The organism is Nocardioides proteolyticus, assembly GCF_051280635.3.
In the GTDB taxonomy this organism is placed as follows: Bacteria; Actinomycetota; Actinomycetes; order Propionibacteriales; family Nocardioidaceae; genus Nocardioides.
Genome location: NZ_JBNBPO030000012.1, coordinates 1 through 57524 on the forward strand (window position 1 = coordinate 1; position 57524 = coordinate 57524).

50 protein-coding genes (1 of these 50 running past the window's edge) are annotated in these 57524 nt (G+C 72.8%); 19 read left to right on the plus strand and 31 right to left on the minus strand.

Annotated elements, in window-relative coordinates; all coding sequences use genetic code 11:
• Together ACPOLA_RS08925 and ACPOLA_RS08930 are read right to left on the minus strand one after the other, a co-directional pair.
• On the minus strand, nt 1-398 hold a 398-nt coding region (locus ACPOLA_RS08925; protein WP_435770172.1), incomplete at its 3' end, for a response regulator transcription factor.
• Between the two features lie 38 nt (nt 399-436).
• A complete protein-coding gene (locus ACPOLA_RS08930) occupies nt 437-1717 on the minus strand; it encodes a sensor histidine kinase (protein ID WP_435770066.1) in 1281 nt (426 codons plus the stop codon).
• A 143-nt stretch (nt 1718-1860) separates the two neighbouring features.
• Here ACPOLA_RS08930 and ACPOLA_RS08935 point away from each other — a divergent pair, with 143 nt between their 5' ends.
• The 3 genes from ACPOLA_RS08935 to ACPOLA_RS08945 are packed head-to-tail and all read left to right on the plus strand — an operon-like array spanning nt 1861 to nt 3910.
• The gene (locus tag ACPOLA_RS08935; protein ID WP_435770067.1) at nt 1861-3051 is read left to right on the plus strand and encodes a PspC domain-containing protein; all 1191 of its coding nucleotides are present in this window, start codon (nt 1861-1863) and stop codon (nt 3049-3051) included.
• Nucleotides 3048-3365, plus strand: a complete 318-nt coding sequence (locus tag ACPOLA_RS08940) for a hypothetical protein (RefSeq protein WP_435770068.1) — start codon at nt 3048-3050, stop codon at nt 3363-3365. The genes ACPOLA_RS08935 and ACPOLA_RS08940 overlap by 4 nt, the downstream gene beginning before the upstream one ends.
• 2 nt (nt 3366-3367) lie before the next feature.
• On the plus strand, nt 3368-3910 hold the full coding sequence (locus ACPOLA_RS08945; RefSeq protein ID WP_435770173.1) for a YbaK/EbsC family protein: 543 nt from the start codon (nt 3368-3370) through the stop codon (nt 3908-3910).
• Nucleotides 3911-3956: 46 nt separating this feature from the next.
• On the opposite strand, the gene npdG is transcribed toward ACPOLA_RS08945, so the two are convergent.
• Entirely contained in the window at nt 3957-4646 is a 690-nt protein-coding gene (npdG, locus tag ACPOLA_RS08950; RefSeq protein ID WP_435770069.1) for an NADPH-dependent F420 reductase, read from the minus strand.
• Nucleotides 4647-4801: 155 nt separating this feature from the next.
• Here npdG and ACPOLA_RS08955 point away from each other — a divergent pair, with 155 nt between their 5' ends.
• The 10 genes from ACPOLA_RS08955 (at nt 4802) to ACPOLA_RS09000 (ending at nt 19388) form a co-directional block, all read left to right on the plus strand.
• Nucleotides 4802-5839: an LLM class F420-dependent oxidoreductase gene (locus tag ACPOLA_RS08955; RefSeq protein WP_435770070.1), complete on the plus strand. Its 1038-nt coding sequence runs from the start codon at nt 4802-4804 to the stop codon at nt 5837-5839.
• Entirely contained in the window at nt 5839-6987 is a 1149-nt protein-coding gene (locus ACPOLA_RS08960) for an acyl-CoA dehydrogenase family protein (protein ID WP_435770071.1), read from the plus strand. The genes ACPOLA_RS08955 and ACPOLA_RS08960 overlap by 1 nt, the downstream gene beginning before the upstream one ends.
• Nucleotides 6988-7167: 180 nt before the next feature.
• Nucleotides 7168-9312, plus strand: coding sequence for an MMPL family transporter (locus ACPOLA_RS08965; RefSeq protein ID WP_435770072.1), 2145 nt, complete (start codon nt 7168-7170; stop codon nt 9310-9312).
• An 81-nt stretch (nt 9313-9393) separates the two neighbouring features.
• The gene (locus ACPOLA_RS08970) at nt 9394-11979 is read left to right on the plus strand and encodes a bifunctional FO biosynthesis protein CofGH (protein ID WP_435770073.1); all 2586 of its coding nucleotides are present in this window, start codon (nt 9394-9396) and stop codon (nt 11977-11979) included.
• Between the two features lie 131 nt (nt 11980-12110).
• Nucleotides 12111-13112 (plus strand): PASTA domain-containing protein, encoded by a 1002-nt coding sequence (locus ACPOLA_RS08975; RefSeq protein ID WP_435770074.1) that lies wholly within the window; start codon nt 12111-12113, stop codon nt 13110-13112.
• On the plus strand, nt 13112-14662 hold the full coding sequence (locus ACPOLA_RS08980; protein ID WP_435770075.1) for a TolB family protein: 1551 nt from the start codon (nt 13112-13114) through the stop codon (nt 14660-14662). Before ACPOLA_RS08975 ends, ACPOLA_RS08980 begins: the two co-directional genes overlap by 1 nt.
• A gap of 167 nt (nt 14663-14829) precedes the next feature.
• On the plus strand, nt 14830-15918 hold the full coding sequence (locus ACPOLA_RS08985; protein WP_435770076.1) for a sugar ABC transporter substrate-binding protein: 1089 nt from the start codon (nt 14830-14832) through the stop codon (nt 15916-15918).
• A 113-nt stretch (nt 15919-16031) separates the two neighbouring features.
• The gene (locus ACPOLA_RS08990; RefSeq protein ID WP_435770077.1) at nt 16032-16853 is read left to right on the plus strand and encodes an ATP-binding cassette domain-containing protein; all 822 of its coding nucleotides are present in this window, start codon (nt 16032-16034) and stop codon (nt 16851-16853) included.
• Nucleotides 16854-16863: 10 nt separating this feature from the next.
• Complete coding sequence (locus tag ACPOLA_RS08995) at nt 16864-18159, plus strand: sugar ABC transporter permease (protein ID WP_435770078.1); 1296 nt, start codon at nt 16864-16866, stop codon at nt 18157-18159.
• A gap of 2 nt (nt 18160-18161) precedes the next feature.
• The gene (locus tag ACPOLA_RS09000; RefSeq protein ID WP_435770079.1) at nt 18162-19388 is read left to right on the plus strand and encodes an ROK family transcriptional regulator; all 1227 of its coding nucleotides are present in this window, start codon (nt 18162-18164) and stop codon (nt 19386-19388) included.
• Between the two features lie 76 nt (nt 19389-19464).
• On the opposite strand, the gene ACPOLA_RS09005 is transcribed toward ACPOLA_RS09000, so the two are convergent.
• From ACPOLA_RS09005 to xylB, 3 genes are all read right to left on the minus strand, one after another.
• A complete protein-coding gene (locus ACPOLA_RS09005; protein WP_435770080.1) occupies nt 19465-20667 on the minus strand; it encodes an ROK family protein in 1203 nt (400 codons plus the stop codon).
• On the minus strand, nt 20660-21829 hold the full coding sequence (gene xylA, locus ACPOLA_RS09010) for a xylose isomerase (RefSeq protein WP_435770081.1): 1170 nt from the start codon (nt 21827-21829) through the stop codon (nt 20660-20662). The genes ACPOLA_RS09005 and xylA overlap by 8 nt, the downstream gene beginning before the upstream one ends.
• An 82-nt stretch (nt 21830-21911) precedes the next feature.
• On the minus strand, nt 21912-23288 hold the full coding sequence (gene xylB, locus ACPOLA_RS09015) for a xylulokinase (RefSeq protein WP_435770082.1): 1377 nt from the start codon (nt 23286-23288) through the stop codon (nt 21912-21914).
• Nucleotides 23289-23452: 164 nt separating this feature from the next.
• Between xylB and ACPOLA_RS09020 the strand changes: the two genes are divergently transcribed.
• A complete protein-coding gene (locus tag ACPOLA_RS09020) occupies nt 23453-23596 on the plus strand; it encodes a GPGG-motif small membrane protein (protein WP_168798336.1) in 144 nt (47 codons plus the stop codon).
• A gap of 157 nt (nt 23597-23753) precedes the next feature.
• Nucleotides 23754-24692 carry an alpha/beta fold hydrolase gene (locus tag ACPOLA_RS09025; protein ID WP_435770083.1) on the plus strand — a complete coding sequence of 313 codons (939 nt, stop codon included), beginning with the start codon at nt 23754-23756 and terminating at the stop codon, nt 24690-24692.
• 27 nt (nt 24693-24719) lie between these two features.
• Here ACPOLA_RS09025 and ACPOLA_RS09030 read toward each other — a convergent pair whose 3' ends face one another.
• The 9 genes from ACPOLA_RS09030 to ACPOLA_RS09070 form a co-directional block, all read right to left on the minus strand.
• Complete coding sequence (locus ACPOLA_RS09030) at nt 24720-25850, minus strand: FAD-dependent oxidoreductase (protein ID WP_435770084.1); 1131 nt, start codon at nt 25848-25850, stop codon at nt 24720-24722.
• Nucleotides 25847-26731, minus strand: coding sequence for a DUF1295 domain-containing protein (locus tag ACPOLA_RS09035; RefSeq protein WP_435770085.1), 885 nt, complete (start codon nt 26729-26731; stop codon nt 25847-25849). Before ACPOLA_RS09035 ends, ACPOLA_RS09030 begins: the two co-directional genes overlap by 4 nt.
• Nucleotides 26732-26766: 35 nt before the next feature.
• Nucleotides 26767-28356, minus strand: coding sequence for a glutamine-hydrolyzing GMP synthase (gene guaA, locus ACPOLA_RS09040; protein WP_435770086.1), 1590 nt, complete (start codon nt 28354-28356; stop codon nt 26767-26769).
• A gap of 92 nt (nt 28357-28448) precedes the next feature.
• On the minus strand, nt 28449-29501 hold the full coding sequence (locus ACPOLA_RS09045; protein ID WP_435770087.1) for a hypothetical protein: 1053 nt from the start codon (nt 29499-29501) through the stop codon (nt 28449-28451).
• A 394-nt stretch (nt 29502-29895) separates the two neighbouring features.
• Entirely contained in the window at nt 29896-31614 is a 1719-nt protein-coding gene (locus ACPOLA_RS09050; protein ID WP_435770088.1) for a GMC oxidoreductase, read from the minus strand.
• A complete protein-coding gene (locus ACPOLA_RS09055; RefSeq protein ID WP_435770089.1) occupies nt 31614-33251 on the minus strand; it encodes a succinic semialdehyde dehydrogenase in 1638 nt (545 codons plus the stop codon). Before ACPOLA_RS09055 ends, ACPOLA_RS09050 begins: the two co-directional genes overlap by 1 nt.
• Before the next feature lie 88 nt (nt 33252-33339).
• Entirely contained in the window at nt 33340-34794 is a 1455-nt protein-coding gene (locus tag ACPOLA_RS09060; protein WP_435770090.1) for an aldehyde dehydrogenase, read from the minus strand.
• A 12-nt stretch (nt 34795-34806) separates the two neighbouring features.
• The gene (locus ACPOLA_RS09065; RefSeq protein WP_435770091.1) at nt 34807-35988 is read right to left on the minus strand and encodes an Rv3169 family protein; all 1182 of its coding nucleotides are present in this window, start codon (nt 35986-35988) and stop codon (nt 34807-34809) included.
• Entirely contained in the window at nt 35988-37133 is a 1146-nt protein-coding gene (locus ACPOLA_RS09070; RefSeq protein ID WP_435770092.1) for a phosphotransferase family protein, read from the minus strand. The genes ACPOLA_RS09065 and ACPOLA_RS09070 overlap by 1 nt, the downstream gene beginning before the upstream one ends.
• A 119-nt stretch (nt 37134-37252) precedes the next feature.
• Between ACPOLA_RS09070 and ACPOLA_RS09075 the strand changes: the two genes are divergently transcribed.
• Nucleotides 37253-37840 (plus strand): TetR/AcrR family transcriptional regulator, encoded by a 588-nt coding sequence (locus ACPOLA_RS09075; RefSeq protein ID WP_435770093.1) that lies wholly within the window; start codon nt 37253-37255, stop codon nt 37838-37840.
• Nucleotides 37841-37897: 57 nt separating this feature from the next.
• Here the strand turns inward: ACPOLA_RS09075 and ACPOLA_RS09080 are convergent, their stop codons facing one another.
• The 7 genes from ACPOLA_RS09080 to ACPOLA_RS09110 are packed head-to-tail and all read right to left on the minus strand — an operon-like array spanning nt 37898 to nt 45013.
• Nucleotides 37898-39220: an ABC transporter substrate-binding protein gene (locus ACPOLA_RS09080; RefSeq protein WP_435770094.1), complete on the minus strand. Its 1323-nt coding sequence runs from the start codon at nt 39218-39220 to the stop codon at nt 37898-37900.
• Nucleotides 39217-40341, minus strand: a complete 1125-nt coding sequence (locus ACPOLA_RS09085; protein WP_435770095.1) for a branched-chain amino acid ABC transporter permease — start codon at nt 40339-40341, stop codon at nt 39217-39219. The genes ACPOLA_RS09080 and ACPOLA_RS09085 overlap by 4 nt, the downstream gene beginning before the upstream one ends.
• Nucleotides 40341-41219, minus strand: a complete 879-nt coding sequence (locus ACPOLA_RS09090; protein ID WP_435770096.1) for a branched-chain amino acid ABC transporter permease — start codon at nt 41217-41219, stop codon at nt 40341-40343. The genes ACPOLA_RS09085 and ACPOLA_RS09090 overlap by 1 nt, the downstream gene beginning before the upstream one ends.
• 11 nt (nt 41220-41230) lie before the next feature.
• Nucleotides 41231-41935 (minus strand): ABC transporter ATP-binding protein, encoded by a 705-nt coding sequence (locus tag ACPOLA_RS09095; RefSeq protein ID WP_435770097.1) that lies wholly within the window; start codon nt 41933-41935, stop codon nt 41231-41233.
• Nucleotides 41935-42705, minus strand: a complete 771-nt coding sequence (locus ACPOLA_RS09100; protein WP_435770098.1) for an ABC transporter ATP-binding protein — start codon at nt 42703-42705, stop codon at nt 41935-41937. The genes ACPOLA_RS09095 and ACPOLA_RS09100 overlap by 1 nt, the downstream gene beginning before the upstream one ends.
• On the minus strand, nt 42702-43817 hold the full coding sequence (locus ACPOLA_RS09105; protein ID WP_435770099.1) for an acyl-CoA dehydrogenase family protein: 1116 nt from the start codon (nt 43815-43817) through the stop codon (nt 42702-42704). The genes ACPOLA_RS09100 and ACPOLA_RS09105 overlap by 4 nt, the downstream gene beginning before the upstream one ends.
• Complete coding sequence (locus ACPOLA_RS09110; RefSeq protein ID WP_435770100.1) at nt 43814-45013, minus strand: acyl-CoA dehydrogenase family protein; 1200 nt, start codon at nt 45011-45013, stop codon at nt 43814-43816. The genes ACPOLA_RS09105 and ACPOLA_RS09110 overlap by 4 nt, the downstream gene beginning before the upstream one ends.
• A gap of 237 nt (nt 45014-45250) precedes the next feature.
• Here ACPOLA_RS09110 and ACPOLA_RS09115 point away from each other — a divergent pair, with 237 nt between their 5' ends.
• On the plus strand, nt 45251-45883 hold the full coding sequence (locus ACPOLA_RS09115; protein WP_435770101.1) for a TetR/AcrR family transcriptional regulator: 633 nt from the start codon (nt 45251-45253) through the stop codon (nt 45881-45883).
• Between the two features lie 40 nt (nt 45884-45923).
• On the opposite strand, the gene ACPOLA_RS09120 is transcribed toward ACPOLA_RS09115, so the two are convergent.
• The 4 genes from ACPOLA_RS09120 to guaB form a co-directional block, all read right to left on the minus strand.
• Nucleotides 45924-47030: a GuaB3 family IMP dehydrogenase-related protein gene (locus ACPOLA_RS09120; protein ID WP_435770102.1), complete on the minus strand. Its 1107-nt coding sequence runs from the start codon at nt 47028-47030 to the stop codon at nt 45924-45926.
• 64 nt (nt 47031-47094) lie between these two features.
• Nucleotides 47095-47628, minus strand: coding sequence for an SRPBCC family protein (locus ACPOLA_RS09125; protein ID WP_435770103.1), 534 nt, complete (start codon nt 47626-47628; stop codon nt 47095-47097).
• Nucleotides 47625-47993, minus strand: a complete 369-nt coding sequence (locus ACPOLA_RS09130) for an ArsR/SmtB family transcription factor (protein WP_435770104.1) — start codon at nt 47991-47993, stop codon at nt 47625-47627. The genes ACPOLA_RS09125 and ACPOLA_RS09130 overlap by 4 nt, the downstream gene beginning before the upstream one ends.
• A 53-nt stretch (nt 47994-48046) precedes the next feature.
• Nucleotides 48047-49555: an IMP dehydrogenase gene (guaB, locus tag ACPOLA_RS09135; RefSeq protein WP_435770105.1), complete on the minus strand. Its 1509-nt coding sequence runs from the start codon at nt 49553-49555 to the stop codon at nt 48047-48049.
• Between the two features lie 115 nt (nt 49556-49670).
• Here guaB and zwf point away from each other — a divergent pair, with 115 nt between their 5' ends.
• Entirely contained in the window at nt 49671-51128 is a 1458-nt protein-coding gene (gene zwf / locus ACPOLA_RS09140) for a glucose-6-phosphate dehydrogenase (protein ID WP_435770106.1), read from the plus strand.
• 31 nt (nt 51129-51159) lie between these two features.
• On the opposite strand, the gene ACPOLA_RS09145 is transcribed toward zwf, so the two are convergent.
• The 5 genes from ACPOLA_RS09145 to groES all read right to left on the minus strand — a co-directional run bounded on the left by ACPOLA_RS09145 (nt 51160) and on the right by groES (nt 56708).
• Entirely contained in the window at nt 51160-52161 is a 1002-nt protein-coding gene (locus ACPOLA_RS09145) for a cytochrome d ubiquinol oxidase subunit II (protein WP_435770107.1), read from the minus strand.
• On the minus strand, nt 52158-53567 hold the full coding sequence (locus ACPOLA_RS09150; protein WP_435770108.1) for a cytochrome ubiquinol oxidase subunit I: 1410 nt from the start codon (nt 53565-53567) through the stop codon (nt 52158-52160). Before ACPOLA_RS09150 ends, ACPOLA_RS09145 begins: the two co-directional genes overlap by 4 nt.
• Before the next feature lie 52 nt (nt 53568-53619).
• Nucleotides 53620-54495: a GNAT family N-acetyltransferase gene (locus tag ACPOLA_RS09155; protein ID WP_435770109.1), complete on the minus strand. Its 876-nt coding sequence runs from the start codon at nt 54493-54495 to the stop codon at nt 53620-53622.
• Nucleotides 54496-54657: 162 nt separating this feature from the next.
• A complete protein-coding gene (gene groL / locus ACPOLA_RS09160) occupies nt 54658-56292 on the minus strand; it encodes a chaperonin GroEL (protein WP_435770110.1) in 1635 nt (544 codons plus the stop codon).
• A gap of 119 nt (nt 56293-56411) precedes the next feature.
• The gene (gene groES / locus ACPOLA_RS09165) at nt 56412-56708 is read right to left on the minus strand and encodes a co-chaperone GroES (RefSeq protein WP_435770174.1); all 297 of its coding nucleotides are present in this window, start codon (nt 56706-56708) and stop codon (nt 56412-56414) included.
• A 253-nt stretch (nt 56709-56961) separates the two neighbouring features.
• Here groES and ACPOLA_RS09170 point away from each other — a divergent pair, with 253 nt between their 5' ends.
• Nucleotides 56962-57524, plus strand: partial view of an MMPL family transporter gene (locus ACPOLA_RS09170; protein WP_435770111.1) — the 5' portion only. 1609 nt of this gene lie beyond the right edge of the window; the window shows 563 of its 2172 coding nt (coding positions 1-563); the start codon lies at nt 56962-56964; its stop codon lies beyond the right edge, outside the window.

Genomic DNA, 57524 nt, shown 5'->3' on the forward strand with positions numbered 1-57524 from the left:
GCGGAGAGGCCGGCTCCGGCGAACGCATCGAGGACGAAGCCCGCGAGCCGCGGGGAGAACACGGCGTCGCCCTCCGCCACCCGCCCGATGGCGTCCACCAGCTCCGGCCCGGTGATCGTCTTGGTGACGTAGCCTCGGGCGCCGCCACGGATGGTGCCGATCACGTCCTCGGCCGCGTCGGACACCGACAGGGCGAGGAAGCGGACGTCCGCGCTGGCCACCCTGCGGATCACCTCCACGCCGCCGCCGCCGGGAAGGTGCACGTCCAGCAGCACCACATCGGGCTGGTGGGCCCCTACGGCGGCGACCGCCTCGTCGACGTCCGCGGCCTCCGCCACCACCTCGACCCGACCCGCGCCCGTGGCCGCGAGCTCGGCCGTCACGCCACGTCGGAACATCGCGTGGTCGTCGACGACCACCACCCGCACCGGTCCGGTCACTGCTCCTCCTCCTCGTCGCGGGCCAGGTGCAGCCGCACCTCCGTGCCCTCGCCCGGCGTGCTGCGGACCTCGGCCCGCCCGCCGTGGCGCTCCATGCGGTCGATGACGCTGCGCCGGACGCCGAGCCGGTCCTCCGGGGTCGCGGCGGGGTCGAACCCGGCGCCCCGGTCGCGGACGAAGACGTCGATCCCGTCGTCGGCGACCTCGGCGTAGACGTCGATCCGCGGCACGCCGGCGTGCTTGGCGGCGTTGGTGGTCGCCTCCCGGGCCGCGGCGACGATCGGCCGGGTCGCCTCGACGTGGTCGCAGTCCCCCACGGCAACCACGTCGACGGTGACGCCGTAGGCGTCCTCGACGTCGGCCGCCATCGAACGCAGCGCGCTGGCGACCGTGGCGTCGTCCATCGACTCGCCCGCATAGAGCCAGGCGCGCAGGTCCCGCTCCTGGGCCCGGGCCAGGCGCGCGGCGTCGGCGGGGTTCTTCTGGATCAGGGCCAGCGTCTGGAGGACCGAGTCGTGCAGGTGGGCCGCCACGTCGGCCCGCTCCTGCGTGCGCACCCGCTCCGCCCGCTCGTCGCTCAGCTCGGTGACCAGCCCGTACACGAACGGGGCGACGACGATCGCGAGCCCGGCGGTGGCGAGCAGGACCGCGATGGTGGCGTCGCGGGCGAGGGCCAGCGAGCCGTCCCGGAGCAGGAACAGCACGAGCGCGACCACCACCAGGGCCAGCCCGGCGGCGATCCGGGTCCAGGCCGCCCAGCCGCCGCGGCCGAGCACCACGCGCGTCGGGTCCACCCGCCCGGTGGCGTCGAGCCAGCGCTCGCGCTGAGCCTCGTCGGCCTGCCGCCAGAGCAGAGCGACGCCGATGACCGCGATGCCGACGGGCCAGACCCACCACCCGTTGCCCAGCACCGCCTCCAGGGCGAAGATCGCACCGAGGGCGAGGACGGCGAGGATCACCACCGGTCCGAGGTCGGAGAACCGCCGGGCGCGGCCGGGCCGACGCCCGTCCCGGGTCGCGCTCTCGAGACCCGGCGCCAGGACCGACGCGGGCGGGCCCGCGGGCAGCAGCGCCCACAGTGCGGCGTAGGCGGCGATGCCGGCGCCACCGGCCACGGTCGCGATCACGAAGGCCACGCGCACGACGACCACCGAGACGCCGAGGTGGGCGGCGAGCCCGGCCGCGACGCCGCCCACGACCGGCTCACGCAGGTCGCGCCAGGCGCGTCGTACGTCGCGGGGAGCGTGTGTCCCGGGCGTGCCCACAGTGGTCGTCATCGTGGCTCCATCGTCACACAGCGGCACCGGCTCCAGGAGGGGGAAGAACCCTGACGCCACCCTGAGCCCGCGCACCGTCCACCGCCCCAGGATCAGGGGCGACCCCGATGGTGGGAGGGCGCCCGATGCAGCAGGCTCGACCCATGAGCACGACACCACCCGAAGCCCCGACCGAGGCCGCGGACCCGCGGGAGCCCGGCGACCACGGGCCACGGGTCACCAAGGACGAGGTCCGCGACCTGGCGAGGATCCGTCGCAGCCGCACCGACCGCAAGGTCGCCGGCGTCGCGGGCGGCCTGGCCCGCCACCTCGACATCGACCCGCTCCTGCTCCGCGTGGCGTTCGTGGTCCTCACGTTCTTCGGCGGTGGCGGCCTGATCCTGTACGGCGTCGCCTGGCTGATCGTGCCGGAGGACGAGACCGACGACGCCGTGGTCCGGCTCGACGACAGCGTGCGCGCGATCGCCCTGATCGTCACCGGGGTCTTCGCGGCGGCGTCGATCGTGGGCGACTCGTTCGGCGGACCGGCGTTCCCGTGGCCGCTGATCGTGGTCGGTGGCGTGCTGCTGGTGGTGTTCGCGTCCCGGGAGTCGCTGAGGCCCGGCGGCCCGCGGCATCCGTGGTTGCGGGGCGAGACGGACGAGATGCCGCACCCCGCGACCGGATCGGCCGCCGGGAGCACCTATCCGGGATACCGGCCGGCCCCGCCGCCGCCCGCCCGACCCGGCGACCCGCGCCGACGCGGCCCCCTGCTGTTCCTGTTCACCCTGGCGCTCGCCGCCCTGGGCGTCGGTGTGCTCGGCACCGTCCACCTGACGGGCGCCGACGTCCCGGCCTCGGCGTACCCGGCCACCGTGATGGCGGTCTGCGGCCTGATGCTGCTCGTGGGCGCCTGCTACGGGCGGGCAGGTGGCCTGATCCTCGTCGGTCTCCTGGCAGCCCTCGCCACGGCGGCCAGCTCCGTGGCGGCCGGCGTCGACGTGGGCGAGATCCGGAAGCAGCCGGAGCGCGCGGCGCAGCTCGCCGAGCGCTACGAGCTGGGCGCGGGCGACATCAGGATCGACCTCACCCGGGTCGAGGACCTCGACAACCTCGCGGGCGACGACCTGCACCTGGAGGTGGGCCTGGGCCGGATCGTGGTGGTCGTGCCCGAGGAGGGCCTCAACGTCGAGGTCGACGCGACCGTCGAGGGCGGCGAGGTGTCCCTGTTCGGCGACCGGTCCAGCAGCTCGGACACCTCGTCCTACGGCGACGACCCCACCGACCCGACCCTCACCATCGACGCCGAGGTCCTGCTCGGCGAGATCCAGATCAGCACCAGGAGCGCCCGATGAGCAGCTACGACGACCTCGGACCCGAGCTGCCGCACGAGCAGCGGGAGCACGGCGACCAGCACGGCCAGCACGACCGGCACCCTGACGACCGCGACCACCGCCCCGGCTGGCATCCCGTGAACACCGGGCACCTCGTGATGGGCCTGGCGTTCCTTGGCCTCACCCTGGTGTGGGCGCTGGTCGTGCCGGGACCGCTCTCGCTGGAGGACCACCGCTGGCTGCTGCCCGCCCCGTGGCTCGCGGCCGGCGCCGCCGGGCTGCTGGTCACCGTGGTGCGCGCCCGTCCCCGCCGGTCCAGCAGGATGAGTGGGTGACCATCCCGCTTCCGACCCTTCCGGGCCTGACCTCGCTCCCGGCACTCGAGCACCCGCAGCTCCTCGCACCTCCGGTCACGGACGCGCTCACCGCATGGCCGGAGTCCGAGGGCGTGGCCGTGGTGGAGATCGACCCCGGGCTCGCCGACACAGCCGCGATGAGCGAGGCCTACGGCGTCCCGATGACGGCCTCGGCCAACTGCGTGCTCGTCGCCGGCCGCCGAGCGGGCGAGGAGCGGGTGGCGGCGTGCGTGGTCCGGGCCGACACCCGCGCGGACGTCAACCATGCCGTGAAGCGCCTTCTGGACGTGCGGAAGCTGTCGTTCATGCCGATGGAGCGGGCCGTCGCCGAGTCCGGGATGGAGCACGGCGGCATCACCCCGGTCGGGCTCCCCGCGGGCTGGCGCCTGCTGCTCGACGCCCGGGTGCCCGCCATCGACGTCGCGGTGATCGGCTCGGGCGTCCGGCGCTCCAAGCTGCTGCTGCCGGGGCGGCTGCTCGCTGCGCTGCCCGGTGCCGAGGTCGTGGACGCCCTGGCGGGCTGAGGTCCGGTCAGTGGGCCCGGTCAGTGAGCCCGGTCAGTGGGCCCGGTCAGTGGGCCCGGTCGAGCCCGGTAACCCGGATGCCGGAGTGCACCTTGTACTTCCGGTTGATCGAGATCAGCACCGCGGTGAACGGCTCGAGCACCCGCGCCAGGCGGAGCTTGCCTCCGTCGACACCCGGCCGGCCGGTCACCGTGACGGCGAGGTCGATGGCGACCTGCTTGGCCTCGGTGGAGTCGCCCACGACGATCACGTCCTCGTCCAGGAACTCCTCGTCGCCCCACAGGCCCACCGCGGAGACGTTGTGGAACGCACCGACCACGGTGGCCTCCGGGGCCAGCGCCTGGGCCGACTCGGCCGCCGAGCCCTCGCCGCCGTCGATCACCCGGCCGTGCGCCCCGCGCTTGTCGAACGCCAGCGGGTTGACGCACGAGATGACGGTCCTGCCGGCGAGCGGCAGGGAGGCGACGAGGTCGTCGTGGCCGTCGTACGGCACGGCCAGGAGGACCACGTCGCACTGCGCGACCGCGTCCTCGTTGGCTGCGCCGGAGACCGCGCCCACCCCGGGGTGCCCGCCCAGCCGTTCGGTCACCTCGCCGGCGACGGCGGCTGCCTTCTCCGCGGCCCGGGAGCCGAGCACGACGTCGTGGCCACCGCGGGCGAAGCGGTAGCCGAGCCCCTTGCCCTGCGGGCCGGTGCCGCCGATGACGGCGACGGTGTACTTGCTGTCTGCAGTCACAGTGTTCCTCCTCGGGGGGACAGCGTCCCACCCCGTCCGGTGCCGCCTCCCTCCGGGAGAGGCGTTGCCATTGTGACAGTATTACTGTCACAGTTGTGCTGTGGGTCCCAGCGGCCCGCACCCTCCACACCGGCCTCCGGCCAGAAGGGACCTCCATGAAGCTCTCCATGCCGCTCGTGTACGCCGGCAATCCCCGCGAGTCCGCGGACCAGGTCGCCGCCCTCGAGAAGGCCGGCCTGGACACGATCTGGGTCGCCGAGCCGTACGGCTTCGACGCCCCGACGCTGATGGGCTACCTCGCGGCCAAGACCGAGACCGTCGAGATCGGCGCGGGCATCCTCAACGTCTATTCCCGAACCCCCGGTGCCCTGCTGCAGACCGCCGCCGGCCTCGACAACGTCTCCGGCGGGCGTGCGGTGATCGGGCTCGGCGCCTCGGGACCGCAGGTGATCGAGGGCTTCCACGGTCTCCCCTACGACCGACCGCTGACGCGCACCCGCGAGGTGATCGAGGTGCTGCGGATGGGCCTGCGTCGCGAGCCGCTCGACTTCCAGGGCAAGACCGTGCAGGTGCCGCTCCCCGAGGGACAGGGGCTCGGGCTCGGCAAGCCGCTGAAGCTGCTGAACCGGCCCGAGCGGGCCGACGTCCCGATCTGGGTCGCCGCCCTGGGCGACAAGAACGTGGCGATGACCGCGGAGGTCGCCGACGGCTGGCTGCCGTTCCTGGTCTACCCCGAGAAGGCGCGCCAGGTCTGGGGCGAGGCGCTCGACAGGGGCCGCGCGAAGCGGTCCGCGGACCTCCGCCCGCTCGAGATCTGCGCCGGCGGCATGGTCGCGATCGGCGAGGGCCCGGAGACCAAGGCGCTGCTGGACTTCATGCGACCGACCTACGCGCTCTACGTCGGCGGCATGGGTGCCCGCGACAAGAACTTCTACAACCAGCTGGCCTGCGAGTACGGCTTCGAGAAGGAGGCCAAGGAGATCCAGGACCTCTACCTCTCGGGCAAGAAGAAGGAGGCCGAGGCCCTCGTGCCGACCGAGTGGCTGGAGGCCGGCAACCTCGTCGGTCCCGAGTCCTACGTCAAGGAGCGGATCGCCGCCTTCCGCGAGGCCGGCGTGACCAATCTCTCCGTCTCCCCCGCGTCCGACAACCCGGCCGCGACCATCGCACAGATCAAGGAGTGGGTGAGCTGATGCCCGACCGTCCCAGCATCTACGAGACCGAGCACGAGGACTTCCGCAGGACCGTGCGCGCCTTCCTCGAGCGGGAGGTGGTGGAGCACCACGAGCAGTGGGAGAAGGACGGCCACGTCGACCGCGACGTCTGGCGCAAGGCGGGCGCGGCCGGCCTGCTGGGCTTCGACGTCCCCGAGGACCACGACGGGCCCGGCATCAAGGACTTCCGCTACAACATGGTCCTCACCGAGGAGATCACCCGCGTCGGCGCCTCCGGGCTCGGGTTCGCCCTCCACAACGACATCACCGTGCCCTACCTGGTCGCCATCGCGAACGACGAGCAGAAGGCGCGCTGGCTGCCGGGCTGCGTCTCCGGCGACATCATCACCGCGATCGCGATGACCGAGCCGGGCGCGGGGTCCGACCTCCAGGGCATCCGCACCACGGCGGTCGACAAGGGCGACCACTACGTCCTCAACGGCTCCAAGACGTTCATCACCAACGGGATCCTCTCCGACCTGGTGATCGTGGTGGCCCGCACCAACCCCGACGCCGGTGCCCACGGCATCAGCCTGCTGGTCGTAGAGGAGGGCATGGAGGGCTTCACCCGTGGCCGCAACCTCGACAAGCTCGGGCTGAAGGCGCAGGACACCGCCGAGCTCAACTTCGACAACGTCGCGGTGCCGAAGGCCAACCTGCTCGGCGAGGAGGGACAGGGCTTCATCTACCTGATGCAGAACCTCCCCCAGGAGCGGATCTCGATCGCGACGATGGCGGTCGCCGCGATCGAGCACATCCTCGACATCACGCTCGACTACGTCACCACGCGCGAGGCCTTCGGCAAGCCGATCGGCAAGTTCCAGAACACCCGCTTCGTGCTGGCGGAGATGGCCACGGAGGCCTACATCGCCCGTACCTTCGTCAACCACTGCGTCGAGCTGCTCAACGAGGGCAAGGTCGACACCTCGCTGGCGTCGATGGCGAAGTGGTGGACCACCGAGCTGCAGAAGAAGCTCGTCGACCAGGGCCTGCAGATGCACGGCGGGTACGGCTACATGATGGAGTACCCCATCGCGAAGGCCTACGCCGACAGCCGCATCCAGACGATCTACGGCGGCACGACGGAGATCCAGAAGGAGATCATCGGGCGGTCGCTCGGCCTCTGAGCAGACGGCAGCAGGACACCGCGCAAGGCCCCGGGACGTCACGACCCGGGGCCTTCGTGCGTCGGGACGGTCGCGAGCGGGAGAACAGCGGGCGAGCGAGCGATGAGTCCTCGGCAAAATCGGGGTCCCTAGGGAGAAATCCCGATGTGCTCACCCCCTCCTGACTGAGAGAGTCCCCCCATGCACCGTCAGATCGCGGGCAGGTTGACCGGCCCCGTCACCAAGTGGATCGTGCTCGTCGTCGTGCTGGTCGCCGCGGGCGGCCTCGGCACCTTCGCCGGCAAGCTGCTGAGCGTCCAGGACAACGAGATGTCGTCGTGGCTCCCCGAGAGCGCCGAGTCGACCCGGGCGCTCGAGGAGATCGACGCCTTCCAGGACCCCAACGACATGGGCACGACCGTCGTCTACCACAACGAGGACGGGCTGACCGCCGAGCAGCTCGCCGCCATCGAGCGGCACGCCGAGGAGATCGAACGGATCGAGGGCGTCAGTGAGGTGCTGACCCCAGCGCGGGCCGAGGCTGCGCGGATCCCCGTTCCCTACGTCTCCCAGGACGGTCAGCTCGCCAAGCTGGACTTCACGATCAACCGGGGCGACGAGGTCTGGTACGAGATGCCGGACGTCGCCGAGGACGTCCGCGAGCTCACCGAGACCGACGGCGTCGAGGTCTACCTCGCGGGAGCCGGCGGCAGCACCGCCGACCAGTCCGCCGCGTTCGAGGGCTTCGAGGGCCGGCTGCTCGTGATCGCCCTGCTGGCCGTGACCCTGATCCTCCTGATCAGCTATCGCAGCCCGGTGCTGTGGATCCTGCCGATCTTCAGCGCCGTCGTCGGGCTGATGATGTCGATGGGCCTGCTGTACTTCCTCGCGAAGTACGCCGGGCTCACCATCAACGGGCAGACGCAGTTCATCATGATGGTCCTGGTCATCGGCGCCGGCACCGACTACGCCCTCCTGCTCGTCGCCCGCTACCGCGAGGAGCTGCGGCGCCACGAGGACCGGCACGAGGCGATGGCGTTCGCCCTGCACCGCGCAGCACCCGCGATCCTGGCCAGCGCCGCCACCGTGGTGGTCGGGCTGCTCTGCCTGCTGTTCGCCGAGCTCAACTCGACCGCGGGGCTGGGGCCCGCCAACGCGGTCGCGATCGCGGTGACCTTCGTCGTCATGGTCACCCTGCTCCCCGCGCTGCTGGTCATCTTCGGCCGCTGGGTGTTCTGGCCGTTCGTGCCGCGGTTCGGCAGCGAGGAGCCCACCGCCTCCGGGTTCTGGGCGCGCATCGGCCGGTCGATCGACAAGCGCCCGCGCATGGTCTGGATCGTGACCGCCGGCGTGCTGGCCGTGCTGTGCCTCGGGTTCTTCCGGCTCGACACCTCCGGCGTCCCGTCCGACGAGATCTACACCAAGGAGGTCGACTCCGTGGTCGGCCAGGAGCTGCTCAGCGAGCACGGCCTGGTCGACGCCAGCACGCCGGTCCAGGTGATCACCGACGCCGCAAGCGCCCCCGCGGTGCGGGAGGCGATGACCGGGATCGACGGCCTCGACGCGCCGCTCGAGCCGATCGTCGAGGGCGACACCGCGCTGGTCATGGCCAGCCTCCAGGGCGACTCGCTCTCCCAGGAGTCCAAGGACGCCGTGACCGAGGTGCGCGAGCAGGTGCACGCGGTGTCCGACGAGGCCCTGGTCACCGGATGGACGGCCCTGACCATGGACATCTCGGCCGCCTCGGAGCGGGACAACAAGGTGATCATCCCCATCGTGCTGGCGGCGGTGCTGCTGATCCTGATCGCGCTGCTGCGCGCGCTGGTCGGACCGCTGCTGCTGATCGGGACCGTGGTCCTCTCCTTCGGCGCCGCACTGGGCATCTCCGGGCTGGTGTTCGACTTCGTCTACGGCCACGAGTACGTCGATCCCGGCTTCCCTCTGTTCGCCTTCGTGTTCCTGGTGGCGCTCGGCATCGACTACAACATCTTCCTGATGACCCGGGTCCGCGAGGAGACGGTGGTGCACGGCACCCGGAGGGGCACGATCAACGCGCTCTCCTCGACCGGAGGCGTGATCACCGCCGCCGGGCTGGTGCTGGCCGCGACCTTCGCCACGCTGGCCACGATGCCGATGACGTTCGCCCTCCAGATCGGCACCACCATCGCGCTCGGCGTCCTGCTCGACACGATGATCGTCCGGTCGGTGCTGGTGACCGCCCTCAACCTCGACCTCGGCAACAGGATCTGGTGGCCCAGCCGGCTCGACCGCCGGCCCGACCGCCGCGATCCCGAGCCGGACCCACCGGCCGCCGCCCAGCCGGAGCCGGTGCCCGCGCTCGACTGAGGACCAGGCTTCGGGTGGGCGTCTCCCCCCACCGGCTGGAACGCGTTCTGGCCGGGACGCCCACCCGATAGCCTGAGGCCGATGAACGACGCCCCGACCCCCCAGCAGGTCCGCCGCGCCCTCGCCCGGGCGGAGCGCGGTGCGGCGCTCGACCTGGCGGAGGCCACCGCCCTCCTGGCGGCCACCGGAGCCGAGCTCGACCGGCTCACGGCCGCGGCGGCGAAGGTGCGCGACGCCGGCCTGTCCGCCGCCGGCCGTCCCGGCGTGGTCACCTACTCGCCGAAGGTGTTCATCCCGGTCACCCGGCTGTGCCGTGACCGCTGCCACTACTGCACCTTCGTCGAGACACCGGGCCAGCTCCAGCGGGCCGGCAAGGCGATGTTCCTCTCCCCCGACGAGATCCTCGACATCGCCCGCCGCGGCGCCGAGCTCGGCTGCCTGGAGGCGCTGTTCACCCTGGGCGACCGGCCCGAGGACCGCTGGCCCGAGGCCCGCACGTGGCTGGACGAGCAGGGCTACGACTCGACCCTCGCCTACGTCCGCGCCATGGCGGTGCGGGTGCTGGAGGAGACCGGCCTGCTCCCCCACCTCAACCCGGGCGTGATGTCGTGGGAGGAGCTCAACCGGCTCAAGCCGGTCTCCCCCTCGATGGGGATGATGCTCGAGACCACCTCGCGGCGGCTGTTCGACACCAAGGGGCTGGCCCATCACGGCTCCCCCGACAAGGATCCCGACGTCCGGCTGCGCGTGCTCGACGACGCCGGCCGGCACGGCATCCCGTTCACCACGGGACTCCTGGTGGGCATCGGCGAGACCCTGCAGGAGCGCGCGGAGACCATTTTCGCGCTCCGCCGCACCGCGCGCGCCTACGGAGCGGTCCAGGAGGTGATCGTCCAGAACTTCCGGGCCAAGCCGGACACCGCCATGCGCCACGCCGACGACCTGGGGCTCGCGGAGTACCGCGCGGCCATCGCCGTGACCCGCCTCGTGCTCGGCCCCAGGGCGCGGGTGCAGGCACCGCCCAACCTCGTGGACAGCTCCGAGGGCTCCGCCGAGTGCCGCCTCCTCCTGGAGGCGGGCGTCGACGACTGGGGCGGCGTCTCCCCGCTCACCCCCGACCACGTCAACCCGGAGCGCCCCTGGCCCAGCCTGGAGCGGCTCCGCTCCATCACCGAGTCCTGCGGCTTCGACCTGCGGGCCCGGCTGACCGTGCACCCGGAGTACGTCGTGGGCGCGCTCCAGCGGGGCGAGGCGTGGCTCGACCCGCGGGTCGCCGGCCACGTCGCCGCCCTCGCCGCTCCCGACGGACTGGCCATCCCCGGCGTACGGCCGACCGGGCTGCCGTGGCAGGAGCCCGACGGCGGGTCCGAGTCGGCCGGCCGCACCGACCTGTTCGCGGCGGTCGACAGCGAGGGTCGCTCCGCCGACCGCCGCAGCGACTTCGGCTCGGTCTACGGCGACTGGGAGTCGGTCAAGGAGGCGGCCGCCCGCACCGCCGGCCCCGTCGGCCCCGCGGGTACCGCCGGCACCGTCGGTGGTTCCGGTGCCGATCCGGACGCCGTGGCCGCGCTGCGCGCCGCCGAGTCCGACCCGGCCGGCCTCTCCGACGAGCAGGCGCTGACCCTGATCACGGCCGAGGGCGACCTGCTCCGCGAGGTGGTCGCCCTGGCCGACGCCCTCCGCCGGGAGACCGTCGGCGACGACGTTACCTACGTGGTCAACCGCAACATCAACTTCACCAACGTCTGCTACGTCGGCTGCCGCTTCTGCGCGTTCGCCCAGCGGCGCACCGACGCCGACGCCTACTCCCTCTCCTACGACGAGGTGGCCGACCGCGCCGAGGAGGCCTGGCAGCTCGGCGCGACCGAGGTCTGCATGCAGGGCGGCATCGACCCGCAGCTGCCCGCGACGGCGTACTTCGACCTCGTCGCCGCGGTGAAGCAGCGGGTGCCGGAGATGCACGTGCACGCCTTCTCCCCCATGGAGGTGGTCAACGGCACGGCGCGGACCGGCCTGTCGGTGGAGGACTTCCTGATCAAGGCTCGAGAGGCCGGGCTGGGCTCGCTGCCCGGGACCGCCGCGGAGATCCTCGACGACGAGGTCCGCTGGGTGCTCACGAAGGGCAAGCTGCCGGCCCGCACCTGGATCGAGGTCGTGAGCACCGCGCACCGGCTGGGCATCCCGACGACGTCGACGATGATGTACGGCCACGTCGACAACCCGCGTCACTGGGTGGCGCACCTGCGCGTGCTCGCGCGGGTGCAGGAAGCGGCCCTCGAGGCGGGCAGCAGCGGGTTCACCGAGTTCGTGCCGCTGCCGTTCGTGCACACCAGCGCGCCGATCTACCTGGCCGGCGTCGCGCGCCCCGGACCCACGCTCCGCGACAACCTGGCCGTGCACGCGATGGCCCGGATCCTGCTCCACGGCCGGATCCGCAACATCCAGACCAGCTGGGTCAAGCTCGGCGTCGACGGCACCCGTGCGATGCTCCGCGCCGGGGCCAACGACCTCGGCGGCACCCTGATGGAGGAGACCATCTCCCGGATGGCGGGGTCCGAGCACGGCTCGGCGAAGACGGTCGCCGAGCTCACCGAGATCGGAGCCGGCATCGGCCGGCCGGTGCGCGAGCGCACCACGACGTACGACGCCCCGCCGCGCCGCGCCTGATCCCGGACCGGCGGACGGCACCCGCGCCACGACCGCGCGCGCAGAGTGCCGTGAAGTTGGTGATTCCGCGGACCGCCGAAGGAGGCCGCCACTAGGCTCAGCGCGCTTCATCGCCACCGGAAAGGCCCTTCATGCGCACACGTCGTGCCGTCCGCACGCTCGCCACCCTGGCCACGATCGCGGCTCTGCTCGTCGGCTGCGGCGGAGGTGAGGAAGAGGACTCGGCCAAGGCCGGCGACGGGCAGGAGCGCTCCGCGGTGGCGCAGTCGGAAAACGCCGACCCTGTCGAGGCTTCGATGCCCGACCTGACCGGCCTGACCGAGGACGAGGCTCGAGCGGAGCTGATCGGCCTCGGGGTCGACGAGGGCGACATCGTGGTCACGACCCAGGAGAGCCTGCTGACGGCGGGCACCGTGGTCGACACCGTGCCCGGCACCGGCAACACCATCACGGGCTCCATCACCCTCAACATCGCCGGCCCGGTCGGGCCCGTTCCCGACTTCGCCGGCAAGCAGGTCGCCGAGGTCGAGTCCTGGGCCACCGAGCGGGGCATCGCGTTCGAGGAGGTGCCCGTCGCCGACGGAGAGCACGCCGACGGTGAGGTGCTGGGGACCACGCCCGACGCCGGTCAGACGCCGACCTCCGAGATCCAGGTCCGGGTCGCACGCACTCCGAGCACGAAGGCCCTCTACCTCACCGAGGACCTCGGCGACGGATACTGCGGCGCGGAGTCCGGCGAGACCTTCATCGACGGCGACCCGTACGACGGCAGCTACACGCAGCCGGACGGCGAGAACTGCGTGTTCGAGTTCGACCTCGGCAGGGACTGGGACCGGTTGACCGGGATCGTCGGCTTCACCGACACCTCGGACAGTGGCACGCGCATGCGGATCCAGGTCGTCGTCGACGGCACCTCGAAGGTCAACCAGGTGATCGACTTCGGCAAGAAGCCGCTCGAGCTGGACGTGGACGTGTCGGACGGTCTGCGGCTCGCGATCGAGCTCAGTGACGTGGCCGGCTACGGAACCGTGGGCTTCGGGGACCTCCGACTGCTGGGCACGGGTTCCGCGGCCGGAGAGGGACAGGGCACCGCCGAGGGCCTCGGCGAGGACTCCGAGGACGGCCTGGAGTAGTGCCCGCCGCGCTGCACCACTCGCTGCGCGACCTCGTCACGCGCCTGGGGCCGGCGATCCTCGCTGACTCCGACGAGCTTCGGGGAGCACTCGACGACTACCTCGACGAGACCGCCGGCCCGCCCGCCGAGATCCGGCTGCTGGTCCACGCCGTCGACGAGGGCGCCCCTGAGCGACTGAGCGGCCTGCTGGACAACGGCGCGGACCCGGAGGCCGCGGTCCACGCCGTCGGTGGGGCCGTCTCCGATCGGGCCGGTCTCGACGAACGAGGCGCACGGTGGGCCGTGGCCGCCCTGGGCTACGCCGCCGGAAAGGTCGAGGACGTCGTGGTCAGCGCTGCCTACGACGCATGGCGCTCCGGCCTCGCCACCCGGCTCACGCCGCCGTTCCCCGCGGCCCCCGCATCATCCGAGCCTCCGGGGACCTCGCCGCCGCCTCCGCCGCGCCCACCTGGACCCGCTGGTCCGGGCGTCGGACCGGTGACGGACCGGCCGCTGGTCACCGCGGCGCAGTCGCTCGACACCGCCACGGGGGGCGCGGCGACGACGGCCGGACGCCCCCGCCACCGCGCGGCGCTCATCGGGGCCGTGGTGGTCCTCGCTGCTGTCGCCGCCGGCGGCTGGTGGGCCACCGTCGGCGGCGGCTCCGACGGGACCGCGGAGACCCCGCGTCCTGGCGGCACGTCCGCCGCCGCCGCCGGCGACCCCACGGACGGCCACGAGGACAGCACGAGCGGCGGGTCGGACCAGCGGTCCGACGGCCCGTCCGGAGACACATCGGGGACGGCGGAGCACACGTCGTACGTGGCGTTCTCCAGCCGAGCCACGGGAACCTCCGAGGTCCACGTCCTCGACCTGGCGACCGGAGGGGAGCGCGCGGTGGCCGCGAGTGGCGCCGCCTCCCAGCCGAGCGTCTCGTCGGACGGCCGCACAGTCGCGTTCGTGCTCGAGACCGAGGAGGGCAAGCGGCTCGCCATCAGCACCGGCGACGGTCCGGCGCGGGTGCTCGACGTGGGGCAGGACCCGAGCGATCCGGCCATCTCTCCGGACGGCACGACCGTCGCCTACGTGACACGGACCGAACGGGGGAAGGACGTCTCGGTCCTCGACCTGGCCGCACCGCGACCGCACCTCCAGGTCGCGGGCTCCGCGGACGAGTTCGCGCCGGCCTGGTCCGAGGACGGCGACCGGCTCGCCTATGTCCTCACCGGCTCGGTGAACGACTCGATCGTCGTCATCGATGCCGCCTCCGGCTCGGAGCTGTCTCGGACGACGGCGGAGGGGCACGCGAAGTCTCCGGCCCTGTCGCCCTCCGGCTCGCACGTCGCCTACGTCGGCCACGTCCAGGGGAACGCCGAGATCCTCCAGGCGGAGCTCGGCGTCAGCGGTGCTCCGACGAACCTCAGCCGGAGCGGGGACACCGAGGTGGCGGTCGTCTGGCTGCCCGACGGTCGACTCGTCACTGCGGCGCCGGGACGCGGACTCGTCGCGATCACCACCGGTTCCGCTTCGCCCGAGGTGCTCACCTCCGGCCCTGGCGACGCCCTCTAGGGCCTCGCCGCTCCGCTCATGCTTGTGCCGGCAGCCGCCGGGGCGGCGAAAGTTTGCCCTCCGTACCTCTGGACGTGACGGCCGTCACTCCATATGTTGTTCCGAACAACATATGGCCCGCGATGAAGGCACGTCGTGCCCGGGCCCGGATCGCAAGGAGGCGGTTGATGAAGCGCAAGCACAGCGCACTGGTGGCGGCGGGGCTCGGCCTCGCGCTCTCGCTCTCGGCCTGTGGTTCCGACGAGGGCGCCAGCGACGACAACGGCGGCTCGGGCGGCGACATCGAGGGCAAGATCGGCGTGATCCTCCCCGACACCGAGTCCTCGGTGCGCTGGGAGAGCGCCGACCGGCCGGCACTGGAGAAGGCCTTCGACGAGGCCGGTGTCGAGTACAGCATCCAGAACGCCGAGGGCGACGCCGAGAAGATGGCGCAGATCGCGGACTCGATGATCGCCGACGGCGTCACCGTCCTGGCGATCGTCAACCTCGACTCCGCGTCCGGGGCCGCGATCCAGGAGAAGGCCGAGAGCCAGGGCGTCGCGACCATCGACTACGACCGGCTGACGCTGGGCGGGTCGGCCGAGTACTACGTCTCCTTCGACAACACCGTCGTGGGCGAGCTGCAGGGCCAGGGCCTGGCCGACTGCCTGGGCGACGAGCCGGCGAACATCATCTACCTCAACGGCTCGCCGACCGACAACAACGCCACCCTCTTCGCCGAGGGCGCCCACAGCGTGCTCGACGAGATCGACGCCTACAAGGTGGTCGGCGAGCAGGCCGTGCCCGAGTGGGACAACGAGGAGGCGGCCGTCATCTTCCAGCAGCTCTACACCCAGGCCGACGGCAAGGTGGACGGGGTGCTGGCCGCCAACGACGGGCTCGCGGGCGCGGTCATCTCGATCCTCGAGGGCAACGGCCGGGCCGGCAAGGTGCCGGTGACCGGGCAGGACGCCACCGTGGAGGGCCTGCAGAACATCCTGGCCGGCACGCAGTGCATGACCGTCTACAAGTCGGCCACGCAGGAGGCCAACGCGCTCGCCGAGGCCGCCATCGCGCTCGCCAGCGGCGAGGAGGCCGAGACCACCGGCACGACGAAGGACTCCGAGAGCGGCCGCGAGGTGCCCTCGATCCTGCTGGAGCCGCAGGCGATCACCAAGGACAACGTCGGTGACGTGATCGAGGACGGCGGGCAGAAGCTCGAGGACGTCTGCACCGCGGAGTTCGAGAAGGCCTGCGCGGACGCCGGGCTCTCCTGACCCGACCGAGCGGAGCCACCGTCTGCGCCCGCCCGGCGGGCGGGCGCAGACGGGCCCCGGTTCGTTGTGGCGAACAACAATCCCGAAGTGCGACCTGGAGTGAGGACGAACCCATGACCCACGTGCCCGAGGCACCCGCCGCGTGGCCGAGCCAGCAGCCGTCGAGCTCGCCCCTGCTGCAGCTGAAGGGGGTCAACAAGAGCTTCGGGGTGGTCCACGTGCTGCACGACGTGGACTTCGCCGTCCATCCCGGACAGGTGACGGCGCTCGTCGGCGACAACGGCGCCGGCAAGTCGACGCTGGTGAAGGTGATCGCCGGCATCTACGGGCGTGACAGCGGTGCCTACCTCTTCGACGGGAAGCCGGTGCACGTCAGCTCCCCTCGCGACGTCGCGGCCCTCGGCATCGAGGTCGTCTACCAGGACCTCGCGCTGTGCGACAACCTCGACATCGTCCAGAACATGTTCCTCGGGCGCGAGCTGCGCAAGGGCGTCGTCCTCGACGACATGACCATGGAGGACCGGGCCCGAGAGACGCTCGCGTCGCTGTCGGTGCGCACGGTCAAGTCGGTCCGCCAGAGCGTCGCCAGCCTGTCCGGCGGCCAGCGCCAGACGGTCGCCATCGCCAAGGCGGTGCTGTGGAACTCCCGGATCGTGCTCCTCGACGAGCCCACCGCCGCGCTGGGTGTCGCGCAGACCCGCCAGGTGCTCGACCTGGTCCGGCGGCTGGCCGACCGGGGGCTCGGTGTCGTGCTGATCTCCCACAACATGAACGACGTCTTCGAGGTCGCGGACCGGATCACGGCGCTCTACCTCGGGCGGGTCGCCGCCGACGTCCCGGCCGAGCAGGTCACCCACAAGCAGGTCGTCGAGCTGATCACCGCCGGGCGCTCCGGCGAGCTCGGCATCCACGATGTCGCAGCGGCGACGATCTGAGGAGGCAGCGATGAGCACCAGGTCCGCAGAGCCGGCCGCCGCGACGACCGAGACCCCCGGTCTCGCGCAGGGCGACTTCGCCGGCGACAGCCGCAGCAGCGCCACGATCGGCGACGCCTTCCGCGACTACGTCAACCGGCTGCGCGGCGGTGACATGGGGTCGCTCCCCGCGCTCCTGGGGCTGGTCGTGCTGTTCACCGTCTTCAGCATCGCCCACGACAAGTTCCTCACCACCTACAACCTGGCCAACCTCGTCGTGCAGGCGGCCTCGATCTGCGTGCTCGCGATGGGCCTCGTCTTCGTGCTGCTGATCGGCGAGATCGACCTCTCGGCCGGTGTGGCCGGCGGGGCGTCGGCCACGATCACCGCGCTCGTGATGCTGGACCACGGCTGGACCTGGTGGCTGGCGGTGCTCGCCGGCCTGGGGATCGGCGCGGTGATCGGCCTGGTCATCGGCATGCTGGTCGCGCTGCTGGGGATCCCGTCGTTCGTCGTCACGCTGGCCTTCTTCCTGGCACTGCAGGCGGTGCCGCTGAAGCTGATCGGCTCCGGTGGCTCGCTGCGGTTCAACCACGAGGTGCTGCGCGGGATGTCGATCAAGAACGTCCCCGTCACCGCCGGCTGGATCGCGGCCGGGGCGATCGTCGTCGGCTTCGCCGCCCTCACCCTGTGGCAGTACCGCTCCCGGGTCGCCAAGGGCCTGGTCCACCAGCCGCTCGCGCTCGTCGTGGTGAAGATCGTGGCGCTCGCCGTCGTCGTGCTCGGCCTGACGGCCCTGCTCAACGCCAACCGCGCGGTCAACCCGGAGATCTTCGAGATCAGCGGCATCCCGTGGGTCGCCCCGGTCGTGATCGGGCTGCTCCTGTTCTGGACCTTCGTGCTGACCCGCAGCCGCTTCGGCCGGCACCTCTACGCCGTGGGCGGCAACGCCGAGGCCGCGCGGCGGGCCGGGATCAACGTCAAGGGCATGAAGATCGCGGCGTTCGTGATCTGCTCGAGCATGGCCGCCGTGAGCGGCATCCTGGCGGCGTCGTACACCGGGAAGGTGTCGCCTGGTTCGGGTGGCGGCAACGAGCTGCTCTACGCCGTCGGCGCCGCGGTGATCGGCGGCACCAGCCTCTTCGGCGGCCGTGGTCGCGCCATCGACGCCGTGATCGGCGGCCTGGTGATCGCCACCATCCCCAACGGGCTCGGCCTGCTGGACCAGGCCAGCTACATCAACTTCCTGGTGACCGGGGGCGTGCTGCTGCTGGCGGCCAGCGTGGACGCGATCTCGCGACGACGGCGCTCGGCCGCCGGGGTCTAGCGGTGGTCACCGCGCCACGCGGCGGCACCGGCACCAACCAGGAGGCCGTCCGTCGCCACAATCTCGGGACCCTGCTGCGGCACGTCCACGACACCGGCGAGATCTCCCGGGCCCAGCTGACCGGGCGGATGGGCCTGAACCGGTCGACCATCGCCGGCCTGGTCGGCGAGCTCGAGACCCTCGGCCTCATCGAGCACGCCTCCCCGCCGACCGGCCCGCGCACCGCCGGCCGCCCGTCGGCCGGCGTGCGGATCCGCGACGACGGCCCCTACGTGATCGCGGTCGACCTGGGTGTCGACCGCGCCGAGGTCGCCCGGGTCGGGCTCGGCGGACGGCTGTGGGAGCGGGCCAGCGCGCCCATCCCGCAGGAGACCGAGGCGTGGCAGGTCGGCGCGACCGTGGCCGCGCTGGTGCGGCACGTGGTCTCGGTGTCGCCACCGGACGCGCCGCTGCTCGGGATCGGGGTCGCCGTCCCGGCCCTGGTACGACGCAGCGACGGCCTCGTGCGACACGCACCCAACCTCGGCTGGCGCGACGTCTCCTTCGGCTCGATCGTGCTCGCCGCGCTCTCCCTCGACGTGCCGATCGCGCTCGGCAACGACGCCGATCTCGGCGCGCTCGCCGAGCACCGTCGCGGCGCGGGCGTGGGCGTCGGCGACCTGGTCTACATCTCCGGCAACGTGGGCGTCGGCGCCGGCGTGATCACCGGCGGCGTACGGCTCGAGGGGGCGGCGGGCTACGCCGGCGAGGTCGGCCACCTGTGCTTCGATCCCCGCGGCATCCGGTGCCACTGCGGCAGCGACGGGTGCTGGGAGACCGTGGTCGGCGCGCACGCGATCGCCGAGGCGATCCGCTGCCCCGCCGACCAGGCCGCCCGCCTCGGCGCGGTGCTCGACGACGTGACCGTCGCGCCGCGCGAGCTGCGGCCGATCGCCGCGGACCTCGGTCGCGGCCTCGCCGCCGTGGTGAACGCCTTCAACCCCAGCGTGGTGATCCTGGGCGGCTACTTCCGGCCGCTCTTCCGGCTGATGCGCAGCGAGGTCGCCGCAGGGCTCGCCGAGCGGGCGCTGAGCCCGGTCTACGAGTCGGTCCGGCTGATGCTGCCGGGCCTCGGCAGCGACTCGGTGCTTCTCGGGGCCGCCGAGATGGCGATGGAGCCGGTGTTCGCCGACCCGGTGGCCAGTCTCGCCACGGCCGTCACCGACGCGCCCGGGCGGCTCGCCGGCTGACCCGCCGCACCCGCCGGCCAGCCGTCAGCCAGCCGCCGGGCGATCGCCGACCAGCCGCGGGCCGACCGTCGGCCGGTCACGCGGTGAGCTCGACCGTGCCGTCGAAGACGTCGTCGAGGGCGCGCTCGGCCGCGCCGAGGGCTGCCGACTCCGTGCCGAGAGTGCCGAGGCGGAGCGACGGCCGCGCCTGTGCGGACGCGGCGAGCGCCGAGTCGAGCTCGGCCCGGGCGGGCTCGAGGATCAGGTCGCCCAGCGGCGGGAAGTAGCCGCCGAGCACGATGGTGCCGGGGTCGAGCACGCCGGTCACCACCGCGAGGCCGCGCCCCAGCCAGCGCCCCACCTCGGCGATGCCCCGGCGCACGGCGGCGTCGGTGCGAGCCGCCTCGGCGACCACCCGGGCCGTCTCCTCGGGGGTGGCTCCCTCCGGCATCCGGACCGCGGACAGCAGCGCGTGGAGGCCCACCGAGGCCTCCCAGCACCCGGTCCGCCCGCAGCCGCACGGGGCGTCGGCCCGACCGATCGGGAGGTGACCCACCTCGCCGGCGAAGCCGTGCGCACCGCGCAGGAGGCGCCCGTCGTCGACCAGGCCGGCGCCGATGCCGACCGTGCCGGTCAGGTAGAGCAGGTGACCCGCACCGCGGCCCGCACCGCGGCGGAGCTCGGCCAGCGCTGCGCAGTCCGCGTCGTTGCTCACCCGCGCGCGCCGGCCCCCGCCGAAGGCCGCGTCCACCGCGTCGGCCAGGCCCGTCCCGGTGACGCCGAGGTTGGGGGTCCAGACCACGGTGCGGTCGTCGCCGGCGATGAGCCCGGGCACCGCGACCGTCGCGCCCATCACCCGCAGCCCCGTGCCGGCGGCCCAGCCGGCGACGTCGCGCGTCACGGCGGCCAGCTCGGCCGGCACCCGGTCGACGCCGGCGACCGCACGGGTCACCCGGTGCCGGACGTCGCCGGCGAGGTCGAGCACCACCGCGGCGACGTACTCGACGTTGGCCTCGAGACCCACCCCTGCCTGCCGCCCGCCGGCGAGGCTCACCCGCTGGCCGGGGCGGCCGCGCTCGCCGCTGCGCACCTGCTCCACGCCGGCGACCGCGCCGACGTCCTCGAGGCCCGCGACGATCGCCCCGACGGTCGCCTTGGCCAGGCCGGTCCGTCCGGCGAGCTCGGCCCGGCTGGCCGGGCCGTCGTGGCGCAGCGAGCGCAGGACAATCGCCGCGTTGCGGCGCCGCAGCGACTCGGCACCCGCGGGACCGGCAGGACCGGCAGGACCGGGATCAGCCACGGACGCCGTAGAGGTGCTCGAGGGCGAGCTGATCGAGGCGCTCCATCGCCACCTCGCGCAGGGCCAGCTGCTCGACGTCGGGCAGCGGCCAGTCGAGCAGCCCGCGCCACCCCTCGCCGTCGTCCAGCGTGGGCACGGCGAGCTCGGGCAGCTGCGCCTCCTCGAGCACGGCCTGCACCTCGGGGTCGGCGCGGAACGCCCTCACCTTCTCCCGCAGGATCAGGTAGTTGTCGATGCAGGCCTTCGCCGAGACCCACACGCCCTCGTCGGTCTCCGCGCGCACGGGCTTGTAGTCGAAGTGCACGGGGCCGTCGTAGCCGCCGGCGATCAGGGTGTCGACGACCCAGAAGGCGCCGCGCACGTTGCCCGCGCCGAAGCGGAGGTCCTGGTCGTACCTGGGCCCGTTCTGGCCGTTGAGGTCGATGTGGAACAGCTTGCCGTGCCACAGCGCCTGGGCGTAGCCGGCCGCGGCGTTGAGCCCCGCCATCTCCTCGTGCCCGATCTCCGGGTTGAGGCCCACCAGCTCGGGGCGGTCGAGGGTCTCGATGAACGCGAGGGCGTGGCCGACGGTCGGCAGCAGGATGTCGCCACGGGGCTCGTTGGGCTTGGGCTCGATCGCGAACCGCAGGTCGTAGCCCTGCTCCACAACGTAATCGCCGAGCACGTTGAACGCCTCCTGGTAGCGGTCCAGGGCCGACGCGACGTCCTTCGCGGCGCCGTACTCCGCACCCTCGCGACCGCCCCAGGCGACGTAGACCTTCGCGCCGAGCTCGGCGGCGAGGTCGATGTTGCGCATCACCTTGCGGAGTGCGTAGCGGCGCACGTCGCGGTTGTTGGAGGTGAACGCCCCGTCCTTGAACACCGGGTGGGTGAACAGGTTGGTGGTCGCGGTGGTGACGACGAGACCGGTGTCGGCCAGCCCGGTGCGGAACCGGGCGAGGATCGCGTCGCGGGTCGCGTCGTCGGAGCCGTGCGGGATCAGGTCGTCGTCGTGGAAGTTCACCCCGTAGGCGCCGATCCCCGCCAGCCGCTCGAGGGCGTAGACCGGGTCCATCGGCGGCCGGGTGGCGTCGCCGAACGGGTCGCGCGCCTCCCAGCCGACGGTCCACAGGCCGAAGGAGAACTTGTCCGCGGGGCTCGGGGACGGGATCTGGATGGTCATCGACGTGCCTCTCGTGGTGGTGCGGCGGTCTGGTCTGGGCTGGGACTTGGCTCGGTTGAACTGGTGGTCGACCGTCGACGGGTCAGGGGGTCGCGTCGCGCAGGGCCGCGTACTGCTCCCGCACCCGGGGGGTCGGGTCCGCGGTGAGGACGCCGGCGGTCGGCAGCGGCCACTCCGGTGGCGCGGCCGACCCGGCCAGCGCCCAGGCCGCCTGGCGGGCGGCGCCGCGGGCGACGTACTCGCCCGGCTCGGGGAGCACCACCTCGCGGCCGAGGATCGCCGGCGCGAGCGCCCGTACGGCGTCGCTGCGGGTGGCTCCGCCGACGAGCAGCACCCGGCGCGGCTCGGCGCCCGTCGCGGCGACCAGCGCGTCCACCGCGTCGGCGAGCGAGCAGAGCAGCGCCTCGAAGGAGGCGCGCGCCAAGTCGGCCCGGGTCGTCGCCGGCGTGAGCCCGGTCCAGGTGCCGACGGCGTCGGGCCGGTCGGGCGTGCGCTCGCCGCCGTAGTAGGGCAGCACGGTCACCCCTCCGGCCCCCGCCTCCGCCCGGAGCGCGAGCGCGGCGAGGCCGGCGTGGTCGACGTCGAGCCAGCGCGCCTGCAGGTCGAGGATGCCCGCGGCGTTGATCGTGGTCACCATCGGCAGGAACCCGCCGGAGGCGTCGGCGAACCCGGTGACGGTGCCGGTGCCGTCGGCGACCGGGCTCGGGCTCACCGTGGAGGCGACGCCCGAGGTGCCGATCGAGACCAGCACGTCGTCGGAGGTGAGCGAGAGGCCGAGCGCGGCGCCCATGTTGTCGCCCGTCCCCGCGGCGAGCACGGCGCCGTCGCGCGTCCGGCCGGCGACCGCGCCGGGGGCGACCACCTCCGGCAGGTCGACGTCGTGACCGAGGGCGGCCGCCGCGAGGTCGTGACGCCAGGCGCCCTCGCGGGCCGCGTAGTAGCCGGTGCCGGACGCGTCGCCGCGGTCGGTGAAGGGCCGGGTGCCCGGCGCGGCGGCGTGGAGCGAGACGTAGTCGTGCGGCAGCAGCACCCGGTGCACCCGACCCGCGCGGTCGGGCTCGTGGTCGCGCAGCCAGCGCAGCTTGGTGACGGTGAACGAGGCGACGAGGACGCTGCCTAGGAGGTCGGCACACGCCTGCGGCCCGCCCAGCTCGGCGACCAGCTGCGCCGCCTGGGGCGCGGAGCGGGTGTCGTTCCACAGCAGCGCGTCGCGCACGGGGTGGCCGTCGGCGTCGACGGCGACCAGCCCGTGCTGCTGGCCGGCCACGGCGACCGCCGCTGCCCGCTCCCGCAGGCCGGCCGTCGCCGCGTCGTACGCCTCGAGCCAGGCGCGGGGGTCCACCTCCGTGCCCGGCGGGTGCGGCGCCGTGCGCTGCTCGACCACCGTGCCGTCGTCGGCGTCCACGAGGACCGCCTTGGTGGACTGGGTGGAGGAGTCCACGCCGAGGACGAGAGGCATCCCCCATATTTAGTACGAGACTCGAACTAAGTCAATGGGCCCGCCGCCCCGACCACTGTCGGGCACCCGGGCGTCGGAGGGGCGCGACGGCTCGGGGGTCTGACGTCAGGGGAGCCGGGTACCGGATGAGTGGCCCACGAGGCCGCTAACGACAGGAGGAAGCCGTGGAACTCATCTTGTGGATACTCGCCGTACTTCTGGTGGTGTCCGGCATCGTCAGCCTGTTCCGGGGAGAGGTCCTGTGGGGGGTCGTGCTGATCGTCGTCGGCCTTCTCGTCGGACCGGGAGGGGTCAGTCTCTTCACCTGACGTCGTCGTCGGGCGCGTCGGCGCCTCCGTGCATGCTGAATTGGGGGGATGCACGGGGGCGCCGACGGCTTTTCCCGTGCCGCGCCCGCGAGCGTGCCGACACGCCGGAGAGCCGCGCCACCGGTTGCGTCGGCCGCTGTGGGGCACCGTGGACCTCGTGACCACCCAGCTGGCCTCCTGGCCGTCGGTGACCGACACCCACCTCGACGTGCGCGGCCGCCGGGTGCGCGCCCTCCGCGCGGGCGGCCGGCGACGCACCGGCGCCGAGCCGCAGCTGCTCGTGCACGGCCTCGGCGGCTCCTCGGTCACCTGGGTGGAGGTGATGGAGGGCCTCGCCCGCCGGGGCCCCGTCGTGGCGGTCGACCTCCCCGGCTTCGGCCGGACGCCGAGCCACGACGACGACCCGCTCACGGTGCCGGGCTACGTGCGGTTCGTGCTCGACGTGGCCGACACCCTCGGCTGGGACTCCTTCACGCTCCACGGCAACTCGATGGGCGGCCTGATCGGCACCCTCCTCGCCGCCGACCACCCGCAGCGCGTCGACCGCCTCGTGCTGGTCTCCCCCGCGCTGCCGCCCCGGACGCCGCTGGGCCTGCTGAGGCCGAGCCGCGCCACGATCGACGGCATGGTCCCGGTGGCCGTGTCGTCCTTGACCGCCGTGGCGCTCGGCGCGGTGGGTCTCGCCGGGCCCGGGCTCGCCGAGCGTCGCAACCGCGCGATGCTCAAGCTCATCTATCCCGACCCCGACGGCGTCGACCGCGCGGTGCTGGACCTGATGGCCGCCGACTTCGCCGAGGACGTCGAGGGCGTGGACCGGCGCCGGGCCCTGCTCACGGCGACCCGGTCGATCTCCGCGCTGTGGGCCGACCCCCGGAGCACCTGGCGCGCGGTCCGCCGGATCCAGGCCCCGACCCTCGTCGTCGGCGGCACCCAGGACGCCCTGGTGCCGGCGAAGGTGCTGCGCGCCGTGCTGGCGCGGCGGCCGGACTGGGAGGGCCACGTGCTCGACGACCGTCGGCACGCGCTCATGCTCGAGGATCCCGACGCCTACCTGGCGATCGTCGACCGCTGGCACACCGGCGCGGCGGCCGCCTGAGGCCGCTGGCTGGGCGTGCTGCTGGACTCAGGGGCGAGCCGGGCGCACGCCCTTGTAGATCCCGCGGCGGACGATCCACGGCTGGAGCACCCGGCCGACCGACCACGCCGGGAAGCGGAAGGGGGGGCCGGATGGCGCGAAGACCTGGAGCCCGTCGGGCTGCGGGCCGAGCACCGAGCCCCAACGCGAGCGGGGCGCCCGGAACTCCCGCAGCGGCCGGTCCGCGAGCAGCGCCCGGACGTTGCCGGCCACCAGCCGGTCGGCACGGTTGCGGGCCGAGGACCGGAGGGGGTCGGTGGCCGCAACGTCGCCGACCGCCAGGACCCGCGGGTCGGCGACCGTCTGGAGGGTCGGCCGGACCCGGACGAACCCGTCCTCGTCGAGCAGCTCCGGCGGGAGCCAGCCGGAGTTGGGCCGCACCCGGCCGACCGCCCACAGCACCGCGTCGGCCGTGACCGCCCGCTGCCCGGTCGACCACGCGACCGTCCCGCTGGTCACCCGGTCGCACGCGAACCCGTCGGGCACCACCGCCCGGTGCCGCGGGTGCAGCAGCACGCCGGCCGCGTCCAGCCGGCGTCGTACGTGCGACCAGACCCGCGGGTGGTGGGCAGGGAGCGCCCGCTCGCCCGGGAAGTAGAGACCCACCCGCTTGTCCGGCCAGCGCGTCGCGAGCTGCAGCGCGCCGCCCACCGCGGCGGCGCCGCCACCGACCACGACGATCGTGTCGGCCGCGGCGAAGAACTCGTGCTGCGCGGAGAGGGCGGCGCGGACCTGCTCCGGCGTCTGCAGGTCCGGACGGCGCCACAACCCGTTGCTCACGCCGGTCGCCACGACGAGGACGTCGTACTCGACCGTGCGGGTCGCGCCGTCGGGCAGCTCGACCCGCACCGACCGGGCGGAGCGGTCCAGGCCGGTCAGCGTGCCGTGCACCGTGCAGACCCGGTCGAGCCGGCGGAAGCGGTCGAAGCCCACGCAGTAGTCGCGGGCCCACTGCTCGGGCCGAGCGAGCCGCAGGCCGAGCTCCTGCCCGCTGACCAGCCCCGGCTTGCTGGAGATCCCCACGACGTCGACGTGCCGGGAGAGGTGGATCGCGGTGAGCAGGCCGCTGTCGCCGAGGCCGGCGACCACGACGCGGGAACGACCGGCGCGCGCGGTCACCCGGCGGTCCGACGTCGCGGTGGACGCGGGAGGAGCCTGGGCACCCGGTCGATCACCTGCTGGTACGACGGGCGCCGCTCCAGGCTGCGCGCCTCCATCATCGGGATGCTGGCGCCCAGGAACATCGCGACCATCGCCACGGTGCCGAGCGAGAGCCACCACCAGTCACCCGGCGAGGTCGCGATGCCGAAGAGCGCGAGCGAGAGCCAGAAGCCGATCTCGCCCAGGTAGTTGGGATGGCGGGACCAGCCCCACAGACCCCGGTCCATCACCTCGCCGGGGCGGCGGGTGCGCACGAACCGGTGCATCTGCACGTCGGCCACCGCCTCGAGCGCGACCGCACCGAGCCCGACCCCGAGCGCGACGCCGTCGAGCCAGCCGACGTCGCGGCCCGGCCGGGTGAGCGCCACGTAGGCCGGCACGAGGCCGAGGAAGACCTGCAGGGTGGGCACGAGGTGGATCGCGAACAGGTCGACCAGCAGCTCCCACCGGCCGGCCCGCTCCCGCAGCAGCGGGTAGCGCCAGTCCTCGTGGTGCAGCCCCGGGAAGGTGTGGACCCAGTTGGCCGTGAGCCGCACCGCCCACACCACGACGACCGCGGTGACGAGCCACGACCGCACGTCGGTGGCGGGTGCTCCCCCGGCGATCCACCAGTAGAGGACGAGGTACGGCGGCAGCACGCTCCAGTAGGCGTCGTAGAAGCTGGAGTTGCGATGCACCCTGCTCGCGACGAACATCACGAGCGTCGCCAGCACGTCGGCGACCAGGGCGTCCAGCCAGAGCCGGCCGGTGTCCGGCCCGGCGACCAGCCAGGCGGTGGCCACCCCGAAGGCGACGACGTACGCCGCACCGACGCGCGCCAGCGACCCCGCCCTGCTCACCGGGCGAGCATACAAGAACGTGTTCTAGTTCCGGGTCACTCCCACTCGATGGTGCCCGGCGGCTTGGACGTGATGTCGACGGTGACCCGGTTGATCTCGCGGACCTCGTTGGTGATCCGGGTGGAGATCCGCTCGAGCACCTCGTGCGGCAGCCGCGCCCAGTCGGCCGTCATCGCGTCCTCTGACGTCACCGGCCGCAGCACCACGGGGTGCCCGTAGGTGCGGCCGTCGCCCTGGACGCCGACCGAGCGGACGTCGGCCAGCAGCACGACGGGGAACTGCCAGATGTCGCGGTCCAGGCCGGCGCGGGTGAGCTCCTCCCGCGCGATGGCGTCGGCCTCGCGCAGGATGTCGAGCCGCTCGCGGGTGACCTCGCCGATGATCCGGATGCCGAGGCCCGGGCCGGGGAACGGGTGCCGCCAGACGATGTCGGGCGGCAGGCCCAGCTGCTCCCCCACCAGGCGGACCTCGTCCTTGAACAGGGTCCGCAGCGGCTCGACCAGCTCGAACTCGAGGTCCTCCGGGAGCCCGCCGACGTTGTGGTGGGACTTGATGTTGGCGGCGCCCTCGCCGCCGCCGGACTCGACGACGTCGGGGTAGAGAGTGCCCTGGACGAGGAACCGGACCTTGGACCCCTCGGGCGAGCCCTCGATGATGTCGGCCTCGGCCGCCTCGAAGGTGCGGATGAACTCCCGGCCGATGATCTTCCGCTTCGTCTCCGGGTCGGTGACGCCGGCGAGCGCGTCGAGGAACTGCTTCTCCGCGTCCACGACGACCAGGTTGGTGCCCGTGGCTGCGACGAAGTCGCGCTCGATCTGCTCGGTCTCGCCCTTGCGCATCAGCCCGTGGTCGACGTACACACAGGTCAGGCGGTCGCCGATCGCCTTCTGCACGATCGCCGCAGCGACGGCGGAGTCGACACCTCCGGAGAGCCCGCAGATGGCGCGCCCGTCGGGACCGATCTGCTCGCGGATCCGCTCGATCTGGTCCTCGGCGATGTTGCCGATGGTCCAGGTCTGGCGGCAGCCGGCGATGTCCCACAGGAAGTGCTCGAGCACCTTCTGGCCGTGCTCGCTGTGGAGCACCTCGGGGTGCCACTGGACGCCGGCGAGCCCGCGGGCGACGTCCTCGAACGCGGCGACCGGGGTGGACTCGGTGGAGGCCAGCACCTCGAAGCCCTCGGGCGCCGCCGTGACCGAGTCGCCGTGGGACATCCACACCTTGTGCTCGAGCGGGATGCCGCCCAGCAGCGTGCCGGGGTGGGCCACGTGGACCTGGGTGCGGCCGTACTCCCGCGCACCGGTCGCCGACACCGTGCCGCCCAGGCCCTGCGCCATCAGCTGGAAGCCGTAGCACATGCCGAAGACCGCTCGGCCGGCCTGGAAGAGGGCCGGGTCGAGCGCCGGCGCACCGGGCTCGTAGACCGAGGACGGGCCGCCGGACAGGATGATCGCCTTCGGGTTGCGCGCCACCATCTCCGCGACCGGCATGGTGTGCGGGACGATCTCGGAGTAGACCCGCGCCTCGCGCACCCGGCGCGCGATCAGCTGCGCGTACTGCGCGCCGAAGTCGACCACCAGGACCAGGTCGTGCTCGTGCTCGGTGGTCTGCTGGGGCGCCGTCATGCCGGAATCCTACCGGCGGCGCGGCCGCTCCCCTGCACCCCCGACGCACCTGACCAACGCGTTGGGTCCGCGCCGGAGAACCAACGCGTTCATCAGGTACGACGACCGCCGAGCCGCCTCCGCAGCCAGATGGCACGGGCCTCGTCGTCGAGGGCCCGCCGGGCGGCGACGGTGGCGGTGTCGACCCACCAGGACGGCGGGCGGAGCGTCCAGCGCCGGACGGTGGACCGGCGCGCGGCCGCGCGGGCGTAGGCGCCGTCGAGCCGCCGGAGGAACCCGCGGGGATCCCTCCGGTCGCCGGCCATCATCGCGACCGGCTCGATGCCGAGCGACCGGAGCTCCTCCTCCCGGTCGAGGTCGCGCCGCCGTGGCTCGTCGCCGTCGTGGACGGCGCCGTTGTACTCCCCCGCCACCGCGTGCTCGGGATCGAGCAGGTCGGGAGTGGCCAGATGGCTCCCGTCGGGGCCGAACAGCGGCGGGTTGCACAGGAGCGGACCGTGGCGCCGCTCGCGCTGCCAGGTCAGCCGCATCACCGTCTCCTGCGGCGACCAGGAGTTCTCCCGGGCGAGCGGGAGCGCGGCCCGGAGCCTCCGCACGCCTGGCCGCGAGCCGAGCCGCGCGACGTAGTCACCGAAGGAAGCCAGGTCGACGAGGTCGGCGTACGCCGCCATTTCGAGCGCGACCACCGCGTCGACGAGGGAGCGCGCCCGACGGATCTCGTAGCTCACCGAGCGCTGCGCCGACGTGACCGGCAGGCCGTCGACGCACTCGACGTCGTCGGCGAACAGCCAGTCCTCGCACAGCAGCACCCCCTGGCGGGGGGCGACCGTCCGGTTGTCGCCGAGGGAGAGCGGCACCGGCAGCGGTGAGCCGTCGGCGGAGGTGCCGTCGAACCACGGGGCGTGCCGCCATGCCAGTGCGGCCCATCCGGTCGCGGCCGAGCCGCTCGGCCCGCCGGCCACCGCCTCGACGATGCGCTGCTCGGTCCTGGTGCCATCGGTGCCGCTGGGGACGTAGAGGCCCTTGGCCACCCGCCGCCAGCCCTTGCCGCGCACCTGCTGGGGCGACGGCCGACCGCCGGTCCGGTCGCGGTCGGGCCGCACGGGCGCGACGATACCGTCGCGGGTCAGGTCGAGCTCAGGCACGCTCCGAGGATGCGCCGGCGCGCGACGCGGCCGCGTCGGCTCTCCACAGGCCCGGCGTCGTACCTGATCAACGCGTTGGTTCTGCGGCGAGGAACCAACGCGCAGGTCAGGTGCGACGCAGCGGCGCTGCCCCGAAAAAGTCTGGCCCGAAAAGCACCAGGACCCGGCCGGGGAGGGAGGGTGGCCGGGTCCTGGTTGTCCACGCAGCTGATGGACAGTGCCTGGACCGAGCCCGGGTTTTCGGGAGGGAGCGTGAATCTCCGGGCTCGCAGTATCAACGAGGCGTCCCACGGGGGGTTACGGCGCGGTCTGACAACTTCCGAAGAAGTTCTCGGCGGGCCCGAGCGGTCCAGACCACCGGAGGTCGGGCGGGGGGTCGGGACCGCTCGAGAGGTCAGCTCACGCCGACGACCGGGAGGCGCAGGGCCGCCGGCGCGTCCGCTGGTACGACGGGCGCCTTCGGCGCCACCGGCTGGAGCCGCTCGTAGCCCGTGCCGAGCGCGGGGCGGGGGTCGGTCTCGCCCTTGTTGGGCCAGTAGGCCATCGCCCGCTCGGCCTGGGCCGTGATCGTCAGCGACGGGTTCACGCCGAGGTTGGCCGAGATGGCCGAGCCGTCGACCACGTGGAGACCGGGGTAGTTGTAGACCCGCTGGTAGGGGTCGATCACGCCGGTCTCGGGACTGTCGCCGATGGTGCATCCACCGATGAAGTGCGCCGTCAGCGGCCGGTTGAACGGCTCACCGATGTTGCCCCCGGGGGTGCCGCCCTTCATCTTGGCCGCGATCCGGCGCACCGCCTCGTTGCCGGCGGGGATCCAGGTCGGGTTCGGCTGGCCGTGGCCCTGGCGCGAGGACAGGATCCACTTGCCGGCGACCTTCTTCGGGAAGACGGTGATCGAGTTGTCGACCGCCTGCATCACCAGCACGATCACCGTGCGCTCGGACCAGTGCTTGAAGTCGTAGAGGTCCAGCACCCGGCCGCGCTCCTTCCACAGCTCCGTGAGCCACGACCTCCAGCGCGCCACGTCGCCGTCGCCGTCGGTGAGCACGGTCTGCATCAGGGACATGAAGTTGTGGCCCTTGCCGTAGCGCACCGGCTCGATGTGGGTGACGTCGTCGGGGTGGAACGAGGACGTGATCGCCACACCCTCGGTGTAGTCCGTGGTGTCGCCCTTCGGCGAGAGCGCGCCGAGGATGGACTCGGAATTGGTGCGGGTCAGGAAGCCGAGCCGGTCCGAGAGCCGCGGCAGCGACCCCTCTGCCTTGAGCCGGTGCAGCAGCTTCTGGGTGCCCAGCGAGGCCGCGGAGAAGACGACCTGCTCGGCGGTGAAGGTCTTGACGGCGCTGCGCCGCGACAGCTTGGCCTTGGTCCAGCGCGCCGTGACCTCGTAGCCGCCGTCCGGCAGCGGCCGTACGTCGGTGACGGTGGTCAGCGGGTGCACCACGGCGCCGTTCTGCTCGGCGAGGTAGAGGTAGTTCTTGACCAGGGTGTTCTTGGCGTTGTGCCGGCACCCGGTCATGCACTCCCCGCAGTTGATGCAGGTGTTGCGGCGGGGTCCGGCGCCCCCGAAGTAGGGGTCCTCGACCTCGGTGCCCGGCGCCTGCTCGGGGCCACCGAAGAACACGCCGACCGGGGTCGGGTGGAACGTGTCGCCCACCCCCATCTCCTCGGCGACGTCCTTGATGATCCGGTCGGCAGGGCTGACGTTGGCGTACTGGGTGACGCCGAGCATCCGCTTGGCCTGGTCGTAGTACGGCGCCAGCTCGGCCTTCCAGTCCGTGATGTGCGACCAGCTGGGGTCGCGGTAGAAGGCGTCGAGAGGCTCGTAGAGGGTGTTGGCGTAGACGAGGGACCCGCCACCGACCCCGGCACCGGCCACGATCATGCAGTCCTTGACCGCGTCGATCCGCTGGATGCCGTACATGCCGAGCTCGGGCGCGAAGAGGTACTTGGGCAGGTTCCAGTTGGACTCCGCGAAGTCCTTGTCCTCGAACCGCGCGCCGGCCTCCAGCACCGCCACCCGGTAGCCCTTCTCGGTCAGCCGCAGCGCGCTGACCGAGCCGCCGAAGCCGGACCCGATCACCAGGACGTCGTAGTCGAACTCCCCCGCCATCAGGCCCTCCCCAGCTTGTCCATCAGCCGCAGCGACGCGGTCATCATCTTGGCGTAGGTCTCGTCGGACATCCCGAGCATCGGGGCGAACCGCAGCAGCCGCTGCGTCGCGACCGACTGGGTCTCGGTGTAGCGGTGGATGCCCTCGGCACCCTGCCGCCGGCCCATCCCGGACTCGCGCATGCCGCCCATCGGGGCGTCGATGCTGGCGAAGGTGGCGCCGAACGCCTCGTTGACGTTGACCGTGCCGCACTTGATCTGCCGCGCGATCGCCCTGCCGCGGGCGCCGTCGCGGGTGTAGATCGAGGCGTTGAGGCCGTACTCCCCGTCGTTGGCGCGGGCGATCGCGTCGGCCTCGTCGTGGAACCGGTAGAGCGAGACCACCGGACCGAAGGTCTCGTGGCCGAAGCAGGTCATCTCCGGCGTGACGCCCTCGAGGATCGTCGGCTCGAAGAAGTACGGCGCCAGGTCGGGCCGGGCGGTGCCGCCGGCCAGGACGCGGGCGCCCTTGGCGACGGCGTCGTCGACGTGGGCCTGGACCGTGCGGAGCTGGTCCTCGGAGATCAGGGTGCCCATGTCGGCCTCCCAGGACAGGGTGGCACCGAGGGTCAGCGCCTTGGTGCGGGCGACGAAGCGCTCGACGAACCGGTCGTAGACCTGGTCGGCCACGAACATCCGCTCGGTGGAGACGCACAGCTGGCCGGCGTTGGAGAAGCTGGCGCGGACCGCACCCTCCGCGGCACGCTCGATGTCGGCGTCGCGGAGCACCAGGATCGGGTTCTTGCCGCCGAGCTCGAGGGAGCAGCCGATCAGCCGCTCGGCGGCCTGGCGGGCGATGATCCTGCCGGTCGCGGTGGAGCCGGTGAAGCAGATGTAGTCGGCGCGGTCGATGATCGGCGTGCCGAGCTCGCGGCCCGGCCCGGCGACGACCTGCCACAGGTCGCGCGGGAAGCCGGCCTCCTCCAGCAGCCGGGCGCCGAGCAGTGCGGAGAGCATGGTCTGCGCGTCGGGCTTGGTGACCACGGCGTTGCCGGCCAGCAGCGCCGGGAGGCCGTCGCACAGCGCCATGGTGAACGGGTAGTTCCACGGCGAGATGATGCCGACGACGCCCTTGGGCACGCGGTTCTGCTCGACCCGGGTCAGCACCGGCATCACGCCGGGCTTGCGCTGCGTGGCGAGGTGCTGGTGGGCGGTGCGGGCGTAGTAGCGCGCGGTCAGCGCGATGTGGATCGGCTCGTCGAAGGCGTGCTTGCGCGCCTTGCCGGACTCCAGCTGGACGAGGTCGATGATCTCGTCCTGCCGGTCGAGCACGATGTCGTGCAGGCGGTGGACGATCCGGGCGCGCTCCTCGATCGACACCCGGGCCCAGGCCGCCTGCGCGGTGCGGGCGCGCCGGAACGCCTCGGCGACGTCCTCGGCGCTCGACTGCGGGATGTTGGCCAGCGGCGCGCCGTCGATCGGCGAGTGGACCTGCGCGGTGGTGCCGGTGGTGGCGAGGATCCGGTCGGTCAGCCGGGCGACGTACTCCGGCTCCAGGGCGTACGACGCCCGGGGGTCGTGCTCGGGGTCGTGCGGACCGCCGACGGCCGGGTCGAGGGGTCCACCGGAGGCACCGGGACCGGAGATCGCTTCGCTCATGGAGCGAGCCTAGGTGAGCGTCGTCACTCGTCGCTACCGATCGGTAGCCGATGTGGTGCTTTACACATCCATATCGAGTGTCAAGCGCTCACATCGGCGGCGCCGACAGGTACACCGACTTCGACTCGGTGTACTGCGCCAGGCCCTCCGGACCGAACTCCCGGCCCAGCCCGGAGGCCTTGAAGCCGCCGAACGGCGCCGCGAAGTCCATCGTGTAGGTGTTCACGCCGTAGGTGCCGGTGCGCACCCGGCGCGCCACCTCCACGCCGCGGTCCTGGTCGGTGGTCCAGACGGTGCCGGCCAGGCCGTACTCGGAGTCGTTGGCGATGCGCACGGCGTCGGCCTCGTCGTCGTACGGGATCACCGAGAGCACCGGGCCGAAGATCTCCTCCTGCGCGATCCGCATCCGGTTGTCGACGCCGGCGAACACGGTGGGCCGGACGTACCAGCCCCGGTCGAGCCCGTCGGGGCGGCCGTTGCCGCCGGTGAGCAGCCGGGCGCCCTCCTCCTGACCCAGGGCGATGTACTTCTCCACCCGCTCCTGCTGGCGCTGGGCGACCATCGGCCCGATCTCGGTGGCCGGGTCCATCGGGTCCCCGACCCTCATGCCCCCGATCGCCTCGGCCAGCGCGGCGGCGAAGGCGTCGTGCCGCTCGCGGCTGACCAGCACCCGGGTCTGGGCGACGCAGGCCTGCCCGGAGTTCATCACGCCGAGGAACTTCAGCCCCTCGATGGCCGCCGCCTCGTCGGCGTCGTCGAGCACGATCGCCGCGGACTTGCCGCCGAGCTCGAGGGAGACGCGCTTGAGCTGTTCGCCGCAGATGGCGCCGATCCGGCGCCCGGCGGCGGTGGAGCCGGTGAAGGCGACCTTGTCCACGCCGGGGTGACGCACCAGGTGTTCGCCGACCTCGCGGCCCCCCGCGACGATGCTGACCACGCCCTCGGGCACGCCCGCCTCGACGAGCAGCTCGGCGAGCAGGTAGCAGTCGAGCGGCGTCTCCGGCGCCGGCTTCACCACCACGGTGCAGCCGGCGAGCAGCGCAGGCACGACCTTGGACAGCACGGTGAACTGCGGCACGTTCCACGGCGGGATGGCCGCGACGACGCCGACCGGCTCCTTGCGCACCATCACGTCGCCGCCGAGCGCTCCCGGCCGGGTCGACTCCCAGGGGAACTCCCGCGCGATCCCGAGGAACGCCTCGATCTGCATCCACGGTGCGGGGGCCTGGGCGAGGCTGCTGAACGAGATCGGCGACCCCATCTCGGTGCTGATCACCTGCGCCATCTCGTCGAGGCGCGCGGCGTAGAGCCCGGAGAGGTTCTGCACCACCTCGATCCGCTCCTCCGGGCGCATCCGCGGCCACGGCCCCTCGTCGAAGGCCTTCCGTGCCGCGGCGACGGCGGCGTCGATGTCGGCGGTGGTGCCCTCCGGCACCCGCGCCACGACCTCCTCGGAGTGTGGCGAGACCACCTCCAGGACCTGGTCGCTCGCGGGCTTGGCCCAGGTGCCGCCGATGAAGAGTGCGTCACGGTCGAGAGTCATGGGAGTTCCTTCCTAGGGAGCCAGGTCGAACCAGTCGGTGAAGCCGCTGGGGTCGTGGCGCCCGAGCGCGCCGTGCTCGAAGAGGCCCCAGCCCTCGGCGCCGTCGGCGCCCGGGCCGTGGGCCACCGCGTGGCCGACGTGGTCGATGACGCCGAACATGACCCGGCCGGCGACGGCCGGGTCGTCGAGGTCGTAGGTACGGCGCTCGGTGAACCCGGCACCCTTCCAGACGCCGTGCGTCCAGTCGGAGTCGCCGCCGTAGCCGCCGCCGACGTGGATCGGCACCGCGAGCTTGGAGGTCACCTCGAGCACCAGGTCCTTGCCCTCCGGCGTGGTGCAGTGGATCGTCGCCCCGGTCGGGACGCGGGTGCCGGAGGTGTAGCGGATCTCGACCCGGGGCCAGCCGAGCTGCTCGACGCGGCCGTCCCTCCAGACCCGGGTGCAGTCGTTGAGGGTGCGGAAGCCGTCCGGGGTCTCCTGGATGATCAGGACCACGCAGAAGTCGTCGAAGCGCATCGGGACGTAGAGCCACCACATGCCCTCGAACGCCGGGTCCGCCGGCTTGCCGCCCTGCACCGGCTCGCCGACCGGGCGGATGCCCCACGAGCGGTCCCGGGTGCCGACCCAGCGGTCCGGCGTGACCGCGATGTCCTGGCCGTCGACGTTGACGACGCCCTCCCAGGTGCCGACCTGCGCGAAGCGCTGGGCGTCCAGCGTGGTGCCCGAGCCCTGCCGCATCACGTGGGGCAGCTCCTGGACGACGTCGAAGGAGCCCTCCCAGGTCAGGTCCAGTGCGACGCCCTCGGTCTCCTCCATCACGATGCGGATCCGGCGCAGTGGCTCGAGGACGTCGATCCGGTAGCTGCCCACGGTCTGCGCCATCCGGTCCGCGCCGCGCGGGTCGGCGGCGTCGCCGAGGTGCACGGCGGTCTGCTCGGCCCTGCCGTCGACCTGGCGGCGCAGCAGCACGAACGCGTCCTTGGTGCCGAGGTTGGGATAGAAGCCGAGCCCGGTGATCAGGAACAGGTCGCCGGTGCGGTCGTGGGCGTTGAAGTAGCAGCGGTCGTAGAAGTTGCGGTCGCTGCTGCCGGCCCACGCCACCGGCCGGGGCAGCTGGTGGATCGGGTACTCGTCGAGCGGTCCGAGGCCGACGTACTCGCCGTGGAGACCGCCGCCGCCCGCCGCTGCGCTCATCAGGCACCCACCTCGGCCAGGAGCCGCTCGAGGAGCGGACGGTGGTGGAAGACCGCCTCCGGGTCGTCGGGACGCTCGATCTCCCCGAAGTGGATCTGCCGGGCGCTGGTCCGCAGGAAGACGCAGCCCCAGAGGACAGCGCAGTGCAGCTGGTGCCAGGTGAGGTCGCCGACCTCCACCCCGGTGAGCTCGCGGTACGTCGCGCGGACGTCGTCGACCCGCAGGAAGTCGGGCATGCCCGGCAGGCCCATCATCCCGGTGATCTCCTGGAAGACGCCGTGCGCGAAGACCATCCACGCCAGGTCCATCTCGCGGGGCCCGAGCGTCGCCATCTCCCAGTCGAGGACGGCGACGGGCGTGAAGTCGCGGTACATCGTGTTGCCGATCCGGGCGTCGCCCCAGACCAGCACCGGGTCGTCGTTGCGCGGCAGGTTCGCCTCGAGCCAGGACAGTCCGCGCTCCAGCAGCGGTGAGGGCGGGCTGCCCCCGGGCGCGTCGAGCGCGTACTGGTACCACGACTTGGTCTTCGCGAGGTTGCGCGCGAGGGTCGTCGGGCCGTCGTGGCCGGCGGTCCCCGGGTCGAGGAAGCCGAAGGTGGCGCCCGGGTCCGGGATGCCGTGCAGCTTCGCGAGCACCTCGACGCTGTTGCGCTGCAGCCGCCGCTGGTCCTCCGGGGAGGCGTCGAAGAGCCAGTTGTCACCGAAGGTGTAGGGCAGCACGTCGGGCGGGACCAGCCCGTCGATGCGGTCCATGAAGAAGAACGGCGTGCCGAGCACCTCGCCGGTCGGCTCCATCCAGCGCACGGCGGGCACCGGCACGTCGGAGCGCTCGCCGGCGAGCCGCATGGCGTCGTACTGGTCCTGGAGCCGGTACTCCGGGAAGACGGGCAGGTCCTCGGCCGCCGGTGCCACCCGGGCGACGTACTCCCCCGTGCGGCGCTGCCCGTCCTCGGTGACGGCGACGTCGACGATGACCGTCTCGCTGGACATGCCGTTGCTGTCCACCCCGGCGTGCAGGGTGACCACCGGATCGGCTCCCGCCGGGAGGATCCCGGCGAGCCACTCCTCGAGCCGGTCGTGCACCGTCTGCTGGTCGCGGCTCGAGCGCTGCAGCGTCATGTCTGCGGGCGGTGGGGACTGGGTCACGGCATCCTCCTGCTCAGGCCTGAGCCTGTTAGAACCTGTTCTAGTTGTCAACGGCGCCTGTGACGCGGCTCACTCGGTCCGCGTTACGATACGACGAGTATCGGAATAGGGGAATGCCCGTGAGCCAGAAATCCGGGAGCCGCCCGGTCGGCCGTCCGCGTGACCCGCGCATCGAGGCGTCGGCCCTGGCGGCCGTGCGCGAGCTCCTCGTCGAGCAGGGGTACGCCGGCGTCACCGTCGCCGCCGTCGCAGAGCGGGCCGGCACCACCAAGGCGGCGCTCTACCGTCGCTGGCCGGCACTGCCCCACCTGGTCTACGAGGCGGCGTTCCCCTCCGAGCTGCTCGCCGCGATGCGCCTCGGGGACGACCTCCACGCCGACCTGGCCCGCATCGTCCGCGGGACCAGGGACGCCCTCGGCACGCCGGTCGCCGCGGCGGCCCTGGCCGGGCTGCTCCCCGAGTTCGCGACCCATCCGGAGCTCCACACCGCGCTCTTCGGCCGGTTCGCCGGGGTGTTCGGCGCACTCGACGACCGACTGCGCAGCGCCGCCGTCGCCGGTGAGGCCGACGTCGGCGTCCAGGCGGCCGACGTCCTCCGCCTGGTCATCGGCGCGACGCTGGTCGGGCTGCTGCTCGACCCGGGCGAGCTCGACGACGACTGGGTCGAGCGGACCGCGACCATGCTCGCCCGAGGCGTCCGGCGCTGACCGCGGCCCACGGGCGAGTGGTGGCGGCCGGCGGGGCGCCGACCGCCACCGGCAGGCTCACTCGGGGACGCCGCTCTCCGGCGGCGCGTCCTGCGCGGCGCTGTCGTCCTCGGTGACGTCCGCGTCCCCGATGTCGGTGGTCCACACCGGCGTCAGCTCCTCGCCCGTGCCGTTCTCGATCCGCACGACCGACATCCCGGAGATGCCGAGGTGGCTGTCCTCGGAGTAGCGGAACGGAGCGAGGCCGGGGCCCTCGAAGCCGGCGCCCTCCTCCTCGAGGGCGTCGACGATGCCCTGCCGGGTCAGGTCGTCGCCCGCCGCGGCGAGCGCCTGGGCGAACGTGTACGCCTGGGCCATCCCGTAGATGCGGTAGTTGGTGAGCGGCTCGTCGTTCCCGTGCTCGTCCCAGACCTTCTGCCACAGCTGCACCCAGGGGTCGTCCGGCGCATCGACACCGGCGAGGTACTCGGTCGTCATCACGCCGTCGAGCAGGGCCGAGCCGTCCTTGACCTGACCCTTGGAGAACTCCGCCAGCAGCCCGCCGACGAGAGCGGGGTCGGAGCCGACGTTGCTGTAGAACCACTGCGGCTCGAAGCCGAGCTTGAGGGCCGTCAGCTGGGTCAGCGCGGTGTACGACGGCACGTTGAAGCCGATCACCAGCTCGACGCCGGCCTTCTGCAGCGCGGCGAGCTGGGGCGCCACGTCGGTGTTGCCCGGGGTGTACTTCTGCACCTCGACGACCTGGTCGTCGATGAAGCGACGGACCCCCTTCTCACCGTCGGCGCCGAAGTCGTCGTCCTGCAGGAAGAGTCCGACCTTGGCGTCAGGCATGTTCTCGGCGACCCACTTGCCGATCACCTTGCCCTCGCTCTCGTAGTCGGTCTGCCAGCCGAAGGTCCACGGCTTCGAGGCCGGGTCGTCGCCCCACTGGAGCGAGCCGCTCGACACGAAGAGGTCAGGCACCTCCTCACGGTTGAGCTTGTCCACGACCGCGGCGTGCGTCGGCGTGCCGAGCCCGGCCACCACGCCGAAGACCTCCTCCTCCAGCAGCAGCTGGTCGGTGACCTGCGCCGTGCGCGTCGGGTCGTAGGCGTCGTCCTTGTAGACGAACTCGATCTGGCGGCCGTTGATGCCGCCGTTGGCGTTCACGTAGTCGTAGTAGGCCTGGTGGCCGGTGGGGATCTCGCTGTAGCCGGGCGCGGCGACGCCGGTCAGGGGGAAGTGCGAGCCGATCTTGATCGTGTCGTCGGTGATCCCGACGACCGAGCCCTCCTCGGACTCGGCCTCCTTGCGGTCCTCCCCGGCGCCACACGCGGTGACCAGGGCGAGGCTGGTGAGCATGCAGGCGGCTCGGGCCGCCCTGCGGGCCTTGCTTCTCATGGTTGTTCCTCCTCGGGTGACACGGTCGGGTGGCCGTGGGTCTGGGGCGCCGGGACGGCGGACGGGACGGGATCGGCCGGCAGCGCGCGCTCGCGGCGCCGGCGGCGGAGGTCGCGGACGGTGCCGACCAGCCCGGCCGGAGCGAGGATCACGACGAGCACGAGAGTCAGGCCGTAGACGACCGGCGCCACCTCCGCGGCGCGGGTCTGGTCCAGTCCCGCGCCGACCCCGGCGTCGGTCACGATGCGCTGCAGGAAGGTGAGCACGAACGCGCCGATGAGCACCCCGGAGAGGCTGCCGAGCCCGCCGAGGACGATGACGCTGACCAGCGTCAGGGAGAGCGTGAGCCCGAACGACCCCGGGCCGGCGTAGCCGAACCGCAGGGCCAGCAGCGCCCCGGCGAGCCCGGCACAGGCGGTGCTCACCACGAACGCCAGCACCCGGGCCCGACCGAGGTGCACCCCGGCCAGCTCGGCCGCGACGTCGTCGTCGCGGACCGCCGCCCACAGCCGGCCGGTGCGGCTGCGCATCAGGTTGGCGAGCACGATGAACGTGACGATCAGCGACGTCCACGCGAGGTAGGCGACGAAGCGAGCGCTGTCCAGCGGGTTGCCGGTCAGGAAGAAGGCAGCGTCCAACAGCCAGGGCGGCGTCTCGGGCAGGTGGATCGTCTGGCCCTGGGGGCCGCCGAGCGCGTCGAAGGACTGGGCGATGCCCGGCACGGCGACCGCCAGGGCCAGCGTCGCTCCGGCGACGTAGGGCCCGTGCAACCGGGCGGCGGCGACGCCGACGAGGGCACCGAACGCGACGGTGACCAGCACCGCGGCCAGGAGCACGACGAGAAGGGGCGGACCCGAATTGGGCTCGGCCAGGAACCACGCCGTGGTGTAGGCGCCGACGGCCATGAACGCCCCGTGGCCGAGCGAGAGCTGGCCGCTCACGCCGGTCAGCACGGTGAGCCCGCCGGCCGCGATGGCGAGGTAGGCGACGTCGGTCAGCTGGGTGACCCGGAAGTCGCTGGCCGTCTCGAGCACCACGACCAGGAGGAGGAAGGAGGCCAGCCCGAGGCCGAGGTGGCGCAGCAGCGGGACCTGCGCCCAGCGGGTGAGCACCGCGCGCATCAGACCCTCCGCTCCGCGGTCGCGCCGAACAGCCCACCGGGCCGGACGAGCAGGACCGCCATCAGGATCAGCAGCGCCGTGACCGAGACCAGCTCCGAGCCGACGTACCCGCTGACGAAGCTGAGCGACATGCCCAGCAGCAGGCCGCCGACCACCGAGCCCGCCGGGCTGTCGAGGCCACCGAGGACCGCCGCGACGAAGCCGAAGATGACGACGCTGTCCATGTAGCCGGGATGGATCAGGTTGCCGCCGGCGATGAGCAGGCCCGAGAGCGAGCCGACCACGGCGGCGAGCGCCCAGCCGACCGTGAGCATCCGCCCGACGTCGACGCCGAGGAGCCGAGCGACCTCCGGCGCGAAGGCCGCGGCGCGCATCTTCAGGCCGAGGTCGGTGTAGCGGAACAGGAGCACCAGGGCGGCCATCACCACGCCGACGACCACGAGGGTGAAGATTCCGAAGCCGGTGATCGGGATGGTGCGCCCGCCGACCTCGATCCCGCTGACCCCGAACGGGGCGCGGAAGGCCTCGTAGCTGGAGCCGAACACGATGGCCGCGATCCCGTGGATCGCGACGAAGAGGCCGAGGGTGACGATCACCGCGTTGAGCTCGCCCTTGCCCTCGACCGGGCGGATGACGACCCGCTCGACGAGAGCGCCCAGCACCAGGCCGGAGACCAGCGCCGCGGCGAAGCCCAGCCAGTAGGAGTGGCCGGCCTGGATGATCACCAGGGCGACGTAGGTGGTGAGCATCGCCATCGGCGCCTGGGCGAAGTTGACGATCCGCGTCGAGCGCCAGATCAGGCACAGGGCGAGGGCGAACGCCGCGAAGACCGCCCCGAGGGTCAGGCCGTTGAAGGCGGTGGCGAGGAGCTGTTGCACGGCGACTCCGATCAGAACCCGAGGTAGGCGTGGCGGAGCTGCTCGTCGGCCGCCAGCACGTCGGCGCGGTCACTGGCGACGACCCTGCCGAGGTTGAGGACGACTCCGCGGTCGGCCACGGAGAGGGCGCTGCGCGCGTTCTGCTCGACCAGCACCACGGTGAGTCCCTGCTCCTCGACCTGGGAGCGGACGAGCGCGAGGATCTGCGCGACGACCCGTGGGGCGAGCCCGAGCGACGGCTCGTCGAGCAGGAGCAGGCGCGGGCGCGCCATCAGCGCCCGGCCGATGACCAGCATCTGCCGCTCCCCGCCGGAGAGGGTGTGCGCGTCGGCCGACCGGCGCTCGGCGAGCCGCGGGAAGAGGTCGAACACCTCGTCGAGCGTCAGCTCGGGCGTGCCGGTCGTGCGGTGCAGGGAGCCGAGGCGCAGGTTCTCGGTGACGGTCAGCTCGGCGATCACACCGCGGCCCTCGGGGACGTGGGCGATGCCGAGCGGGGCCATCCGCTCGGGGGCGCGCCGGGTGAGGTCGGCGCCGTCCAGGAGCACCTGGCCGCCCACCGGCCGGACCAGGCCGGAGACGGTGCGGAGCAGGGTCGTCTTGCCCGCGCCGTTGGCGCCGAGCACGGCCGTGACCTGTCCCCGCGGTGCGACGAGGCTGACGCCGTCGAGCGCGGTGACGGCGCCGTAGCGGGTGGTGAGCTGCTTGACCTCGAACATCAGGACGCCTCGACCGCCTCACCGAGGTAGGCCGCGACGACCGCGGGGTCCCGCTGCACCTGCTCCGGCCTGCCGGCCGCGATCACCCGGCCGAAGTCGAGCACCGTCACCTGGTCGCAGACCTCCATCACCAGGTCCATGTGGTGCTCGACGAGCAGCACCGACATCCGCTCCCGCAGCCGCCCGATCAGCTCGCCCAGCTCGGCCATCTCCTCCTGGGACAGTCCGCTGGCCGGCTCGTCGAGGAGCAGCAGCTCGGGTTCGGCGACGAGGGCACGGGCGAGGGCGACCTTCTTGCGCACCGGATAGGGGAGGCTGCCGGGATGCCGTCCGGCGTACGACGCGACGCCGAGCTCCTCGAGCGCGGCCATCGCCCGCTGCCGGAGTCGCGCGTCGTCACGCGGCGCCCGGCCCGCACCCACGAGCGTCGACCAGAACCCCGCCCGCGCATGCCGGTCGGCGCCGACCATCACGTTGCCGAGGACCGGCATCCGGTCGAAGAGGCCGAGCCCTTGGAGGGTCCGCGCGATGCCTCGGCGGGCGAGCTCGTGCGGCCGGGTCGCCGCCCGCTCCTCGCCCTTCCACACGACCGTGCCGTCGTCGGGCCGGACGAAGCCGCAGGCGACGTTGAACAGCGTGGTCTTGCCTGCTCCGTTGGGCCCGATCAGTCCATGCACCTCGCCGGCACCCACCGCCATCGAGACGTCGCTGAGCGCGGTCACCCCGCCGAAGTCGACCGAGACGCCGCGCAGGGCGAACAGCTCGCTCATGCCGGCGCGGGGAGGTCGACGAGGACGGCGAGCCGGTCGCGGTGCGCGCCGGGCGAGCCGAGCGCGAGCTGGCCGGCCTTGGCCCGCTTGAGGTACAGGTGGGCCGGGTGCTCCCAGGTCATGCCGATGCCGCCGTGGAGCTGGACGGCCTCCTCCGCGGCCGAGACCGCGGCGTCGCTGCAGTACGCCGCCGCGAGGTGGACGGCCACGGTCGCATCCGGGTCGTCGGCCGCCAGCGCCGCCGCCGCGTGGCGCGCCACCGCACCCGCCGACTCCGCGACCACGTAGAGGTCCGCCAACCGGTGCTTGAGCGCCTGGAACCCTCCGACGACACGGCCGAACTGCCGGCGCTCCTTGAGGTAGGCCACGGTCGTCTCCAGGCACCACGAGACGATCCCCGCCTGCTCGGAGGCGAGCAGGCCCGCGCCCGCGAGGAGAGCGCGGTCGACGGCCGCCTCGCCGGTCGGCGCAGGCACGACGAGCTCGGCCGCGGCGGCCTCGAACCGCAGGTCGGCGAGCTGGCGGCTCATGTCGAGCGAGACGACCGGCTCCACCTGCGCCTCCGCCGCGGGCACCGAGCACACCGCGATGCCGTCCCCGGTCCGCACCGGCACCAGCAGCACGTCGGCCTCCACTGCGCCGGCCACGCTGCGGACCGCGCCGGAGACGGTGCCGCGGCCGTGCTCCAGCGGTGCGGGCGCTGCGCCCGGGCCGGCGGTGAACGGCACGGCCAGGGCCGCGCAGCCCTCGCCCGCCGCCAGGCCGCGCAGCAGCGCTCGCGCCGCGTCGGTGGCGCCCTCGGCGAGGAGCACCGTCGTGGCCACGACCGCACTCGTCAGGTACGGCGCCGGCGCCACCGCCCGGCCGATCTCCCCGAGCACGACGGCGGCCTCGCGGGCACCGGCACCCGCACCGCCGGCGGACTCGGGCACCAGGAGTCCCGCCAGGCCCAGCTCGGCGGCCAGCCCCTGCCAGAGCGGGTCGACGGCGGAGCGGTCGCCGTCGTAGGTCCGGCGGACGGAGTCGGCGTCGCTGCGCCGGGCGAGGAAGGAGGCGACCGTGTCGCGGAGGTCCTCCTCCTCGGGGCTGAGCAGCAGGGGGAGGTCGCTCACCGGACGGTCTCCTTCCAGGGCACGTCCTTGTCGGTGCGGTGCTCCGCCGGCAGGCCGAGGACCCGCTCGGCCACGATGTTGCGCAGGATCTCGGAGGTGCCGCCCTCGATCGAGTTGCCCTTGGCGCGCAGGTACCGGTAGCCGGCGTCGCGGCCGGTGAAGTCGACCTGCTTGGGCCGCACCATCGCCCAGCCCTGCTCGCTCTCGTAGCGCAGACCCTCCTCGCCCAGGAGCTCCACCTCCAGGCCGGACAGCTGCTGTGCCAGGCGGGCGAAGGTGAGCTTCATCGCCGAGCCCTCCGGACCGGGCTGGCCCACGGCGAGCCTCTGCCGCAGCCGCATCCCGCTCACCCGCGCGACCTCGGCCTCCACCCACAGCCGCAGCAGCCGCTGGTGGAGGTCGTGGGTGCGGCGGTCCGGACGGCTGCGCCAGGCGTCGGCGACCTTGCCGAGCATGCCGCCCTCGCGGGGCATCGGGATCCCGCCGATCGCGACCCGCTCGTTGTTGAGCGTGGCGTTGGCGACCTTCCAGCCCTCGCCCTCCGCGCCGAGCCGGTGGCTGTCGGGTATCCGGACGTCGGTCAGGAACACCTCGTTGAACTCGGCTTCGCCGGTGATCTGCCGCAACGGGCGGACCTCGACCCCGGGATCGGTCATGTCGCAGAGGAAGTAGGTCAGGCCCCGGTGCTTCGGCGCGTCCGGGTCGGTGCGGGCGACGAGGATCGCGAACCGGGCGTTGTGGGCCCCCGACGTCCACACCTTCTGGCCGTTGACCACCCAGCCGTCCCCGTCGCGGACGGCGCGGGTGGCGAGGGCCGCGAGGTCCGATCCGGCGCCCGGCTCGCTGAAGAGCTGGCACCAGACCTCCTCACCGGTCCACAGCGGCCGGAGGAACCGCTCCTGCTGCTCGGCGGTGCCGAACGCGAGGATGGTCGGCGCGGCCATGCCGAGGCCGATGCCGATCCGGCCCGGCTGGTTGTCGGGCGCGCCGGCCTCGGCAAGGAGGCGCTCGACGTCGTTGTGCCACTCCCGCGGCAGGCCGAGTCCGCCGCGGCCGACGGGGAAGTGCACCCACGCCAGCCCGGCGTCGTACCGCGCGCGGAGGAAGGCCAGCCGCTCGGTCGTCGCGGGATCGTGCTCGGCGAGGAAGTCCGCGACCCGCTGGCGCAGTCCGTCGCGGGTGATCCGGTCACTCATCTGCTCGTCCTGTTGTCGGGGGCTGGTGTCGGGGGCTGGTGTCGGGGGCTGGTGTCGGGGCTGGTGTCAGCCGGGTCCCCGGGGCCTCGGCCTCGGGCCACGGTCGGGCGAGCCGGTGACGGCCGCTCGACAGTGACTAAGCGCTTGCTTAGGATGTGGCGTCCGTCACCCTGCCTGGCCGGGGGGCTTCTCGTCAACCACCTGTCCGGCCGCGGCCGAGAAGGGAGGATGGGCATCGTGACTGCGACCGACCCGCCCGTCGCTCGGCAGGCGGGAGCGCGCCAGGCGCGCGCCGACGGCGCGCGGGCGCGGCTCCTGGAGGCAGCGGTCGCGGCGTTCGGCGCCAAGGGGTTCCACGGCACCACCACCCGCGACATCGCCGGCGCGGCCGGGATGAGTCCGGCGGCTCTCTACGTGCACCACCGATCGAAGGAGGAGCTGCTCTACCTGATCTCGGTGGAGGGCCACCAGCGGATCCTGGAGCTGCTCCGCGAGGTGGTCGCCGCCACCGACGGCCCGACCCGGCAGATCCGCGAGCTCGTCTTCCGCTTCGCCCGCCGCCACGCGCGCGAGCACACCTGGGCGCGCGTGGTGAACTACGAGCTCCGCGCGCTGGCCGAGGACCACCTCGCGGAGGTGATGGAGCTGCGCAGGCAGATCAACCGCGAGGTGCGCGCCGTGGTGGAGGCCGGTGCCGCGACCGGTGAGTTCACCACGGTGGCGGACGCGAGCATGACCACGGTGGCGCTGCTGTCGCTCGGCATCGACATCGCACGCTGGTACGACGAGGACGGCCGCTGGTCCCCCGACGAGGTCGCCGAGCTCTACGCAGGGCTCGCCCTGCGGATGGTCGGCGCGCAGCCAGCCTGACGGCGGCGCGGGAGCGCGACCGCCGCGGAGCCGCGGCGGCTCAGGCGGTCACGACCTCGACCCGCTGGAACTCCTTGAGCTCGGTGTAGCCGGTGGTCGCCATCGAGCGCTTCAGGGCACCGACGAGGTTCATGGTGCCGTCGGCGACCCGCGAGGGCCCGAACAGCACCTCCTCGATCGTGCCGACCTGCTCGAACCGGACCCGCTGCCCGCGCGGCAGGTCGGCGTGGTGCGCCTCGGCGCCCCAGTGGAAGCCGCGGCCGGGCGCGTCGGTGGCCCGCGCGAACGGCGAGCCCACCATGACCGCGTCGGCGCCGCACGCGATCGCCTTCGCGAGGTCGCCGGACTTGCCGATCGAGCCGTCGGCGATGACGTGGACGTAGCGACCGCCGGACTCGTCGAGGTAGTCCCGCCGGGCGGCGGCCACGTCGGCCACCGCGCTGGCCATCGGCACGGCGATGCCGAGCACGGTCCGGGTGGTGTGGGCCGCTCCCCCACCGAAGCCGACGAGCACGCCGGCCGCCCCCGTGCGCATCAGGTGGAGCGCGGCCTGGTGGGTCGCGCAGCCGCCGACGATCACCGGCACGTCGAGCTCGTAGATGAACTCCTTGAGGTTCAGCGGCTCCGCCTGGCTGGAGACGTGCTCGGCCGAGACCGTGGTGCCGCGGATGACGAACAGGTCGACCCCCGCGTCGGTCACGGTCTTGGCGAACTCCTTGGTGCGCTGGGGCGAGAGCGACCCGGCGACGGTGACGCCCGCGGCGCGCATCTCCCGCAGCCGCTCGGTGATCAGCTCCGCGCGGATGGGCTCGGTGTACATGGCCTGCAGGCGCCGGGTCGCCTCCTCGCCCTGGAGCCCGGCCACCTCCTCGAGCAGCGGCTCGGGGTCCTCGTAGCGGGTCCACAGGCCCTCGAGGTTGAGCACGCCGAGGCCGCCGTACTGCCCGAAGGCGATGGCCGTGCGCGGCGACATCACCGAGTCCATCGGCGCGGCGAGGATGGGCAGCGAGAACCGGTAGGCGTCGATCTGCCAGTCGACGCTGACCTCCTCGGGGTCGCGGGTGCGCCGGGAGGGCACGATCGCGATGTCGTCGAAGGAGTACGCGCGGCGGGCACGCTTCGCGCGGCCGATCTCGATGTCGCTCACCGGCCAAGGGTATCGGCCCGGGCCGACCCCGCCGACCCCGCCGACCCCGATCGGCCGGTGCTGCTCAGGTCCGGTCGAAGGCCCTGCGGTAGTGGTCGGCCAGGGCCGGGTAGTAGTCGTCGAACGCGATCGTCGCCGGGTCCGTGCCGGACTGCACCGCCACCAGGCGGTCCAGGTAGTAGTCCCAGCCGGGACCCATCGAGTCGGCCATGCCGGCCACCGGCACGCTCTGCGCGAAGACCAGCGTGGTGACCCCGTCGCTCTCGCCGAGGTCGAGCCGGATGCGCCACTCGAGCGGCGCTCCGCCGTCCTCGGCGGGCACCCGGCTGCTGACGAGCAGGAACCGGGGTGGATCGCACTCATGGATCTCGAACACCTCGGGCGCGACGTCCTCGCCCTCGTAGAGCATCCGCAGGATCACCCGCCCCTCGGCAGGGTCGCCGTCCCACGAGCCGAACCAGCGGGCCAGCCGGTCGGACTCGGTGACCGCGGCCCAGACGTCCTCGACGGGCGCGCGGAAGGTCCGCGTCAGCACCAGCCAGTCGAGCCCGTCGCGGGTCTCGCGCCGCCCGGTGGCCCTCGGTTGCTCGGCCGTCATCCTGTCTCCTCCTGTTCCGTGCTGGGCTGCGTGGCGTCCCGCTCGCGCCTGCTCCGGCCCACCCGCCGCACCTCGAGGTCCAGCGCGTCGAGCACGTGCTCAGGGACCCGCGGAGCCGGGGCGAGCGCGGCGAGGAGCTCTGCCACCGGCTGCAGCGCCTCCGGGCGGAGCCGGTGGTGCCGTTCGCGGCCGCGCTCGGTCGCGGTGACCACGCCCGCCTCGACCAGCAGCCGCAGGTGCTTGCTGATGGCGGGGCGGCTGATGTCGTGGCGAGCGGCCAGGTCGACCACCCGTGCCGGCCCCTCCGCGAGCTGCCGCAGCAGGGCACGCCGCACCGGGTCGGCCAGGGCGGCGAAGACGTCCACTCGCTATTGGTAACCGATCGGTTACCAATAGTCAACCGGCGGCGCCTCCGAGGTCAGCGGTGGTAGTTCGGCGCCTCGACCGTCATCTCGACGTCGTGCGGGTGGCTCTCCTTGAGCGAGGCCGAGGTGATCCGGACGAACCGCCCCTTGTCCTGGAGCTCGGGGACGGTCCGGGCGCCGACGTAGAACATCGACTGGGAGAGGCCGCCGAGCAGCTGGTGGGCGACGCTGGCGAGCGGGCCCTTGTAGGCGACCCGGCCCTCGATGCCCTCCGGCACGATCTTGTCGTCACTGGCGACCTCGGCCTGGAAGTAGCGGTCCTTGGAGTAGGACTTCTTGCCCCGGGAGGACATCGCGCCGAGCGACCCCATGCCGCGGTAGGTCTTGTACTGCTTGCCCTGGTGGAAGACCACCTCGCCGGGCGACTCCTCGCAGCCGGCCAGCATCGAGCCGATCATGACCGAGTCGGCACCGGCGACGATCGCCTTCGCGATGTCGCCCGACTGCTGCAGCCCGCCGTCGGCGATCACGGGCACGCCGGCCGGCCGGGCGGCCAGCGATGCCTCGTAGACGGCCGTGACCTGCGGGACCCCGCAGCCGGTGACGACCCGGGTGGTGCAGATCGATCCCGGCCCGAAGCCGACCTTGACCGCGTCGGCGCCGGCGTCGACGAAGGCCTGGGCGCCCTCACGGGTCGCCACGTTGCCGCCGATCACCTGGACGTGCCGGGTGGCGGGGTCGGTCTTCAGCCGGCGGACCATGTCGAGCAGGAGGCTGACGTGACCGTGGGCGGTGTCGGCGACGAGCACGTCGACACCGGCCTCGATCAGCTTGCCGGCCCGCTCCCAGGCGTCGCCGAAGTAGCCGATCGCGGCGCCGACCATGAGCCGCCCGTCGGCGTCCTTCGAGGCGAGCGGGAACTGCTCGGACTTCACGAAGTCCTTCACCGTGATCAGGCCGCCGAGCCGTCCCTGCTCGTCGACCAGGGGCAGCCGCTCGCGCTTGTGCTGGCGCAGCAGGGCCGTCGCCTCGTCCCGGCTGATGCCGACCGGCCCGGTGACCAGGGGCATCGGCGTCATCACCTCGTCGACCTTGGTGGTGGCCCACTCCGCCACCGGGGTGAAGCGGAGGTCGCGGTTGGTGCAGATGCCGAGCAGGCGGTTGTCGGCGTCGACGACGGGGAGCCCGGAGACGCGGTACTCGCCGCAGATCCGGTCGAGGTCCTCCAGCGTCGCGTCGGGACCGATGGTGACCGGGTTGGAGATGATGCCGGTCTGGGTGCGCTTGACCAGGTCGACCTGGTAGGCCTGCTCCTCCGCGGACAGGTTGCGGTGGAGGATGCCGATGCCGCCCTGGCGGGCCATCGCGATCGCCATCCGGGACTCGGTGACGGTGTCCATCGCCGCGCTGATCAGCGGGGCCTTGAGGGAGATCTCCCGGGTGAGCCGGCTGGTGGTGTCGATCTCGTCCGGCGTCAGGTCGGAGTGGCCCGGCAGCAGCAGCACGTCGTCGTAGGTCAGGCCCAGTGCGGCGAACTTGTCGGGAACCTCGGTGACCTCCATGGAGAGATCCTACGGCTCCGCCGACTCCCCGCCGAACCGCCACCGCCCGCGTCGTCGCGGCATCGGTCACACCGAACCGGTGGCGGCGCCCCGGGCCGTGCGTCACGCTGGACCGGTGAGCCCCGACCTGCCCCCGCACGTGCTGGTCCTCTTCGGCGCGACCGGCGACCTGGCCGCCCGCAAGCTCTTCCCCGGCCTCTACCGACTGGCCGCCGCCGGCCGGCTGCCGCGCCACTTCGCGGTGATCGGCAGCGGACGACGCTCGCCCGGCACCGACGAGGAGTTCCGCGACCAGGTCCGCAGCGCCCTGGCGGAGTTCGTCGGCGAGATCGACGAGGCGGTGGCCGGGCCGCTGCTGGAGAAGATCGGCTTCGTGCCGTCCTCCGCCGACGACGGCCGCGACCTGGCCGCCGCGGTCGAGGCGGCCGAGGACCGACTGCTGGGCGAGGCCCGCTGCCTGCTCTCCGACGTACGCCGCCTCCTCTACCTGTCCGTGCCGCCCGGCGCCGTCGAGGGCATGGTCCACATGCTCGACAAGGAGGGCCTCGTCGACCGCTCGCGGCTGGTGGCGGAGAAGCCGTTCGGCACCGACCTCGCCACCGCCCGCGAGCTGCACCAGGTGCTCTGCGACGCCTTCGAGGAGCACCAGGTCTTCCGGATCGACCACTTCCTGGGCAAGGAGGCGGTCCAGAACATCCTCGCGCTCCGCTTCGCCAACGGCCTGTTCGAGCCGGCGTGGAACCGCCACACGATCGAGTCGGTGCAGATCGACGTGCCGGAGCGGCTCACCGTGGAGGGCCGGGGCAGCTTCTACGAGGGCACCGGCTGCCTGCGCGACATGGTCACCACCCACCTGTGCCAGCTGCTCGGCTTCGTCGCGCTGGAGGACCCGCACGCGTTCCGCGAGTCCGCGATCCGGGCGGCCAAGGCCGCGGTGTTCTCCTCGGTGCGGCCCCTCGACCCCGAGCGCGTCGTGCTCGGGCAGTACGACGGCTACCGCGACGAGCCCGACGTGGCGGACGACTCCGACGTGGAGACGTTCGTCGCCATCGAGGTCTGGATCGACAACGACCGCTGGCGCGACGTGCCGTTCTACCTCCGCACGGGCAAGGCGCTCGCGGAGGGGCGGCGCACGATCACCGTCCGGTTCCGCGATCCGCGGCACCGCTGGCTGAAGCCCGAGGACGGCGGCATCCCGGCACCCAACGAGCTCGTCATCGAGCTGGCCGACCAGCCGCGCGTCGCGATCGACGTCCGCGCCAAGCGGCCGGGGCCCGACATGGCGCTGGTCGAGGGGGTGTTCCGGCTCGACCTGGTCGGGGACGCACCCGGCACGGACCCGCTGGAGGCCTACGAGCGGCTGCTCCTGGACGTGATGCGGGGCGACCGCACGCTCTTCATCAGCTCCGACGAGGTCGACCGCCTGTGGGAGATCTGCCAGCCGGTGCTCGAGCGCCGGCCGGCCGTGCACGGCTATCCGAAGGGGTCCTGGGGACCCGAGGCGGCGCTGGAGCTGCCGCTCGGCGGATGGCGGCTGGGCACCCATCCGCCCGACCGCGGCCTGGTTCCCTGAGCCGTCCGGCGACCCGTGCCGGGCGCCGGGATCAGTGGCGCGACCACTCCTCGGACTGGGTGAGCCGGAAGAGGTAGAGCAGCGGCGGCAGCACGATCACCGCGGCGAGGCCGACGGCGACCAGCAGTGCCTGCAGCGTCGCATCCGCTCCGGCGGCCTCGGAGATCCGGACCTCGTCGACCAGCAGCCAGGGGTACTGCGCGACGCCCCAGCCGGAGACGACGGCCGCGACGGCCGCGACGGCGGTGAACCGGGCGACTCCGTAGCGGCGGCGCCACAGCAGGGCCAGCGTGGCGAGCCCGGCCAGCGCCGAGACCACGACGAGCGGCGCGGCACGGCCGGTCAGGCCGTCGCTCAGGGTGGGGGCGTCGTCGAGGATCGGCACCAGCGCGGCGAAGACGACGACGCCCGTCGCGGCGCCGACGACCAGGGCCCGGGTCCGCAGCTCCTCGGCCAGCCGCTCGCGGCCGGCCCGCCGGGCGTCGGCCACCAGGAAGGTGCCCGCGAGGAACGCGCACGTGCCGACCGCGATCACGCCCCCGAACAGGGAGGTGGGGTTGAGCCAGGACTCCCAGCGGTCGCCGGCGCCCTCGACGGGCACCCGTCCCGACGCGATGCCCCCTGCCACCGTCCCGAGGAAGAAGGGGGTGAGGATCGAGGAGGTGGCGAAGACGACGCCGAAGAGCCGGGCCTGCCCCAGGGTCGGTGAGAACTTGCGGAACGCGAAGCTGGCCCCGCGCAGCACGATCCCGAGCAGCGCGAGCAGCAGCGGCAGGACCAGCGTCGTCATCGCCGCGGCGAACGATTCGGGGAACGCGGTCCACCAGATCACCAGGACGTAGATCAGCCAGACGTGGTTGGCCTCCCACACCGGGCCGATGCTGTGGTCGACCAGCGTGCGCAGCTCCGCGCCCCGCCGGGGGTCGCCGGCGGTGAGGTCGAAGAACCCGGACCCGAAGTCGGCGCCGCCGAGCACGGCGTACGCGATGACGCCGACGAAGAGGGCCGCGGCGACCGCCACCTCCAGGCTCATGCCCGCTCCTCCGCGGTCGGGGCATCGGGGGCGTACGGGCTCGGCAGGTCGGCCTCGCCGGCGCGCCAGCGTCGTGCCATCGAGCGGAGCACGGCCACCGCGCCGATCGTCAGCAGCGTGTAGACGACCGTCGTGCTGCCGAGGAGCCACCACAGTCCGGAGTAGCTCGCGGCGGCCTCCTCGGTGCGCATGTAGCCGTAGACGATCCACGGCTGGCGGCCCACCTCGGTCGCGATCCAGCCCGACTCCAGGGCGATGACCGCCAACGGCCCGGCGGCGACGCAGAACCGCAGGAACCACCGGTTGTCCATCAGGTCGCGGCCACGCCACCGCGCGACCCAGAAGAGCACGACGGCCAGGGCGAGCAGGGTCCCGATGCCGATCATCGACTGGAACGCCCAGTGGGTGATGTTGATGGGCGGGTGCTCGTCGACCGGGATCGTGTCGAGGCCGCGCACCGGCTCGGTGAAGGAGTTCTGCGCCAGCAGCGAGCCGAGATAGGGGATGTCGAGCGCGCCGTACACCTCGCCGTCGACGTAGACGCCACCGATGCGCAGCGGGGACGGGCTCTCGGTGGTCTCCGCCAGCTCGAAGGCCGCCAGCTTCGCGGGCTGCCGGTCGCCGAGGTTGCCGCCGAGCAGGTGACCGACGAACGGCTGGAGCAGTGCGGCGACGGTGGCGAAGACGAACGGCACGATGAAGCCAAGCCGGTGGTGGGCGTCGCGGCGGCCGCGCAGCATGCCGGCGGCGTACACGCCGGCGATGCTGAAGCCGACGACCATGTAGGCGGCGAGCCACATGTGCCCGAACTGGAGGACGACCAGGTCGTTGAACATGGCGCGCCACGGGTCGACGTCGACGACCTCGCCGTCGACCACGCGGAACCCGGTCGGCGCGTTCATCCAGGCGTTCACCGAGATCACGCAGAACGTGCCGACCACGCCGGCGACAGCCATCGGCACGACCATGAGCAGGTGCCGCCGCGGCGGCATCCGGCCCCAGCCGTAGAGGTAGATGCCGAGGAAGATGGCCTCGACGAAGAAGGAGAGGCCCTCGAACGCGAAGGGCAGCCCGAGCACGTCGCCGTAGGTGCCCATCAGTCCCGGCCACAGCAGACCCATCTCGAAGCTGAGCACGGTCCCGGAGACCGCGCCGATCGCGAAGAGCACGGCCGAGGTCTTCGCCCAGCGCTGGGCGAGGCCCAGCGCCACCGGGTCGTCGCGTCGGATGCCGCGCAGGTGCACCACGAAGATCATCGCGGGGAACGCGACCCCGAAGCAGGCGAGGATGATGTGCCAGCCGAGGGAGAGCGCCATCTGCTGCCGGGCGGGCAGCAGGCCCTCGGGCTCGCCGAGCTCCGCGGCGGCCAGCTGGACGATCTCGACGACGGCGTCGGGGGTCAGCACGACCTCGACACTACGCCGCGCTCATCCCCGTCCCCCAACTTTGTGAATCTTTTCACGAGCGGGTACGGCGCAGGTCGGTCAGCGCGATCCGCACGGTGAGCGAGTCGCCCGCGATCCGGATCCGGCCGCGCATCCCGGCCGCGAGCACCATCGGCAGCACGGCCTGGCTGTCGGCCGGGGCCGTGAGCACGATCGCGTCGGCCCCCCTGCCGCGCGCCAGCCGCGCCACCTCGGCCAGCAGCCGGGTGCCCACGCCCCGGCGCTGCCACGCGGGGTCGACCCACAGGTCGACCGGCCAGGGCTCGTCGTCCTCGCCCGCTTCGCTGACACCGGCCCGACCGGCCACCAGCCCGGCGGCCACCGCCGAGACGGTCGTCCCCGCCGTCACGAACTCGAGCTCGGCGCCGCTGGCGGCATGGTGGGGCGCGTGCGTCCCTCCCGCGTCGATGACCTGGCCGACCAGCTCCGCCAGCGCCGCAGCCCTGGCCCGCTCGGCCGGGGTGAACGGCGTGTCGCGCCGGATCTGGATGGTGGCCGAGCCGCCGACCACCATCTCCAGGACGTCCTCGCTGCCGTCGTTGCGGTCGACGCCGGCGTCGAAGAGATGGGCGGCTATCTCGGGGAACTTCGCCGGTTGGCTGATGATCGCCCGGGCCGCGCGGACGTAACGGGTCGGCTGGTCCTCCAGCGCGGCCCGGGTCACCGGCGCCGCCGACACCGGCACGCCGCCGGCCTTCTCGACCAGGGCGCGGACTTGCTGCGCCGACCAGTCCTGCGGGACCTGCAGCACCAGCTCGTCGGTGACCGAGGTGCTGTCGGGGAAGACCTGCACGGTCTGGATGTTGACGCCCGCGCGACCGCAGGCGGCTGCGAGACCTGCCAGCGCCCCCGGCCGGTCGGCCAGCCCGACCCGCACTCTCCACAGCATCTGACCAGTGTGCAGCAGATCGGTCACGGAGGGCAGTCGTCCGTGTTTCGCGCGGGGGACGCGGCGAGAACGGGTGCTAGACCGGTGCAGAACGGCCGCTGAACGGGCGAGCCGGCGCGGACCACGAGGTCCGCGCCGGCTCGGTCGGTCGAGCGGTGCCGGTCAGTGACCGTGACCGTGCCCGTGGCCGTGGCCGGCGTCGGGCTCCTCCTCCTCGGGCTTGTCGACCACCAGCGTCTCGGTGGTGAGCAGCATGCCCGCGATGGAGACCGCGTTGACGAGCGCCGATCGGGTCACCTTGACCGGGTCGATGACGCCCTGGGCGACCAGGTCGCCGTACTCGCCGGTCGCGGCGTTGAAGCCGAAGCTCGGGCCGTTGTCGGCGAAGCCCTCGCGCACCTTGTTGGTGATGACGTAGCCGTTGTCGCCACCGTTCTCGGCGATCCAGCGCAGCGGCTCGTCGGCGGCCTTCCGGACGATCCGGACGCCGGTCGCCTCGTCGCCGCTGAGACCCAGGTCGTCGTCGAGCACCGACACCGCATGCACGAGCGCGGACCCGCCGCCGGGGACGATGCCCTCCTCGATCGCGGCCCGGGTCGCGGACACGGCGTCCTCGATCCGGTGCTTCTTCTCCTTCAGCTCCACCTCGGTGTGGGCGCCGACCTTGATCACCACGACGCCGCCGGCGAGCTTGGCCAGCCGCTCCTGCAGCTTCTCGGTGTCCCAGTCGGAGTCGGAGGCCTCGATCTCGTTCTTGATCTGGTCGACCCGCGCGGTCACAGCGTCGGCGTCGCCGGCGCCGTCCACGATGGTGGTGTTGTCCTTGGTGACCACCACGCGGCGGGCCTGGCCGAGCACGTCGAGGCCCACCTGGTCGAGCTTGAGGCCGACCTCGGGTGCGATGACCTGGCCACCGGTGAGCACGGCGATGTCCTGGAGGATCGCCTTGCGGCGGTCGCCGAAGGCGGGCGCCTTGACCGCGACGGCGTTGAACGTGCCGCGGATCTTGTTGACGACCAGGGTCGACAGGGCCTCGCCCTCCACGTCCTCCGCCAGGATGAACAGCGGCCTGCCGGCCTGGATCACCTTCTCCAGCAGCGGCAGCAGCTCCGCGATCGCGGAGATCTTGCCCTGGTGGATGAGGATGTAGGGGTCGTCGAGGACGGCCTCCTGACGCTCGGCGTCGGTGACGAAGTAGGCCGAGATGAAGCCCTTGTCGAACTGCATGCCCTCGGTGAACTCCAGCTCGGTGGCCGGGGTGTTCGACTCCTCGACGGTGATCACGCCGTCCTTGCCGACCTTGCCGAACGCCTCGGCGAGCAGGTCGCCGATGTGGGCGTCGCGCGAGGAGACGGTCGCGACCGAGGCGATGTCCTTCTCGTCGTCGACCTCGCGGGCGGCGTCGCGCAGCGCGTCGCCCACGGCCTGGGCCGCCTTGTCGAGGCCGCGCTTGAGCCCCATCGGGTTGGCGCCCGCGGCCACGGCCCGGAGGCCCTCGTGGACCAGCGCCTGGGCGAGCACGGTGGCGGTCGTCGTACCGTCACCGGCGACGTCGTTGGTCTTGGTCGCGACCTCCTTGGTCAGCTGCGCACCGAGGTTCTCGAACGGGTCGTCGAGCTCGATCTCGCGGGCGACCGTCACCCCGTCGTTGGTGATCGTCGGCGCGCCCCACTTCTTGTCGAGCACGACGTAGCGGCCCTTCGGCCCGAGCGTGACCTTCACGGTGTCGGCGAGCGCGTCGACGCCGCGCTCGAGCGCGCGCCGGGCGTTCTCGTCGAACTCCAGGATCTTCGGCATGGCTTCTCCTTGGGTTGCGAGACGGTCGCCGCGCGACCTCCTCGTCCAGCGGTGGAACAGGACGGGTCGTGTGCCCGGCCCCGCGTCAGCGGAGGCTCAGGCACACGACCCGGAAGAGATCAGGAGACGATCGCGAGGACGTCGCGCGCGGAGAGGATGAGGTACTCCTCGCCGGCGTACTTGACCTCGGTGCCGCCGTACTTGGAGTAGATGACCTTGTCACCCACCGCGACGTCCAGCGGGATCCGGCCGTCGCCGTCCTCGTTGAAGCGACCGGGGCCCACGGCCACGACCTCGCCCTCCTGGGGCTTCTCCTTCGCGGTGTCCGGGATCACCAGGCCGGAGGCCGTGGTCTGCTCGGCCTCGAGCGGCTTGACGACGATCCGGTCCTCGAGAGGCTTGATGTTGACCGACACGATGTCGACCTCCACTTTCTCTGCTGAGTGATGTTGCACGTGTGGGGCTTGCGTGGGAGGTACGCCGTCGCGGGGGTCGCACGCTCGTCGGCAAGCACTGGCACACTCGGGGTGAGAGTGCCAATCAGGAAACTAGCACTCTCCGCGATCGAGTGCCAGAGGTGGGGGTCGTCGGCCGCTCGACCGAGGAATGGTGGAGCCCCTACAAAAGTCGGTTGACCCTGACGCAGGGGAGGCCACTAGCGTTTCGAGCATGTTCGGTGCCCTCGGCCGCATCATCGTCCGTCTCCGCTGGTTCGTCATCGCCGCGTGGGTTCTCGTCGCCGTGGTCGTGGCCACCGCCGCACCCGCGTTGCAGTCGACCCAGGACAACTCGGAGTTCCTGCCCGACCACTACGAGTCCATCAAGGCTGCCGAGCTGCAGGCCGACCGGTTCTCCGACGCGTTCTCCCCCGGCGCCATCCTGGTGATCGAGCGGGAGGACGGCGGAGAGCTCACCGCCGAGGACCGGGCCGAGGTGGCCAGCATCGGTCAACGGCTCGCGCCCGAGCTCGGGAGCGAGACCTTCCAGCCGGTCGTGATCACCACCGGGGAGGACGGCTCACCGAACGTCTCCGAGGACGGCACGGTGATGTTCGCGGTGGTCCCGCTCGCCGAGGAGGCGACCGGCTTCGACCCGCAGTCCTTCGAGGACGCGGAGGACCTGCGCGAGGAGATCGACGAGCTCACCGAGGGCTCCGGCCTGCAGATCCGCGCAACGGGCGCCGCGCCGCAGGGCCTGGACTCCCAGGAGTCGAGCGAGTCCACGCTGTTCAT

Bases quoted from the DNA above. Each gene is read 5' to 3' on its own strand.
- ACPOLA_RS08935 (WP_435770067.1), top strand. From the start codon at position 1,861: ATGAGCACGACACCACCCGAAGCCCCGACCGAGGCCGCGGACCCGCGG.
- ACPOLA_RS08940 (WP_435770068.1), top strand. From the start codon at position 3,048: ATGAGCAGCTACGACGACCTCGGACCCGAGCTGCCGCACGAGCAGCGG.
- ACPOLA_RS09050 (WP_435770088.1), bottom strand. From the start codon at position 31,614: ATGGCGGGGGAGTTCGACTACGACGTCCTGGTGATCGGGTCCGGCTTC.
- ACPOLA_RS09080 (WP_435770094.1), bottom strand. From the start codon at position 39,220: ATGAGAAGCAAGGCCCGCAGGGCGGCCCGAGCCGCCTGCATGCTCACC.
- ACPOLA_RS08995 (WP_435770078.1), top strand. From the start codon at position 16,864: ATGAGCACCAGGTCCGCAGAGCCGGCCGCCGCGACGACCGAGACCCCC.
- ACPOLA_RS09060 (WP_435770090.1), bottom strand. From the start codon at position 34,794: ATGACTCTCGACCGTGACGCACTCTTCATCGGCGGCACCTGGGCCAAG.
- ACPOLA_RS08965 (WP_435770072.1), top strand. From the start codon at position 7,168: ATGCACCGTCAGATCGCGGGCAGGTTGACCGGCCCCGTCACCAAGTGG.
- ACPOLA_RS09085 (WP_435770095.1), bottom strand. From the start codon at position 40,341: ATGCGCGCGGTGCTCACCCGCTGGGCGCAGGTCCCGCTGCTGCGCCAC.
- ACPOLA_RS09100 (WP_435770098.1), bottom strand. From the start codon at position 42,705: ATGAGCGAGCTGTTCGCCCTGCGCGGCGTCTCGGTCGACTTCGGCGGG.
- guaB (WP_435770105.1), bottom strand. From the start codon at position 49,555: ATGGAGGTCACCGAGGTTCCCGACAAGTTCGCCGCACTGGGCCTGACC.
- ACPOLA_RS09065 (WP_435770091.1), bottom strand. From the start codon at position 35,988: ATGAGCGCAGCGGCGGGCGGCGGCGGTCTCCACGGCGAGTACGTCGGC.
- ACPOLA_RS09125 (WP_435770103.1), bottom strand. From the start codon at position 47,628: ATGACGGCCGAGCAACCGAGGGCCACCGGGCGGCGCGAGACCCGCGAC.
- ACPOLA_RS08930 (WP_435770066.1), bottom strand. From the start codon at position 1,717: ATGACGACCACTGTGGGCACGCCCGGGACACACGCTCCCCGCGACGTA.
- ACPOLA_RS09155 (WP_435770109.1), bottom strand. From the start codon at position 54,495: ATGCTGTGGAGAGTGCGGGTCGGGCTGGCCGACCGGCCGGGGGCGCTG.
- ACPOLA_RS08975 (WP_435770074.1), top strand. From the start codon at position 12,111: ATGCGCACACGTCGTGCCGTCCGCACGCTCGCCACCCTGGCCACGATC.
- ACPOLA_RS08960 (WP_435770071.1), top strand. From the start codon at position 5,839: ATGCCCGACCGTCCCAGCATCTACGAGACCGAGCACGAGGACTTCCGC.
- xylB (WP_435770082.1), bottom strand. From the start codon at position 23,288: ATGCCTCTCGTCCTCGGCGTGGACTCCTCCACCCAGTCCACCAAGGCG.
- xylA (WP_435770081.1), bottom strand. From the start codon at position 21,829: ATGACCATCCAGATCCCGTCCCCGAGCCCCGCGGACAAGTTCTCCTTC.
- ACPOLA_RS09145 (WP_435770107.1), bottom strand. From the start codon at position 52,161: ATGAGCCTGGAGGTGGCGGTCGCCGCGGCCCTCTTCGTCGGCGTCATC.
- ACPOLA_RS08985 (WP_435770076.1), top strand. From the start codon at position 14,830: ATGAAGCGCAAGCACAGCGCACTGGTGGCGGCGGGGCTCGGCCTCGCG.
- groL (WP_435770110.1), bottom strand. From the start codon at position 56,292: ATGCCGAAGATCCTGGAGTTCGACGAGAACGCCCGGCGCGCGCTCGAG.
- ACPOLA_RS08955 (WP_435770070.1), top strand. From the start codon at position 4,802: ATGAAGCTCTCCATGCCGCTCGTGTACGCCGGCAATCCCCGCGAGTCC.
- guaA (WP_435770086.1), bottom strand. From the start codon at position 28,356: ATGACGGCGCCCCAGCAGACCACCGAGCACGAGCACGACCTGGTCCTG.
- ACPOLA_RS09110 (WP_435770100.1), bottom strand. From the start codon at position 45,013: ATGAGTGACCGGATCACCCGCGACGGACTGCGCCAGCGGGTCGCGGAC.
- ACPOLA_RS09095 (WP_435770097.1), bottom strand. From the start codon at position 41,935: ATGTTCGAGGTCAAGCAGCTCACCACCCGCTACGGCGCCGTCACCGCG.
- ACPOLA_RS08970 (WP_435770073.1), top strand. From the start codon at position 9,394: ATGAACGACGCCCCGACCCCCCAGCAGGTCCGCCGCGCCCTCGCCCGG.
- ACPOLA_RS09055 (WP_435770089.1), bottom strand. From the start codon at position 33,251: ATGAGCGAAGCGATCTCCGGTCCCGGTGCCTCCGGTGGACCCCTCGAC.
- ACPOLA_RS08990 (WP_435770077.1), top strand. From the start codon at position 16,032: ATGACCCACGTGCCCGAGGCACCCGCCGCGTGGCCGAGCCAGCAGCCG.